General features: G+C 65.1%; 45 protein-coding genes (1 of these 45 only partly in view). 23 read left to right on the top strand and 22 right to left on the bottom strand.

What is annotated here, in order from left to right:
- Positions 1-55 precede the first annotated feature (55 nt).
- Genes GWK63_RS06250 through GWK63_RS06230 form a run of 5 tightly spaced genes read left to right on the top strand, consistent with a single transcriptional unit; the run spans position 56 to position 4274 of the window.
- The gene (locus tag GWK63_RS06250) at positions 56-1045 is read left to right on the top strand and encodes a sulfate ABC transporter substrate-binding protein (protein WP_034932666.1); all 990 of its coding nucleotides are present in this window, start codon (positions 56-58) and stop codon (positions 1043-1045) included.
- Positions 1042-1908, top strand: coding sequence for a sulfate ABC transporter permease subunit CysT (gene cysT / locus GWK63_RS06245; RefSeq protein WP_007398126.1), 867 nt, complete (start codon positions 1042-1044; stop codon positions 1906-1908). Before GWK63_RS06250 ends, cysT begins: the two co-directional genes overlap by 4 nt.
- Positions 1909-1922: 14 nt before the next feature.
- Complete coding sequence (locus GWK63_RS06240) at positions 1923-2726, top strand: sulfate ABC transporter permease (RefSeq protein ID WP_007398125.1); 804 nt, start codon at positions 1923-1925, stop codon at positions 2724-2726.
- Positions 2723-3841: a sulfate/molybdate ABC transporter ATP-binding protein gene (locus GWK63_RS06235; RefSeq protein WP_007398124.1), complete on the top strand. Its 1119-nt coding sequence runs from the start codon at positions 2723-2725 to the stop codon at positions 3839-3841. Before GWK63_RS06240 ends, GWK63_RS06235 begins: the two co-directional genes overlap by 4 nt.
- Positions 3825-4274 carry an RrF2 family transcriptional regulator gene (locus GWK63_RS06230; protein WP_007398123.1) on the top strand — a complete coding sequence of 150 codons (450 nt, stop codon included), beginning with the start codon at positions 3825-3827 and terminating at the stop codon, positions 4272-4274. The genes GWK63_RS06235 and GWK63_RS06230 overlap by 17 nt, the downstream gene beginning before the upstream one ends.
- A gap of 138 nt (positions 4275-4412) precedes the next feature.
- On the opposite strand, the gene GWK63_RS06225 is transcribed toward GWK63_RS06230, so the two are convergent.
- Positions 4413-5699, bottom strand: coding sequence for an NAD(P)/FAD-dependent oxidoreductase (locus GWK63_RS06225; RefSeq protein WP_034932630.1), 1287 nt, complete (start codon positions 5697-5699; stop codon positions 4413-4415).
- A 387-nt stretch (positions 5700-6086) separates the two neighbouring features.
- On the opposite strand from GWK63_RS06225, the gene GWK63_RS06220 reads away from it, so the two are divergent.
- Complete coding sequence (locus GWK63_RS06220; RefSeq protein WP_007398121.1) at positions 6087-6848, top strand: SDR family NAD(P)-dependent oxidoreductase; 762 nt, start codon at positions 6087-6089, stop codon at positions 6846-6848.
- 24 nt (positions 6849-6872) lie between these two features.
- Here GWK63_RS06220 and GWK63_RS06215 read toward each other — a convergent pair whose 3' ends face one another.
- The 5 genes from GWK63_RS06215 to glpD form a co-directional block, all read right to left on the bottom strand.
- The gene (locus tag GWK63_RS06215; protein ID WP_007398120.1) at positions 6873-7631 is read right to left on the bottom strand and encodes a DeoR/GlpR family DNA-binding transcription regulator; all 759 of its coding nucleotides are present in this window, start codon (positions 7629-7631) and stop codon (positions 6873-6875) included.
- Between the two features lie 32 nt (positions 7632-7663).
- A complete protein-coding gene (gene fbaA / locus GWK63_RS06210) occupies positions 7664-8770 on the bottom strand; it encodes a class II fructose-bisphosphate aldolase (RefSeq protein WP_034932632.1) in 1107 nt (368 codons plus the stop codon).
- Between the two features lie 48 nt (positions 8771-8818).
- Positions 8819-9805: a class II fructose-bisphosphatase gene (gene glpX, locus GWK63_RS06205; protein WP_166498137.1), complete on the bottom strand. Its 987-nt coding sequence runs from the start codon at positions 9803-9805 to the stop codon at positions 8819-8821.
- A gap of 35 nt (positions 9806-9840) precedes the next feature.
- On the bottom strand, positions 9841-11340 hold the full coding sequence (gene glpK, locus GWK63_RS06200; protein ID WP_007398117.1) for a glycerol kinase GlpK: 1500 nt from the start codon (positions 11338-11340) through the stop codon (positions 9841-9843).
- Positions 11341-11430: 90 nt separating this feature from the next.
- Positions 11431-12993 carry a glycerol-3-phosphate dehydrogenase gene (gene glpD / locus GWK63_RS06195; protein ID WP_007398116.1) on the bottom strand — a complete coding sequence of 521 codons (1563 nt, stop codon included), beginning with the start codon at positions 12991-12993 and terminating at the stop codon, positions 11431-11433.
- Positions 12994-13438: 445 nt separating this feature from the next.
- Between glpD and GWK63_RS06190 the strand changes: the two genes are divergently transcribed.
- Positions 13439-14251 carry an MIP/aquaporin family protein gene (locus tag GWK63_RS06190; protein ID WP_034932633.1) on the top strand — a complete coding sequence of 271 codons (813 nt, stop codon included), beginning with the start codon at positions 13439-13441 and terminating at the stop codon, positions 14249-14251.
- Positions 14252-14390: 139 nt separating this feature from the next.
- Here the strand turns inward: GWK63_RS06190 and GWK63_RS06185 are convergent, their stop codons facing one another.
- Complete coding sequence (locus tag GWK63_RS06185; RefSeq protein WP_039998741.1) at positions 14391-14834, bottom strand: Lrp/AsnC family transcriptional regulator; 444 nt, start codon at positions 14832-14834, stop codon at positions 14391-14393.
- A 142-nt stretch (positions 14835-14976) separates the two neighbouring features.
- Between GWK63_RS06185 and alr the strand changes: the two genes are divergently transcribed.
- Both alr and GWK63_RS06175 read left to right on the top strand, forming a co-directional pair.
- A complete protein-coding gene (alr, locus tag GWK63_RS06180; protein ID WP_007398111.1) occupies positions 14977-16125 on the top strand; it encodes an alanine racemase in 1149 nt (382 codons plus the stop codon).
- A gap of 34 nt (positions 16126-16159) precedes the next feature.
- Positions 16160-17416: a D-amino acid dehydrogenase gene (locus tag GWK63_RS06175; protein ID WP_007398110.1), complete on the top strand. Its 1257-nt coding sequence runs from the start codon at positions 16160-16162 to the stop codon at positions 17414-17416.
- A gap of 114 nt (positions 17417-17530) precedes the next feature.
- Here GWK63_RS06175 and GWK63_RS06170 read toward each other — a convergent pair whose 3' ends face one another.
- From GWK63_RS06170 to GWK63_RS06160, 3 genes are all read right to left on the bottom strand, one after another.
- Positions 17531-18493, bottom strand: a complete 963-nt coding sequence (locus GWK63_RS06170) for a LysR family transcriptional regulator (protein WP_007398109.1) — start codon at positions 18491-18493, stop codon at positions 17531-17533.
- A gap of 170 nt (positions 18494-18663) precedes the next feature.
- Entirely contained in the window at positions 18664-20742 is a 2079-nt protein-coding gene (locus GWK63_RS06165; protein WP_007398108.1) for an FUSC family protein, read from the bottom strand.
- 83 nt (positions 20743-20825) lie between these two features.
- Positions 20826-22550, bottom strand: a complete 1725-nt coding sequence (locus tag GWK63_RS06160) for an NAD-dependent malic enzyme (protein WP_039998817.1) — start codon at positions 22548-22550, stop codon at positions 20826-20828.
- Between the two features lie 79 nt (positions 22551-22629).
- Here GWK63_RS06160 and GWK63_RS06155 point away from each other — a divergent pair, with 79 nt between their 5' ends.
- Positions 22630-23577 (top strand): LysR family transcriptional regulator, encoded by a 948-nt coding sequence (locus GWK63_RS06155; protein ID WP_223846662.1) that lies wholly within the window; start codon positions 22630-22632, stop codon positions 23575-23577.
- Positions 23578-23592: 15 nt separating this feature from the next.
- Here GWK63_RS06155 and GWK63_RS06150 read toward each other — a convergent pair whose 3' ends face one another.
- Entirely contained in the window at positions 23593-24588 is a 996-nt protein-coding gene (locus tag GWK63_RS06150; protein ID WP_007398105.1) for an isopenicillin N synthase family dioxygenase, read from the bottom strand.
- Between the two features lie 431 nt (positions 24589-25019).
- On the bottom strand, positions 25020-26180 hold the full coding sequence (locus GWK63_RS06145; protein ID WP_034932669.1) for a sensor histidine kinase: 1161 nt from the start codon (positions 26178-26180) through the stop codon (positions 25020-25022).
- 367 nt (positions 26181-26547) lie between these two features.
- Here GWK63_RS06145 and GWK63_RS06140 point away from each other — a divergent pair, with 367 nt between their 5' ends.
- The 4 genes from GWK63_RS06140 to GWK63_RS06125 all read left to right on the top strand — a co-directional run bounded on the left by GWK63_RS06140 (position 26548) and on the right by GWK63_RS06125 (position 32119).
- Entirely contained in the window at positions 26548-28269 is a 1722-nt protein-coding gene (locus GWK63_RS06140; protein WP_007398102.1) for a carbohydrate porin, read from the top strand.
- A gap of 202 nt (positions 28270-28471) precedes the next feature.
- Entirely contained in the window at positions 28472-30898 is a 2427-nt protein-coding gene (locus tag GWK63_RS06135; protein ID WP_034932644.1) for a TonB-dependent receptor, read from the top strand.
- A gap of 30 nt (positions 30899-30928) precedes the next feature.
- Positions 30929-31618 (top strand): Fe2+-dependent dioxygenase, encoded by a 690-nt coding sequence (locus GWK63_RS06130; protein ID WP_007398100.1) that lies wholly within the window; start codon positions 30929-30931, stop codon positions 31616-31618.
- 294 nt (positions 31619-31912) lie between these two features.
- A complete protein-coding gene (locus tag GWK63_RS06125) occupies positions 31913-32119 on the top strand; it encodes a cold-shock protein (protein WP_007398099.1) in 207 nt (68 codons plus the stop codon).
- A gap of 82 nt (positions 32120-32201) precedes the next feature.
- On the opposite strand, the gene GWK63_RS06120 is transcribed toward GWK63_RS06125, so the two are convergent.
- Positions 32202-33104, bottom strand: coding sequence for a LysR family transcriptional regulator (locus tag GWK63_RS06120; protein WP_039998740.1), 903 nt, complete (start codon positions 33102-33104; stop codon positions 32202-32204).
- Positions 33105-33456: 352 nt separating this feature from the next.
- Between GWK63_RS06120 and GWK63_RS06115 the strand changes: the two genes are divergently transcribed.
- From GWK63_RS06115 to GWK63_RS06105, 3 genes are all read left to right on the top strand, one after another.
- The gene (locus GWK63_RS06115; protein ID WP_007398096.1) at positions 33457-34926 is read left to right on the top strand and encodes an NAD-dependent succinate-semialdehyde dehydrogenase; all 1470 of its coding nucleotides are present in this window, start codon (positions 33457-33459) and stop codon (positions 34924-34926) included.
- Between the two features lie 64 nt (positions 34927-34990).
- A complete protein-coding gene (locus tag GWK63_RS06110) occupies positions 34991-36259 on the top strand; it encodes a metallophosphoesterase family protein (RefSeq protein WP_007398095.1) in 1269 nt (422 codons plus the stop codon).
- Positions 36243-39734, top strand: coding sequence for an AAA family ATPase (locus GWK63_RS06105; protein WP_223846661.1), 3492 nt, complete (start codon positions 36243-36245; stop codon positions 39732-39734). The genes GWK63_RS06110 and GWK63_RS06105 overlap by 17 nt, the downstream gene beginning before the upstream one ends.
- Before the next feature lie 72 nt (positions 39735-39806).
- Here GWK63_RS06105 and GWK63_RS06100 read toward each other — a convergent pair whose 3' ends face one another.
- The 7 genes from GWK63_RS06100 to arsC all read right to left on the bottom strand — a co-directional run bounded on the left by GWK63_RS06100 (position 39807) and on the right by arsC (position 46114).
- Positions 39807-40289 (bottom strand): hypothetical protein, encoded by a 483-nt coding sequence (locus GWK63_RS06100; RefSeq protein WP_039998739.1) that lies wholly within the window; start codon positions 40287-40289, stop codon positions 39807-39809.
- Positions 40290-40328: 39 nt separating this feature from the next.
- On the bottom strand, positions 40329-41183 hold the full coding sequence (gene nadC / locus GWK63_RS06095; protein ID WP_034932651.1) for a carboxylating nicotinate-nucleotide diphosphorylase: 855 nt from the start codon (positions 41181-41183) through the stop codon (positions 40329-40331).
- Positions 41180-42748 (bottom strand): L-aspartate oxidase, encoded by a 1569-nt coding sequence (locus GWK63_RS06090; RefSeq protein WP_039998738.1) that lies wholly within the window; start codon positions 42746-42748, stop codon positions 41180-41182. Before GWK63_RS06090 ends, nadC begins: the two co-directional genes overlap by 4 nt.
- Positions 42745-43725 (bottom strand): quinolinate synthase NadA, encoded by a 981-nt coding sequence (nadA, locus tag GWK63_RS06085; protein WP_007398091.1) that lies wholly within the window; start codon positions 43723-43725, stop codon positions 42745-42747. Before nadA ends, GWK63_RS06090 begins: the two co-directional genes overlap by 4 nt.
- Positions 43726-43868: 143 nt before the next feature.
- A complete protein-coding gene (locus tag GWK63_RS06080) occupies positions 43869-44759 on the bottom strand; it encodes an NUDIX hydrolase (protein ID WP_007398089.1) in 891 nt (296 codons plus the stop codon).
- Between the two features lie 39 nt (positions 44760-44798).
- Entirely contained in the window at positions 44799-45746 is a 948-nt protein-coding gene (locus GWK63_RS06075; protein ID WP_007398088.1) for a diacylglycerol/lipid kinase family protein, read from the bottom strand.
- On the bottom strand, positions 45743-46114 hold the full coding sequence (gene arsC / locus GWK63_RS06070) for an arsenate reductase (glutaredoxin) (RefSeq protein ID WP_050800650.1): 372 nt from the start codon (positions 46112-46114) through the stop codon (positions 45743-45745). The genes GWK63_RS06075 and arsC overlap by 4 nt, the downstream gene beginning before the upstream one ends.
- Before the next feature lie 219 nt (positions 46115-46333).
- On the opposite strand from arsC, the gene trhO reads away from it, so the two are divergent.
- The 3 genes from trhO to GWK63_RS06055 all read left to right on the top strand — a co-directional run bounded on the left by trhO (position 46334) and on the right by GWK63_RS06055 (position 50191).
- Positions 46334-47347 (top strand): oxygen-dependent tRNA uridine(34) hydroxylase TrhO, encoded by a 1014-nt coding sequence (gene trhO, locus GWK63_RS06065; RefSeq protein WP_007398086.1) that lies wholly within the window; start codon positions 46334-46336, stop codon positions 47345-47347.
- A 72-nt stretch (positions 47348-47419) separates the two neighbouring features.
- Positions 47420-48136 (top strand): autoinducer binding domain-containing protein, encoded by a 717-nt coding sequence (locus GWK63_RS06060; RefSeq protein ID WP_223846659.1) that lies wholly within the window; start codon positions 47420-47422, stop codon positions 48134-48136.
- A gap of 159 nt (positions 48137-48295) precedes the next feature.
- Complete coding sequence (locus GWK63_RS06055; protein ID WP_050800648.1) at positions 48296-50191, top strand: ABC transporter ATP-binding protein; 1896 nt, start codon at positions 48296-48298, stop codon at positions 50189-50191.
- 11 nt (positions 50192-50202) lie between these two features.
- Here GWK63_RS06055 and GWK63_RS06050 read toward each other — a convergent pair whose 3' ends face one another.
- Positions 50203-50976, bottom strand: coding sequence for an SDR family oxidoreductase (locus GWK63_RS06050; RefSeq protein WP_007398083.1), 774 nt, complete (start codon positions 50974-50976; stop codon positions 50203-50205).
- A gap of 145 nt (positions 50977-51121) precedes the next feature.
- On the opposite strand from GWK63_RS06050, the gene GWK63_RS06045 reads away from it, so the two are divergent.
- Positions 51122-52021 carry a LysR family transcriptional regulator gene (locus GWK63_RS06045; RefSeq protein WP_007398082.1) on the top strand — a complete coding sequence of 300 codons (900 nt, stop codon included), beginning with the start codon at positions 51122-51124 and terminating at the stop codon, positions 52019-52021.
- A 2-nt stretch (positions 52022-52023) separates the two neighbouring features.
- On the opposite strand, the gene GWK63_RS06040 is transcribed toward GWK63_RS06045, so the two are convergent.
- Positions 52024-53613: a cation:proton antiporter gene (locus tag GWK63_RS06040; protein ID WP_034932682.1), complete on the bottom strand. Its 1590-nt coding sequence runs from the start codon at positions 53611-53613 to the stop codon at positions 52024-52026.
- A gap of 372 nt (positions 53614-53985) precedes the next feature.
- Here GWK63_RS06040 and GWK63_RS06035 point away from each other — a divergent pair, with 372 nt between their 5' ends.
- Together GWK63_RS06035 and GWK63_RS06030 are read left to right on the top strand one after the other, a co-directional pair.
- Positions 53986-54198: a hypothetical protein gene (locus tag GWK63_RS06035; protein ID WP_007398080.1), complete on the top strand. Its 213-nt coding sequence runs from the start codon at positions 53986-53988 to the stop codon at positions 54196-54198.
- A gap of 54 nt (positions 54199-54252) precedes the next feature.
- Positions 54253-57671, top strand: the 5' end (the start) of a protein-coding gene (locus GWK63_RS06030) for a GH36-type glycosyl hydrolase domain-containing protein (protein WP_099963243.1). Its footprint extends 5131 nt past the window's final position; only the first 3419 of its 8550 coding nucleotides appear in the window; the start codon lies at positions 54253-54255; its stop codon lies beyond the right edge, outside the window.

Here is a 57671-nt window from a genome sequence, read left to right as displayed (position 1 = left end):
TAAAAAAGGAATATAAAAAGTGGCCAAACCATCATTCCCGACCCGGCGCAGCCTGATGCAGGCCACCTTCGCAGCCGCCGCCACCCTTGCCTTCCGCCCCCCGCAGGCCCGGGCGGCGACAGGGCTGCTGAATGTATCATACGACCCGACGCGTGAATTATATCAGGACATTGATACCGGGTTCACCCGCCTGTGGGCCAGCCAGCATGGCGGCGCGACCGTGCAGGTCCGTACGTCCCATGGCGGGTCCGGGGCACAGGCGCGCTCTGTGCTGGAAGGGGCGCCTGCGGATATCGTCACGCTGGCCCTGGCCTATGACATTGATGCCCTGGCCCATGCCGGCCTGCTGGCCACCGACTGGCAGAGCCGCCTGCCCCATAACGCCACACCCTATACCAGCACCATCGTGTTCCTGGTACGCAAGGGAAATCCCAAGAACATCCATGACTGGCCGGACCTGATCCGTGAGGGGGTGCAGGTCATCACCCCCAACCCCAAGACATCGGGCGGCGCGCGGTGGAACTACCTTGCCGCATGGGGCTGGGCACTGCGCCAGCCGGGCGGCACGCCAGAGACTGCGCGCGCCTATCTCAAATCCCTGTTTGCCCATGTGCCGGTACTGGACACCGGGGCACGCGGCGCCACCAACAGCTTTGTCCAGCGCGGCCTGGGTGACGTGCTGGTGGCATGGGAAGCCGAGGCCCTGCTGGCCACGCGCGAGATCGGGCCGGACCAGTTCGACATGATCGTCCCCCCCCTGACCATCCTGGCCGAACCGCCAGTGGCCGTGGTGGACCGCAACGCGCAGGCCCATGGCACGACGGAACTGGCGCGGGCCTATGTGGACTACCTGTTCAGCGATGCAGGGCAGAAAACGGGGGCGAAACATTATTTCCGTCCCGTCAACGCCGCCATCCTGGCGGAAAATCAGGACCGTTTTACCCCCACGACCACCTTTGACATCGCAAGCCTTGGCGGCTGGGCCAAAGTGCAGGCCACGCATTTCGCCGATGGCGGCCTTTTTGATGGCGTCTACACGAAATGAATCCGTCCCGTCCGTCCCCTTTCCCCGGCCTGCGGTGGCAGCGCGACCCGCTGCCCGGCTTCGGGCTGGGACTGGGCATGACGCTGTTCTGGCTGGGCACGATCGTGATCCTGCCCATGGTGGCGCTGGTTGTCCGGCCATGGGGCGAAGGGCTGCACAGCGGTCTGCGCGCCTTCGCCCACGCGGCGCATGACGGGCGCATGCTCGCGGCAATACGGGTCAGTTTTACATCGGCACTGCTCGCGGCGGTGGCCGACCTTGTACCCGGCCTGCTGATTGCATGGGCGCTGGTACGCAGTGACATTCCGGCGCGGCGGCTTATCGACATGCTGGTGGAACTGCCCTTTGCCCTGCCCACGGCCGTGGTGGGCATTACCATGGCAACGCTCTATGGCCCCAATGGCTGGCTTGGCGGCCCGCTGGCGCGGTGGGGGGTGCATGTCGCCTTTACGCAGGCCGGTATCGTGCTGGCGCTGATGTTCATCGGCCTGCCCTTCGTGGTGCGCACCATCGCCCCCGTCCTGCGCCACCTGCCGCGTGATGTGGAGGAAGCCGCTGGAATACTGGGGGCCAGCCGCCTGCAGGTGATCACGCGCGTCATCCTGCCCGCCCTGTACCCCGCACTGGTCACGGCGGCGGGCATGGCCTTCGCACGTGGCATTGGTGAATACGGATCGGTCATCTTCATTGCCGGCAACCAGCCCTACCATACCGAAATCGCGCCGCTGCTGATCGTCATCCGCCTGCAGGAATACGATACCCAGGGGGCGACACTGATCGGGTTCGTGCTGGTGGGGATATCGCTCCTGTCGCTTGCGGGCATCGGCCTGCTGCGCCGCCACCTGTCATACGGCACGGACTGAGGGGCTGGAACACGATGTCACGCCTGCTGTTTGCCCTCGTGGTCTACCTGCTGGTGGCCGTAATGGTGGTGCTGCCACCCGTACTGGTGTTCGCGGCCGCGCTTTCACACGGGTTACGGGTTGCCATGGCCACGCTGGCCGATCCCGATGCCCTGTCCGCCATCCGCCTGACCATGATCGTGACGGGTATCAGTGTGGCCATCAATACCGTGTTCGGCACCATGGCGGCGTGGACACTGGCGCATTTCCGCTTTCCCGGCCGCAACCTGCTGGTAGTACTGATCGAACTGCCGCTCAGTGTCTCGCCCGTGGTGGGGGGGCTGGTCTGGCTGCTGGTCTTTGGCACACAGGGATGGTGGGGGGCGGCACTGGAACGCTGGGGCCACCCCGTTCTGTTCGCACCACCGGGCATTGTGCTGGCCACCGTGTTCGTCACCTTCCCCTATGTCACGCGCACGCTCATGCCCATGCTCGCGCATAACGGGCGCGAGGCGGAAGAAGCCGCCGTGATGCTGGGTGCGAACCTGTGGCAGGTATTGTGGCATGTCACGCTGCCGGGCGCGCGGCTGGCGCTGCTTTCGGGCGTGCTGCTGACCACGGCGCGCGCCATGGGGGAATTTGGCGCGGTATCGGTCGTATCGGGCCATATTCCGGGCCTGACCGAAACCATGCCGCTGCATATCGAGACCCTGTACAACGGCTACCAGACGGTGGCCGCCTTTACCATGGCAGCCCTGCTCGCCCTTATGGCGATGGGTGTGGTCATGGCCCGCAACCTGACCGAACGCCGCCACGGGCGGACGGAGAATACGGCATGAGCGTTCAGCTGGAGCAGATCACCCACCGCAACCCGCGCAACGGGCGACCCATTGTCGATAATGTCTCGCTTGCGGTGGCCAGTGGCAGTTTTACCGCCCTTGTCGGCCCATCGGGTGCCGGCAAGACCTCGCTGCTGCGGATCATTGCCGGGCTTGACCCGCATCAGGCAGGCCATGTCTCGATTGACGGGACACGGGTGGATACGCTGGATGCCCGGGCGCGCAATATCGGTTTTGTATTCCAGCACTATGCGCTGTTCGCGCATATGAGTGTGGCGGCCAATATCGGCTTTGGCCTGTCCGTCCGCCCCCGTGGCCAGCGCCCGCGGCGTGATGTGATTGCCCGGCGGGTGGAGGACCTGCTCGATCTCATGCAGCTTTCCGGGCTGGGGGGGCGCCACCCGCATGAACTCTCCGGCGGGCAGCGCCAGCGCGTGGCCCTGGCCCGCACGCTGGCCACCGGCCCGCGCGTGCTGCTGCTGGACGAGCCGTTTGGCGCGCTGGACCCGCTGGTGCGCAGGCAGATCCGCGGCTGGCTGCGCAGCCTGCATGAACGGCTGGGGCTGACCACCATCCTTGTCACCCATGACCGGCAGGAAGCGGCCGAACTGGCCGATACGGTGGTGCTGATGCGCCATGGCCGCATCGTGCAGGCCGGCACACCCCAGGCACTGGAAGACACACCGGCCGATCCCTTCACCATGGCCTTCACCGGCGATCTGGTCCGCCTGGGTGGCCGGGTGGAAAACCATGTCTTCACGCCCGACCTGCCTGACATCCTGCCCGTTACCGCCCCGATTGCCGCCGGCCCGGCCGAACTGCTGGTCCGGCCTGTCGATATCGCCCTGCGCCCCGGGCAGGGACAGGCCACCGCCGTACTGCGTCAGGCACGTGGCCCGCTGGGACTGTATGACGTGCGTCTGGGCACGGACACGCTGCAGGTGGAAACGCTCATGCCCCCTGACCGTCCCCGCATCCTGCCGCACTGCGCGCTGGATGTTACGGCCGGGCGGCTGGCGCGCGACAATGCGTGGGCCAGCGTCGAGACCCCGCCATTCCCCGGCCCGCCGTCCATCCACCCGACAGGAGAGCGTATCCATGCACAGCATTCGTGAGCGCACCGCCATCGCCCTTGTCATCATGCTGGACGTGGCGTTCTACGGAACGGCGGAGCGGCCCGTCAGCACCATTGAAATCGCGGAACGCTCCAGTCTGGCGCGCCGGGGACTGGAGCCCATATTGCAAGGCCTGGCCCGCGCCGGGCTGCTGAAGGGCGTGCGCGGCCCGCATGGCGGCTACCGGCTGGCCCTGCCCGCGCGCGAAATCCTGCTGTCCGATATCTGCCGGATTGCGCTGCATGATGGTGCCCATGCGGCGGACAGGCGCCAGGGCGCGCTGTTCAATACCGTGATCCGGCCCTTCCTGGACCAGATGGACGGATTGCTGGCACATGAATACAGCAAGCTGACATTGCAAGATTTTGTGCGGCAGGCCGAAATGCGTGGCCTGACCCGCCCTGCGGCAGGCCCTTCCGCCTTCCATATCTGATGGCGGCGGCGCGGCGGTTTGTAAAAAATTGTCGGGTGCCGCCCTTTTTCCGGAAGGCGGCATTCCCTGAAGCTTTTTGAAAAAAGCTTCACCAAAAACTTTTGTTTTTCATCAATGCCCTGCTGGTGAAAAAACCGCTCAGTCCAGCCGGACAGAGGGGCGTACGAATACATCCAGCCAGTCCACCAGACACGAAATCGTGCCCCGCACCGGCCCGTACAGTTCAAACTGGTGCTGGCGATACAGCATGAGATGGACCAGCCGCGCCGACAGGCCATGCAGCCAGCCACCACCAAAAACCGTGCCACCGGGGAAGGTGCCCCAGCCATTATAGTCACCCAATGCGACAACCGCGCCCTTGTTATGGAAAGTAAAGGGGGGCAGCGGATTGCCGCTTTTCATCCATCCCGGCAGCACACGGGCCAGATGATGGGCCTGCTGGCGGGCGGCCTGCGCCGTGGGGGCCACGGGTTTCTCGGCAATGAAGGCACAGTCACCCATGGCGAAGATGTTGTCGTCCTCCATCACCTGCAGGCTTGGCCGGACCTCCAGCTGACCTGAGCGCGAGAGTTTGAGGCCGCCGAATTTACTGGTCACGTCCGGTGCCTTCACACCCGCAGCCCACACCCGCAGCGTGGCGGGCACGCGGCTGCCATCTTTCAGGATAAAGCCGTTCCCATCCGCCCCGCTGACCATGGCCCCCGCGCGCACGCTGACGCCAATCGCCTCAAGCTGCCTGACCGCCGCCGCCGAGACTGCCTCGGGGAAAGCGGGCAGGATACGGGGACCGGCTTCAAGCAGGGTGATGCGCAGCCTGGGCGGCTTGCGGCCAAAACTGTAGAGCGAGGCGAGATCAAGCGCCTTGTGCAGTTCCGCCGCAAGCTGGGTGCCGGTGGCCCCGCCCCCCACAATGGCGATATCCAGTTCCTGCCCGTTGGCGAACGCCCGCAGCAGTTCCATGCGGAAGCGGTCGTTAAAGCCGTTTGCATCGACCAGGTTGTCAATGAACAGGCAGTGCTCGGCCACACCCGGGGTCCCGAAATCATTGGCCCGGCTGCCGATGGACAGTACCACCGCGTCATAATCCAGCGTGCGGGCCTCGACCACCACTTCCCCACTCAGCCGGTCCCGGATCGGGGCAAGGGAAATGGTCCGGGCCGTGCGGTCCAGCGCCGTGATCTCACCAGGCCAGAATTCAAAATGGTGGCGGCTGGCCTGTGACATGAAGCTTATGCGGTCATTCTCGTTGGCGGCCGTGCCGGCGGCAAAGCAGTGCAGCATCGGCTTCCACACATGGGCGAAGCTTTTATCCACCAGCGTGATTTCGGCCTGCCCCGACCGCCCGACCGAATTGCCCAGCCGCGTGGCAAGGGCCAGCCCCGCCACACCGCCGCCCACAATCACGATCCGAAACTTCTGTGCCATCTCGATAATGCTCCAAACCCGCTGGCCGGTGTTGCCGCACGCTGGCAGAACCCCCGGCCCGCTCCAGCCATGTAAACCACTCTGGGCGTGAGCATAGGCCATCGCCCCCCGGCCTGAAACACGCGGCCGGGCAATTTCATGCACGAATATGTAATGACACGGTGCAATGGCATGTCCCGTCCCGCGCCGGAATGCGGAAAACCCACGCATGCGGCGGGCTGATCAAAAGAACCCGATCAGCCCTTGCCGCCCATGCCCACACCTGCCATGCCAGGCCCCGGACGGGCAACGCCCCTGCCCCCACCGCGTTAACCGGCCTGATGCGCCGTAACAGCCAACCGCGCGCAAGGGACCTTTACCCCGCTGTCACCTGCAACAGGAGAAAACATGACTGCCACCCCGAACGGACGTATCCAGGGCAAGGTTGCCGTCATTACCGGTGCCGCCAGCGGCATCGGCCGGGCCACGGCCGAGCGTTTTGCCGCCGAGGGCGCGAAACTGACCCTGACCGATCTCAATACCGACGCACTTGATGAGCTGGTCAGCCAGTTTGAAAAAAGTGGCGTATCCGTCATCGCGGTGCCCGCCGATGTCACGAGCGAAGCGGACATCCAGCGCGTCATGCACGAAACCATGAAGCAGTTTGGCCGGATTGACATCCTGGTTGCCAATGCGGGCGTGATCCCCGAAGCCGACCTGGCATCCGCCACGGCAGAACTGTGGGATCATACCATGGCGGTTGACGCACGCGGCATGTTCCTGTCGTGCAAATATGCCGCAGCCGAGATGGTCCATGCCGGACAGGGGGCGATTGTCTGCCTGTCCTCCATTTCCGCCTTTGCGGGGCAGAAGGGCCAGGCGGTCTATGGCCCGGCCAAATTCGTGGCCTCCGGCCTGACCAAGCACCTTGCCATCGACCTGGCGGACAAGGGGGTGCGCGTCAATGCCGTGGCCCCCGGCACCATCGATACGCCAGCCGTGGCCGGAATGGATGCGGAGGGAATCCGCAAGGTGGTGGAGATGCACCCGATGGGCCGCATGGGCAGGCCGGCCGAAGTGGCCAGCGCCATCCTGTTCCTGGCATCGGACGATGCCTCCTTCATCACCGGCGCGGTCCTGCCGGTCGATGGCGGCTACCTGGCCCAGTAGGGCCAGCCCCGGCCGGGCCGCCCTTCAGGCGATATGCACTTCCACATCATGCTCACGCAGCATTTCGGATATCCGTTCGGAGGGCTGGCGGTCGGTAAAGAAACCATGGACGTGGGACAGGTGGCCCAGCCGGCCCATCGGCCTGCGGCCGAACTTGGTCTGGTCCGCCAGCAGGTAGACACGCCGGGCATTGCGCATCATTGCCTGCGCCACGCTGATCTCATCGGCATCAAAGTCGAGCAGCGTGCCGTCCTCCTCTATCCCGCTTATGCCGATCACGGCAAAATCGGTGCGGTACTGTTCAATGAAGGTACTGGCGGTGGAGCCGGTAATGCCCCCATCGTAAAAGCGTACCTGCCCGCCCGTCACGATGACCTGAAAATCGGTCTGGGCCGAAAGCGGGGTGGCCACATGCAGGTTGTTGGTAATGATCCGCAGTGCCTTGTGCCGCCGCAGCGCCTTGGCAAAGGCCTCGGTTGTGGTGCCGATGCTGACGAACAGCGATGAATTGTCGGGGATATGCCGGGCGGCAAGGTGGCCGATGGCCTCCTTGGCCCGACGGTTGAGCACCTGCCGCTCGGAATAGGCGATGTTCTCGACCGACGAGGCCAGCCCCGCCCCGCCATGATGCCGCGCCACCAGCCCGCGACGGGCCAGGTGGTTGACGTCACGCCGTATGGTCTGGACGGCAACGTTCAGCCTCTGGGCCAGTTCCTCATTCGAGACATAACCCTGCGTACGCACCAGTGCGGTAATTTCGTGGTGACGTTCTTCTGCCGACACGTTGCCTTTTTCCCCTTACGCCGGTTACTTGCTCAGACCACGCGCGCAACGGTGCGCCCGGTGGCACCCAGATCGGCAAAGGAGCGTTCCAGCCGCTCCACGATGCCCATCTCCCCCACGCGCAGCCACTTGCGCGGGTCATACAGCTTCTTGGTCGGCTTGCCGGTGCTGGGCGCGATCTGGTGGCTGAAGGCCTCGGCATGTTCGTGCACGTAGCGGCCGACGCTGCTGGCGAACGCGAACTGGATGTCGGTATCGATGTTCATCTTGAACACGCCATACGACACGGCCTCGGTAATCTTGGCCTGTTCGGACCCCGAACCACCGTGGAAGACCAGCGCCAGCGGCTTGTCGCCCCGCCCCGTGGCCGCGGCCACGGCCGCCTGCGAATTGCGCAGGATCTCGGGCCGCAGCCTGACATTGCCCGGCGCGTACACGCCATGCACATTGCCAAAGGAGGCGGCAATGGTCACGAAGCCCAGCGGGGACAGGGCCTCATAAGCCTTCAGCACATCCTCGGGCTGGGTGTAGAGATGCGCGTTGTCGGCCCCGTCATCCAGATCGTGGCCAATACCGTCTTCCTCGCCGCCGGTCACACCCAGCTCGATTTCCAGACCGATGCCAAGCGGGGCCATGCGGCGCAGGAAGGCGGCGCATTCGGCGATATTGTCTTCCAGCGGTTCGGCCGAAAGGTCGATCATGTGCGAGGAGAACAGCGGCTGGCCGGTTTCCTTCACCGCCTCCTCGCTGGCGTCGATCAGGCCGGATATCCACGGCAGCAGCTTGCGGTCGGCATGATCGGTATGCAGGATCACACACACGCCGTAAGCCGCCGCCACGGTATGGACATGACGGGCCGCGGCCACCGCCCCCAGCACGCGGGCCCGTGCCGCATCTTCCATGCCTTCGCCCGCATAGAACCGCGCGCCACCGTTGGAAAGCTGGATGATCACATCCGCCCGGTTGCGCGCCGCCGCTTCCAGCACGGCGTTGATGCTGTCCGTGCCCACCACGTTCACCGCCGGCAGGGCATAGCCCTCGTCACGGCAGGTTTCCACCAGACGGCGGTAGTCGGCACCGGTCACCACGCCGGGCCTCAGGCCCAGGCGGGCGGAGGCAGTGGTCGCTGTGTCAGTCATGTCGTTCCTCTATTGCGTGTTATTGTTGTTATGCAACGGATGAAATGTTCACCAGGTCTTGGTCTGGTAATCGTGATGGCCCTCGACAAAGCGGATGGTGCCGGACTTCGAGCGCATGACCAGCGAATGCGTGACCGTGCGCACGCCCGAACGGCGGATGCCGTGCAGCAGCGCCCCACCCGTAACACCCGTGGCGGAGAACAGGACATCACCACGGGCCATGTCCTCCAGCGCCAGCTTGCGCGAGGGATCGGCGCCGGGATTCATCCTGCGCGCGCGTTCGATCTGGCCATCGTCCTCGAACATGAGGCGGCCCTGCATCTGCCCGTGCACACAGCGCACGGCGGCGGCGGCCAGTACGCCTTCCGGCGCGCCGCCGGAGCCGACATACAGATCGATTTCACTGTCCTCGAGGCAGGCCGCGATGGCGGCCGCCACATCCCCGTCACTGAGCAGTGTCACACGCGCGCCGACCGCGCGGGCGCGGGCAATCAGTTCCTCGTGACGTTCACGGTCCAGCGTGCAGACCATGAGTTCGGACACGTCACGCTTCTTGGCCTTGGCCAGGGACTTCAGGTTGGCCTCGATGCTGCTGTCCAGATCCACCACGCCTTCGGGCAGGTAGGGGCCGACCACGATCTTGTCCATGTAGATGTCGGGGGCATGCAGGAAGTTGCCGCTTTCCGCCAGCGCCAAGACAGTCAGGGCGTTGGGCAGGTTCTTGGCGCACAGGTTGGTGCCTTCCAGCGGGTCCACGGCAATGTCCATGCCGGGGCCACCCGCACCCACCTTTTCCCCGATGAACAGCATCGGGGCTTCATCCATCTCACCTTCGCCGATGACAACGGTGCCGTTGATGGCAACCGTATCGAAGGCACGTCGCATGGCCTCCACCGCCGCGCCATCGGCTTCGTTCTTCAGGCCGCGGCCCGTCCAGGCGGAGGCGGCGACAGCGGCCGCTTCCGTCACGCGGACAAGTTCAAGCGCAAGATTGCGATCCGTAACCTGATAGGGATTATGCCGTGTGGAGGTCATGAAGCACTCTTTTCCTATGTTCTGGTATTCGTGGGTCAGGCGGCTACGGTGGAGCTGAGCGTGCGGCGCACCGCCAGATGCCAGCCCGCCACCATACTGTCGCGCTGGGCCTTGTCCATTGTCGGGCGGAACAGGTGCCCGCGCGTCCAGGTGCCCTCCAGTTCGGGGATGCTGCTCCATACGCCCGTGGCCAGCCCCGCCAGGAAGGCCGCCCCCAGCGCGGTCGTCTCGACCTGCCGGGGACGTTCCACCGGGGTCTGGAGCATATCGGCCAGGAACTGGCAGAACCAGTCATTGACCGACATCCCGCCATCAACACGCAGTGCGTTCAGCTTTCCGCCGCCGTCCTCGCGCATCGCCTCCATCAGGTCCAGCGTCTGGTAGGCCACCGATTCCAGGGCCGCGCGCGCGATATGGGCCGCGGTCGAACCCAGCGTCATGCCGCAGATCAGGCCACGGGCGTCGGGGTCCCAGTGCGGCGCGCCAAGGCCCACGAAGCCGGGCACCATGTACACGCCATGGCTGTGCGGCACGCGGGTTGCCATGTCATCGGTCTGGGAGGCATGGGTGATCAGGCCCAGCCCGTCACGCAGCCAGCGGATGGCCGCACCGGCCACGAAAATCGAGCCTTCCAGCGCATAGACCGTCTCGTCACCAATACGGTAGGCGATGGTGGTCAGCATCCGGTTTTCGGAATTGACGGGCGTGGTGCCGGTGTTGAGCAGCGCGAAGCAGCCGGTGCCATAGGTTGCCTTGGCGGTGCCGGGCTTGAAACAGGCCTGGCCGACCATGGCGGCGTTCTGGTCGCCTGCCATGCCGGCCACTTTCAGCGGTTCACCAAACAGGTCGGCTTCCGTCTCACCAAAGATCTCGCTGTTGGTGCGGACTTCGGGCAGGATGGCGCGCGGCACGTTGAACAGGGCCAGAAGCTCGTCATCCCACGCGCAGGTATGGATGTTGAACAGAAGCGTGCGCGAGGCATTGGTCGTGTCGGTCGCGTGCACGCGGCCGCCGGTCAGCCGCCACAGAAGAAAACTGTCGATGGTGCCGCAGGCCAGTTCACCACGCTCGGCGCGCGCGCGCGCACCTTCCACATTGTCCAGTATCCACGCAATCTTGGTGGCGGAAAAATAGGGGTCGAGCAGCAGGCCCGTGCGCTCGCGCACCAGGGGTTCGTAACCCTGCTCGTGCATGCGCATGCAGACCGGCGTCGTGCGCCGGTCCTGCCAGACGATGGCGCGATGGACGGGGCTGCCAGTCTTGCGGTCCCATACCACGATCGTCTCGCGCTGGTTGGTGATGCCGATGCCCGCGATGGTGGCGGGACCGCCCACCTTCGCTATGGCCTCGCGTGCGGTGGACAGCACGTTGGACCAGATTTCCTCCGCATCGTGCTCCACCCAGCCCTGATTGGGGTAATGCTGGGCGAATTCGACACGGGCAACGGACAGCGCCGCGATATCGCGGTCGAACACGATGCTGCGGGTGGACGTTGTTCCCTGGTCAATAGCGAGAATTCTGTTCTTCTTGTTCATTATTTTCTCCTGCCCATGCGGGCGGATTCTGGTTTGTGGCCACGGGCGGCAGACTGCCACCCGCGACCGTCATGCCGCCGCAGCCGCCCGTTACGGGGCCGCCTTTGCCGCAACCGGCTGGCGGCCACGCAGATAGGCATCCAGCCGGCCCGCGTCCTCATCCGTCACATGCAGGCCAAGGCGGGAACGGCGCCACAGGATATCCTCGGTGGTCTGGGCCCATTCATGCGCGATCAGGTATTCCACCTCACGCGCCGTAAGCCCGCCGCCAAACTGCTCGCCCATATCCGCCATGCTGCGCGCATCGCCCACGATCACATCGGCACGCGAGCCATAGTTGCGCACCAGCCGCCAGCACAACTGCTGGTCAAGGAAGGGGGCCTTTGCCGCCAGACGGGCAAGCGCGCCTTCGAACCCGCCCTCACCCAGGTCACCGCCGGGCAGCACCTTGTCCGCCGTCCAGCCCGGCGCGGACAGGACCGGCAGGAAAGGCTGAAGCTTCTCGATCGCATGTTCGGCCAGCCGGCGGAACGTCGTGATCTTGCCACCGAAGATGGAGAGCATGGGCGCCTGGTTGCCCTGCGTGTCCACATCCAGCACGTAATCACGCGTCACGGCCGACGCGTTCTTGGCCGCGTCATCATAGAGCGGACGCACGCCGGCGTAGCTCCACACCACATCATCGGGGGTGACGGGCTTGGTGAAATAGCGGCTGACGCTTTCACACAGGTAGCTGATTTCCTCGGGCGAGATCTCGACGCGGCCGGGCGCCTGCGTCCATGGCACGTCGGTCGTGCCGATCAGGGTGAATTTCTGCTCGTAGGGAATGGCGAAGACAATGCGCTTGTCCGGGTTCTGCAGGATATAGGCCTGTGGCCCGTCAAACAGGCGCGGCACCACGATGTGGCTGCCCTTGACCAGACGCACGTTCTTGGTGGAATCCACCTGCGCGCGCTCGCGCAGCACTTCGCTCACCCACGGGCCACCGGCATTGACTACGATCCTGGCCCGCACGGTCTGCTGGCTGCCATCGCGCGTGTTCTCGATCACGGCCTCCCACAGGCCATCAACACGCCGGGCCTGCACCAGGCGGGTACGCGTGCGGATATCGGCTCCGCGCGCCTTTGCATCCATGGCGTTGAGCACGACAAGCCGGCTGTCCTGCACCCAGCCATCGGAATAGGCGAAACCGCGCGCCAGCTTGCCATTGAGCGGCTTGCCCGCCGAGCTTGTGCGGAAATCGAGCGACTTGCACTTGGGCAGCGTCATGTTGGGGGCAAGGTGATCATACAGGAACAGGCCAAGGCGCAGCATCCACGCAGGCCGGGCCTGTGGCGTGTAGGGCAGCACGAAGCGCATGGGCCAGATGATGTGCGGCGCGATGCGCAGCAGGCGTTCGCGTTCGATCAGCGCCTCGCGCACCAGGCGGAATTCATAGTATTCCAGATAGCGCAGGCCGCCATGGATCAGCTTGGTGCTGGCCGATGAGGTGTAGCTGGCCAGATCGTCCTGCTCGACCAGCAGGACGGAGGCACCCCGCCCTGCGGCATCACGCGCGATACCGGTGCCGTTGACGCCCCCGCCCACGATCAGCAGATCGAACGGGCTGCCCTGTGTGGGGGGGGAGCGGAATGTTTCGTCCATGGACGCCATAATGGGTGTTCCTCCTGATACGGATGTTCGTAAACGAACATGATGCGCGCTTCAAGGGGGAAAGCGCACATGCCACCTGTCGTTCCTTAAAATATTTTCTATTCTGTTTATTAATAAGCCAGCCATAAATTCGCCATTACCTGCATTTCATATGAATCTGTATTTTTGTGCATGTGCGAAATCGCGCATGCCGGATGATACCCATGCCCCCATCAATGGCCGTTCCCGAACAGACCGGCCCGCCACCCCGAATCCGCAAGGTTGGAGAGGTTGAATGAAATATATTGAAATACATGGAAAAAGGAGATCCGCCTACCCGACCTGTCGCAGCACCCTCTTCCCCCACCCGCCATGTTCGTTTAAGAACATCCGGGGACTGGAAAAAGGCCAGAAGGCACACAGCCCCTTCCCATCAAATGATAATAAAAGAATAAAGTGGGCTAATATGTTGAAAAACAGACAATTCCTGGGGGAACTGATCGCGGAATGCATCGCGGTGGCCATCATTGTCATGATTGGCGATTCCGTGGCCGCGATGTATGCGCTGTATGACCCGAGCCCCTACAAGCTGGCCTACTGGGGCGTATGCATTGTATGGGGGCTTTCCGTCACCATTGCCATTTACATTACCGGCAGCGTATCGGGCACGCATGCCAATCCGGCCGTATCGGTGGCGCTGGCGCTGTACCGCGGTTTTCCGTGGCGCAAGGTACCGGCCTATTGCGCGGCCCAGATCCTGGGGGGTGTGATCGGCGCGGCGCTGGTCTATACACTCTACCAGCCCGTGATCGACCATTACAACCAGCTGCATGCCCTGACCCGTGCCGATGGGGGGGCCGCGGGCGTGTTCTTTACCCATCCGGGCGAATTCATAACCCCGTTCCACGCCTTTGTGGACGAGACGATCCTGACCGGGCTGCTGGTCTTTGGCATCTTTGCCGTCACATGCGAATACAATACCGTCGCCCCGCAAGCGAATTCGGGCGCGCTGATCATCGGGCTGCTGGTGGCCAGCATCGGTGCGTGCTCGGGCTATCTGGAAGCATGGGCCATCAATCCCGCGCGTGACTTCGGCCCGCGCCTGTTCTGCTTCCTGGCCGGGTGGGGAGACTCCGCCCTGCCCGGGCCGGACCACTTCTGGTGGGTGCCGGTTGCCGGGCCGGTGCTGGGGGGCGTACTGGGGGCGGGCTGCTACCAGTTCCTCATCCGGCCCTTCATCCCCCGCCAGGCCAGCCCGGCCGTCCCGCCCGTGTCCTGACGCGCGGGAACTTCCCCATCTGCCGGCCCCGTGCCGGCAGGCTACCCGAATGCGCCCGCGTACCGCAGGCCCACGCTGCCCTGACAGAGGGAACCACCCGGCCCCGTCTTCCGGTCATGACGGGGCCGGGTACGCCGGTTCAGCGTTGGACGACGGTGCGGATGGCAAAGTTGCTCTGTATGCGGGCCACGCCGGGCATGCGGGAGAGTTCTTCCTTGTGGATGCGTTCGTAATCGGCCGCGTCGCGGGCCTCGACCCGCACAAGATAATCCGCATCCCCCGTCATGAGATAGCATTCCCGCACATCGGCGCATTCACGCACGCGGGCCTCAAAGCGGCGCAGGCATTCCTCGGTCTGGCGCTCAAGCGTGATCTGCACGATCACGGTCGTCATGCCGTGGATCGAGCGCTCATCCACCAGGGCGCGATACCCCCGGATCACACCCTCCTTTTCCAGCATGCGCACCCGCCGCAGGCACGCGGAGGGCGACAGGCCCACCCGCTGCGCCAGTTCGGCATTGCTCATCCGCCCGTCATGGCGGAGGTTTCGCAGTATGGCATCGGTCATCCGGTCGAACGGCATGGTGAATTTTCCGCTTCTTGTCGCATATCATTGCGTACCAGAGACCATGAATTGCATGATATTGCATTGAACGACAGGACATTTCATTAACCAACGCATACGATCAATCCTGTTCCGCCTTGGACGATGGAGTTCGCCGCGCATGACCGACCTGCCTTTTCCCATACCCGCCACCGGGTGGGCGGCCCCCGGCGCCGGGGCCATGCTGGAAATCAGCCTGGGCGCGGTGGCGGCCAATTACCGCCTGCTTCGCGCGCGTACGGGACAGGCCACCTGCGCCGCCGTGGTCAAGGCGGATGCCTACGGTCTGGGGGCGCATCAGGTCGCACCCGTGCTGGAACAGGCCGGGGCGAAGGTCTTTTTTGTCGCCCATCTGGAAGAGGGCATACGCCTGCGGCCCCATGTCAGCCCCACGGCGCAGATTTTTGTCCTTCACGGTCCCATGCCCGGCACGGAGCGGGCGTTCACCCATCATGCCCTACTGCCCGTGCTTAACAGCATGGAGCAGATCGCGGGCTGGCGGGCGCATGCGTCAAAGGCGCAGCACGCGCTGCCCGCCGCCCTGCAGGTTGATACCGGCATGTCCCGTTTCGGCCTGTCGGATGCGGATGTCACGGCGCTGGCCGATACCCCGGCCCTGCTGGACGGGATCGAGACCCGGCTGGTCATGAGCCACCTTGCCTGTGCCGATACGCCCGCCAGCCCCGCCAACGCCCTGCAGCGCGACAGGCTGCGCGCCATGGCCGCGCGCCTGCCGGCCGCCCCGCTGGCGCTTTCGGCCTCATCAGGCATCTTCCTGGGGCCGGATTACCATTTTGACCTGGTACGGCCCGGTGCCGCGCTGTATGGACTGGCCCCCAACGCGGACGCCCCGAACCCGCTCCAGCCCACCGTGCGGCTGCAGGCGCGCATCGTCCAGCGCCGCACCATCAAGGCGGGCGATGGCGTGGGCTATGGCCTGACATGGCACGCCAGCGGCCCGCGACGCATTGCAACACTGGGCATCGGCTACGCGGATGGCTTCCTGCGCCAGGGCGCCAGCAATGGCGGCTGCGCATGGCTGGACAGTTACCGCCTGCCGATCCTGGGCCGGATTTCCATGGATTCCACAACGGTGGACGTAACCGGCGTGCCGGAAAGCGTGCTGGACCAGGCCACCCATGTCGACATGATCGGTCCCCGCCGCAGTGTGGATGACGTCGCGCACGCGGCCGGCACCATTGGCTACGAGGTACTGACCGCTCTCGGCTCCCGTTTCCATCGCGTCTACCTGCCGGCGCAGGCGGCGTGATACGTTTCCACCCGCCACAGAAGGCACGTTTGCAATGAAGATCATCGTTCTGGGTAGCGGTGTCGTTGGTGTGACATCGGCATGGTATCTGGCACAGGCAGGCCATGAGGTCACGGTTGTCGACCGCCAGCCCGAAGCCGGGCTGGAAACCAGTTTCGCCAATGCGGGACAGGTCTCGCCGGGTTATTCCTCGCCATGGGCGGGGCCGGGCGTGCCGTTCAAGGCGCTCAAGTGGCTGCTGATGAAATACCGCCCCTTCGTGTTCTGGCCCATGCCCGATCCGCATCTGTGGAAGTGGCTGGTACAGATGCTGGAAAACTGCAACACCCCGGCCTATGACCGTAACAAGGGCCGCATGGTCCGCATTGCCGAATACAGCCGCGACGTGATGCGCGACCTGCGCGCCAGCACCGGCATCACCTATGATGACCGCCAGCAGGGCACGCTGCAGGTCTTTCGCACGCAAAAGCAGATGGACGGCATTGCAGGCGATATCCGCGTGCTGGAACAGTACAACGTGCCCTATGAACTGCTGGGCCGCGCCGACTGCGTGAAGGCCGAGCCGGGACTGGGCGTATCCGCGCACAAGATCGTGGGTGGCCTGCGCCTGCCGGGCGATGAGACGGGGGATGCCTTCCTGTTCACCCAGCGCCTTGCGGCCAAGGCGGCGGAAGCAGGCGTGACCTTCCATTATGATACACGCATCCGCACCATGACGGCCGAGGGTGGCCGCATCACCGGCGTGGAAACCAGCCGGGGCCGGATGGTGGCGGATGCCTATGTCGTATCGCTGGGCAGCTATTCACCGGCCATGGTACGCAGCCTGGGGCTGGACCTGCCCATCTACCCGGTAAAAGGCTATTCGCTGACGGCCGACATCATCAACGAAAAGCAGGCCCCGGTTTCCACCATCATGGACGAGACGTTCAAGATCGGGATCACCCGCCTGGGCAACCGGGTCCGTATTGGCGGCACGGCGGAACTGGCCGGGTTCAGCACATCGCTGCGCGCCCCACGACGCGAGACGCTGGAGCATTCCGTGACCGACCTGTTCCCCGGTGGCGGGGACATTGCCGGGGCAAGGTTCTGGACCGGCCTGCGCCCCATGACACCGGACGGAACCCCCATCATCGGCCGCACGCGCTACGACAACCTGTTCCTCAACACCGGCCATGGCACGCTGGGATGGACCATGGCGTGTGGTTCGGGCAAGGTGCTGGCCGATATCATGTCCGGCCGCATGCCCGACATCCCGCATGAAGACCTGGGTATCGTGCGCTACGGCCAGTAAGATACCATTAAAAAACGACAGGCCTTTCCGGGTGCCGCCTTTTTTAAAAAAAGGCGGCGTTCCCTGAAGCTTCTTGAAAAAAGCTCCACCTGAAACCTCTTTACGGTTTTACGGCTACACGCCTGCAATACCCGTCGTCACGGGGGAGAAGCCCTCGGGCGGTCCCTCCCCCCGCTGGCGCACCACACGGTACACCGTGCCACGCAGCCAGCGGTGCACGGGGTCACTGTCGCGCCGGGGATGCCAGGCCTGGAACGAACGCACGGGCGGCAGTTCGAAAGGGAATTCGAACTCGGCCAGATGCATCGAGCGGATGGGCAGGTAGTCAATGGCAATGCCCGGCAGCGGCAGGATCATGTCCATCATGCGCAGGGTCTCGACCATGGCGTAATAGGTGGGCACGACCATCACCACACGGCGCTTCAGCCCGTAACGGTCCTTCAGCACCGTATCGATCGGGCCATACAGCCGCCCCCGGCGTGATACGCTTATATGCTCGTATCGCACGATGGAGGCGGGCGTGATGCCTTCGCTCAGGATGGGGTGGTCAGCACGCACCAGCGCGCGGAAGGATGTGGGGAACAGGCTCTGCCGGCGGATTTCGGGGCGCATGTCATCACTGGCGCCCAGATACAGGTCCACCCGGCCTTCACGCAGGTCATCACTGGGTTCCTCATCCGTTTCGGGGGCGAAGGTAATGGTGCATCCGGGACAGTCCTGACGCAGCGCGGTCAGGATGGCCGCACCGAACGCCCCCACGATCAGGTCATTCGCCCGCAGGGTGAAATGCGGCGCAAGCCCGGCCAGGTCTGGCGTCTCCTGCTCTTCCAGCAGGGCGTCCGCCCCCTTTACCAGCGCCTGCACCCGCTCGCGCAGGCCCAGCGCAAAGGATGTGGCCACCATCCGCCGCCCTGATGCCACCAGGATCGGGTCACCAAACACCACGCGCAGCTTGGCCAGGCTGCGGCTCATCGCCGCCTCGCTTGTATGCAGCCTGCGCGCGGCATGCGAGACCCCTTCCTCCTCGATCAGGACCTGGAGGCTGCGCAGCAGGTCAAGATCGTAGCCTTTTCTCATGCGCCCCGCGTTTTCATCCCTTCCGGACCGGCACGCAGCCGGCCCGGCCATTACAAAAAATGCCGTCTCCCTGCCCTAACATGGGTCTGGCCGCCTGCCTACCGCCACGACCACCGTGGCCTGCCGGGTCCGGGACAGATAAATGTGAGGGCACCGGCATGGGCCGGGCTTCATTCCACCCCGGCCGCCATGGCCGCGACACAGGCCGAGGCCGTGCGGCCAATGCCATCAAGGCAGGCCAGTACCTCCAGCAGCCTGCCGTTGCCGGGATCGGCCCGTTCCATGCGCGCCAGCCGCCTGCGCGCCGCGCGCACGACGGCAATGCCACGCGGGCTTGCCACCCTGTAGCGCACCAGCGCGCGCAGCAGCGCGGTTATGACCGCCGACACCGCATCACGCCGCTGGCGCTTGAGCTGGCGCAGAAGCAGGATATTCAGCCCGACGGAAGAGAACATGAGCATGAGCCGGATATCCCCCGCCGCCCCGTGATCCCCCGCCTGGGCCGCATGCCGCACCATGCGCCCGATCCGGTCCACGCTGGTCCCGATCCACCACTGGGGCGAAGGCGGCAGCGGCACAAGGCACAGCCGCCGCAGTTCACCACGCATGTGCCGGCCAAAGCGCAGCCGCTCATCGCGCGCGCGAAACGGCAGCACAAGGCGGAACACCAGGACACTCAGCCCCACTGCCAGCACCGTATGCCATGCGCCGTTCAGGAACGTTACCTCGTCCACCCGGCTCTGGTTGCCGGGCATGAGCAGGTTGGGCATGAGCAGCCCGTAGGCGGCCGCCGCCCCCGCCGTGCCCCGGCTGCATTTGGCCAGCCCCCCCACGAACAGGAAAATGCCCAGCACGAAGGCGAATTCCTCATAATCACTCAGGTAAGGCAGCACGCCAAGGTCAAGGAAGCCCGCCGCCACGGCCGACCATACGGCCCCCGACAGGAAGCGCGTGGTGCCCACCACCGGGTTCTCCCGCGTGGCGAACAGCCCGCAGACCAGCGTGGTAATGGCAATGAACCCCATGCCGCCGGGCCAGGCCGTGACTTCGTACACCAGGGCCGCAAGCATGATGGCCACGGCCCCGCGCAGGCCGTTATGGAACGCAAGGCGGATATCGCGGTGCCCGCCCAGATGGAAGCGGAAATGGTCATGCGGGGGCGGGCGGTAAATGGCGTGGCAATGTGCCAGCGCCTCCTCCATATCCCCCATCGCGGCCGCCAGTACGCCATGGGTGATGCGCCCCATCTCCTGCGTGCCTGTTGCCGCCCGCTGCTCGAACAGGGTGCGCAGGTGTGCGGCCTGTGCGTGCAGGTCGTCCAGCGCCCTTGCCTTCAGCCGGGCGGTAGCCAGCCGGTCGCACAGATGCAGCAGCTGGCCGCGTGTATCGGCCAGTATCCCGTCATCACTCAGCATGGCCCGTTCCGCCCCGCCGGACAGGCCGACAAGACGGGTGACAAGGATGGAAACCTCCGCCAGCACGGCGCGGGCATGATCACCCGCATGCACCTGCCGCCCCATCTCGATGGCCGGGAACTCCAGCCCCTGATGCACGGAGACCAGCATGTTCGAGAACTCACCGGCATGGACCAGCGTGTCACGGTCATGCAGCACGATCTCACGCAGCAGGGTGGCCAGCCGGTGCAGCACGTCCTCCACCTGCGCCACCATGGCCGCCCGCGCCCGGGTGGACAGGTTGAGCGTGAACAGCGTGGCGATCGCCGCCTCGCACACCACCCCCAGCACGATATAGGTGGCGCGCGAGACGCCGATGAAGAACACGTCATCCGGCGCGGACGCCGCCGCCACCGCGATGATGGAACATGTGTAACCCGACAGCACGAAGGCATAGGAGCGGAAGTTCAGGCAGAAGGTGGCCAGGAAGCTGCACAGCCCGATCCACGCCGCCACGGCCGGAAAGAACAGCCATGACTGCTGCGGGAAGGCCGCGATGAACACCACCGCCGCCACGGCCCCCACCAGCGTGCCCACGATGCGCCAGCGTGCCTTGGACATGCTTTCGCCCCGCCGTACCTGGGCCACCGACCACACCGTGGCCACGGCCCATTGCGGGCTGTCCAGTTCCATCCACAATGCAATGGCCAGGGCGATGAGGGAGGCCAGCGTGTTGCGCAGCGCGAAGCCCACGGCCTGTGGCGTGGGGCAGAACAGCCAGCGTGGCATGAAAGGACTGGCCGCCGGCCAGCGCAGGCGCGCAACCGGATCGGCTACAAAGCGGGATATTTCCATATGCTCCTGTCCGTCGTATCAGCATGGCGGACATGGTCCACTTCCCGTGGGGGAATGCGGTCGGTCAAAGGGCTCCTGGTGGATCAGGGACGGGCAGGTGGCGTTTTTTCATACGGGCGGTAGCGCGGAGACCACATGGCCGCCGCCAGCATCGCCCCAATCCCTGTTTCGGGCATGGCGGGGGCGACCCCTTCCGCCTGTCCCTGACGGATCACGGCGCGCGCGACCGCCATGGCCACAGGGCGCAGCGCGGAGACCGGCGGCAGCAGGGCTGCATCATGTCCCCCACCGGCCCCCACGGCGGGAGACAGCCCGGCCAGCGCATCCGCCGCAGCCAGGAACATGCCATCGGTCATGCGCGTAATGCCACCCGCCATGACCGCCAGCCCCACGCCGGGAAAGACATAGGAATTGTTGATCTGGTCCACCGGCCGGGTCCGGCCCGCATGGGTTACGGGCGCGAACGGACCGCCGGTACCGATAATGGCGCGGCCATCGGTCCATTCCAGCAGGTCGGCGGGCAGGGCCTCGATATTGGCGGTAGGGTTGGACAGGGCAAAAACGACCGGGCGTGCGGCCTGCCGGGCCATGGGGGCCACGATCTGGCGCGTGAAGGCCCCGCCCTGCCCCGATGTCCCGATAAGCGTGGTGGGGCATACATGGGCCATCACTTCGGCCAGGGTGACATGCGCCGGGTCCGCCACCTGCCAGTCCGCCGCCACGTCGGCAGGCTGGGCAAAGGGCATCTGCCCCTCGGTCACGCCTTCCATGCCGTGGCGCACAAGCCCGTTGATGTCGACCATGAAGAAGCGGCTGCGGGCTTCATGTGCCGCCATGCCCGCGCGCACCATCATCTGCGCCAGCAGGTCGGCAATGCCGCAGCCCGCGCCACCCGCGCCAAAGATGACGATGCGCTGGTCAGCCAGTGGCGCGGCCCCTGCCCGGATCGCGGCCAGCAGCGCGCCCGCGGTTACGCCGGCGGTGCCCTGTATGTCATCATTATAGGTGCACAGGCTTCCCCGGTAGCGGCGCAGGATGCGCAGCGCGTCAGCACCCGACAGGTCCTCCCAATGCAGGGCGATATCGGGCCAGCGCGCGGCCACGGCGGTGACGAACTCGGCAATGAAGGCATCGTATTCCGCGCCACGCACCCGTGCGTGCCGCCAGCCGATATAGTCCGGGTCGGCCAGCAGGGCCGCGTTGTCCGTGCCCACATCCAGCAGGACCGGCAGCGCGCATGCCGGGTCCAGCCCGCCACAGGCGGTATAGAGCGACAGCTTGCCAATGGGGATGGCCATGCCGTTGGCCCCCTGGTCACCGATGCCCAGAATGCTGCCGCCGTCGCTTGCCACGATCACGCGCACGCCATCCCATTGCGGGCTGGCCAGGATTTCGGCAATACGGCCCCGGTCTGTGTAATTCAGGAACAGGCCGCGCGGGCGGGTCCAGATCTGGCTGAACTGCTGGCAGGCGCGGCCGATGGCGGGCGTGTAGATGATGGGCAGCCAGGATTCGGGCGCCTGGTCGATAATGGCGTAGAAAAGGGTTTCATTCCTGTCCTGGATTTCGCGCAGCGCAATATGTCGCGCAAAATTGTCCGGCAGTGCCGCCAGCCGCATGCAGGCCAGATCGACCTGTTCGGCCAGGGTTGCGATGCGCGCGGGCAGCAGGCCATGCAGCCCGAACAGGTCACGCTCGCGCCGGTCAAATGCATTTCCCTTGTTCAGAACAGGACAGTCCAGGAGTTCCCTGCCGGACAGGGCGGTATGAAGGGGGACCTGCCCCGGGAAGTGTGCTGTATCCGACATGAACGATCCGACGTTGCGAGAACCCGAAAGAATGCGCAGGATACGGTTCTGCACATATTCGTGTAGGGCACGTGGCCGCATGCCAACCGTACGTGCCACGCAATCATGGAACAGCCGCCCCATGCGCGACGAGATCAGTGACCTGAAGTTTTTCTGCATCCTGGCCGCAGCCGGCAGCATTGCGGGCTGCGCGCGGGCCATGGGCATGTCACCCGCCGCCATGAGCCGCAGGCTGAGCGCGATGGAGGCCCGGCTTGGCACGCGGCTTGTCACCCGCACCTCGCGCCATTTTGCCCTTACGGCGGAAGGCCAGCGCCTGCATGAGCACGCCGTGCGCATCATGCATGACGTGGAGGAAGCCGAGGCCGAATTGACCGCGCGCGCCGACAGGCCGCACGGCCTGCTGCGCGTGGGCGTGCCATCGGAACTGGGGCGCAAGATGCTGGCGGGCGTGGTCGCCACATTCGTGGAGCAGTACCCCGAGGTGACCGTGCACCTTATCCTGTCCGATGCCGGGCTGGACGTGATTGACGACGGGCTGGACATTGCCATCCGCCCCGGCATGCCCACCGATCAGGAGGTCATGACCACCAGCCTGCTCAACAGCCGCCGCGTGGTCTGTGCCTCCCCCGAATACTGCGCGCGCAAGGGATTGCCCGCCACCCCGCACGACCTGCTCAAGCATGACTGCATCTGCCTGATCCGACGCCAGCGCATATTCAATGAATGGGTCTATCTGGATGGGCGGGTGCGCAAGGAGGTCCATGTCACCCCCCGACTGGCCACATCCAGCAGCGAGGTGGTGCATGACTGGGCGGTCAGCGGGCGGGGCATTGCACTGAAGGTGCTGTGGGACATTGCCGATGACCTGAAATGCGGCAGGCTGATCGAATGCCTGAGCGCCTATGCGTGGGAGGACGTGACGCTGCACGCTGTCTACCCCTCCCGCACGCATATGCCGCCACGCACGCGCTTCTTCCTTGATTTCGTGCGCAGGGAACTGCGCCGCAACTACTTCGGCATCTGACCCGCCCCTGCCGGGTCAGGGGCGCGGCGTGTAGTTGGCACGGATGCGTTCATCCAGATAATCGCGCGCGGTGATGGGGGCATATTTCTTCAATGGTCCCTGGATGACCGCATCGCGGTTGGCCTGGCAGAAGAACGGCAGCGACAGCCTTGGCCCCAGATATTCATCGCGCCGGGGCATGCGCACCCGGTGCAGGGTGGAACGCAGGCGGTCATCGCTCCAGCGCATCAGCATATCGCCAATATTGCAGGTGACCGCCCCGCGCAGCGGCGGCACGTCGGTCCAGGCCGGGGCATCGGCTTCCATGCCGGGACAGACCTGCAGCCCCCCCTGCCCCGGCCGCTGGTGCAGCAGGGTCAGGCAGTCAAAATCGGAATGCGCCCCCGCGCGCCACAGGTCGAAATCCGCATCCGTGGCGTTTTCCATGCTCATGTAATGGATCAGCCGCAGCGTGCTCTGGTAATAAGGCGATGCGGGGTCATGGTTATGGGTGAAGAAATCGGAATCAAACCCCAGCCGGATGGCAAAACAGGACAGGATCTTCATGCCCAGTTCCCAGTTCTGCCGCTCGAAACGGCACATCCGTGCCTGAAAGCCGGGCAGTTCCGTGGCGGTGGGCCACAGGCCCGCCATGTCCGGCAGGGTGATCTGGTAGGATTCCTTGTTGTCCGGCGTACCGGTGGAAGGGCGGACCTGCGCGCGGTATTCCCACCCCGCATTGGAACCCGGCCTGCGCGCATGCCGCGCCTTTTCCGCCATGGGCAGGTCAAAGAATTCCCCTGCAACGGCAAAGGCGGCGTCAATATCCTCCTCGGGGATACCGTGATTGAACACCTGGAAAAAACCGACCTGCGTTGCCGCCTGCCACAACGCATCGGCAATGGCTTCCTTGCGGTTGGCATAATCGGACAGGTCGATGCGGGGAATGTCACGCGCGACACTGGTGCCAGCCCCCCCGATCCGGGTTTCACGCTGGAGTTCGGCCAGTTCATATTCAGGGAAAGCAGACATGCGATATTCTCCGGGCAGAAAGTTTTTTCCTGCGGGACGGGCATGGCAGATACAGGGCGGGAACCGGCACGGGCGGCATGCACACCGCCGGTCACGGAACGATCATATGTTGAAAAAAGATATGCCCTGCATGACAGCGGTCCACTAATCAGGAACGGATTGGTGTGGAGCAATGTCCAGGACCCATGTCCAGACCGCTTCTACTCGCCCCATAAGCACAGCACGCACGCACGCCTGCCGTCAAGCATGAAATCACGGGCTGCGGGCCGACCGGACATGCCCTGCTGTATTTTTGAAAACAGTTCACTGATGGGAACATAAAAGTTTTCGGGTGTCGCTTTTTTTAAAGGCGATGTTCCCTGAAGCTTTTTGGAAAAAGCTTTACCAAAAACTTTTACCAGTTTTCCCAAATGTTTATTTTGAAATGGTCTCTAGGTTACAGGGGGCTGGCCGGGTAGCCAGACCGTGCAGCGGGTCCCCTCCCCCGGTACGCTGGTTATATCCAGCCGCCCGCCATGACGGTCAACGATATGGCGCACGATGGCAAGGCCCAGCCCGGTGCCCTGATCCCCCGTATTGCGCCCGGCGGGCTGGGTTATGCGGTAGAAGCGCTCGGTCAGGCGTGGCAGGTGCTGTGGTTCGATACCCGGCCCGTTATCACGCACGGACAGCAGCAGCCCCCCTGTGTCCAGCCATTGCGCCCCCACTTCAATACGCGCCACCGCGGGCGCTTGCGGCCTGCCATACCGCAGGGCGTTCTCGCACAGGTTGACCAGCACCTGTAAAATCTGGTCCGCATCGCCACGCAGGCTGCCCGGCGGGGCATCATGAACCACCAGCGCCGCCCGCTCCCCGGCGGGCTTGCCCTGCAGTTCATCACGGAAGCGGCCCAGCAGTTCGGCCACCACCACCTGTCCCTGCGGGCGCTGGTGCTCAAGCATCTGCACGCGCGACAGATAGAGCAGCCGGTCAATCAGGCGCTGCATCCGGCTTGCCTGCCGTGCCATGATAGCCAGGAATTTCTGCCGCGCTACCGCATCATTGGCGGCAGGCCCCTGCAGGGTTTCGATAAAACCGATCAGGGCGGCAAGCGGCGTGCGCAGTTCATGGCTGGCATGGGCCACGAAATCGCTGCGCGCACGGTCCAGCGCGTCACGCGCCGTGGCATCCAGCAGGACAACCACGCAGGCAGGCTGCCCGTGCCACCGCGCGGCCTTTACAAAAGCCTGCACCACCCGGCGCACCGGCACATCCGCCTCGATACGGACCTCGGTCACGTTGCCGGGCTGCAATTCGCTCACGGCGCGCTGCAGGGCGGGGTGACGGATCATGGTGCCCAGGCCTTCGGCAAATTCATTCTGCGCACGGGCACCGGCATGCAGCAGGCGACCGTTACGTGCCAGCACCAGCAGGGCCACGGGCAGGTCATCCACGGCAATCGTGTCCTCATCCGTGCCCTGCACGGGGTCCGCCGCCCCACGGGCCACAGGGTAATAGGGCAGCCGCCCGGCCATGTCATGTCGGCTCAGGACAAACCAGGCCCCGCCGCCCCCCACAACCAGGCCAACCACCAGCAGCACAAGCGCTGTCACACCGTCCTCCCCTTCCCGACCTGCCGCATGGCCCGGAAAACGGGCGATACCATGCTGGGGAAACAACTAAAAGAAGAATGATTTCTGAAATAAAATTACAATTTGTGCGGTGCAAAATTAATATAATTATAAATCGTTTGACGTTTCGATAATTTTACCCTACACCTTCTCCAATCATAAAAAATAAGAACAATGGCCCAACAAATCATGACCGATCCGGTTCCACCCGCCAGGACGCCCGTCGTCCCCGCCCGTTCCGCATTCCCCCGGCCACACGGCTGAAAAGACGCACGTCGCTTCACCCGGCATCCCCGCCGCGTACCCATGCCCCGTCGCTGATGACCGGGCCACGAGAAAACCAACAGACATGACAAGACAGATCCGGCATGCCCGCAGCGGGCGCGCACGCCATCCGTTTTCCCATACCTGTAAATGGCTGCTGGCCGTCAGCACGGCCGCCACGGCGCTGCCGGTGGCACATGCCCAGGTTGCCCCCACGACGGGGGTGCCCTCGCTCGTTTCCGTCAATGCGGTCCCGGCCGTACCCGCGACCCCCGCGTCACAGGCCAGCCAGATCAGCCTGAACACGCTTGATGCCGAACGCCTTGGCCCCACGCCCCAGGCCATCCGCCGGCCGCCCAACACGCCCATCCCGCCCAGCGGGGTGCCGGCCTATCCTTCGGCGGGGCTTGCTACCATAAGCGTGGCCCCCGTCAGCAGCCCCGGTGACAGCAAGGCCTTCCACAAGATCGAGCTGGATGCCCTGACCCGCCATGAAGGCCCGTCGGGCTTCCTGCCCGCGTGGATCGACGCGCAGCATGATACCGACCTGGAGGACCCGTACTACGTGCCAACCGCGGGCAGCGGGCACCTGGTGCCGCAGCTCAACCCGCTGCGTAACCGGCTGCGGGACCATGGGGTAAGCTTTGCCTTCACCTACAAGGGCGAGGCCATGGGCGTGATCAGTGGCGGGGTGGAACGTGGCATGAGCTACGTGCACGAACTGACCGCGCAGGTGAACTTCGACCTGGAAAAGATGGCCGGCATAAAGGGCTGGTCCGTCCATACCCTGGTGATGGAACGCGCGGGGCACGCCGTAAGCCACGACCGGGTGGGGGAATATTATGTCAACCTGCAGGAAGTCTATGGCCTGTCAGGCAACGTGGTGGCGCATCTGGTTGATTTCTATGCGGAAAAGAAGCTGCTGGACAACCGGCTGGATGTAACGTTCGGCCGTATGGCGCTGACGCATGTGTTCGCCACATCCCCGCTGCTGTGCTCGTTCATGGTCACCTGCTCGGCGCCCGTGGCGCTCAAGCTTGATCCCGGCTTCAGCGTGTACCCCAAGGCCACATGGGGCAGCCGCATCCGCATGCGCCCCACGCGTGATACCGCCATCCAGCTTGGCGCCTATTCGGTCAGCGCCCTGTCCGACAACCCCAGTGGCTGGGCATGGGGGGCGGAGAACACGACCGGCCTGATGCTGCCCGTCGAGTTCACATGGCAGCCCTACCTGACCCGCAACCGCCTGCCGGGCCACTACGTGCTGGGATATGCGCATGACACCACCCGCTACCCCGACGAAATCGGGATCGGCCTGCCCGCCGCGCTGAAAACCGCCGCCGGCCACCAGCGCTCGGCCCCCATGGACATGTTCTGGTTTGAAGGCGACCAGATGGTCTACCGTCGCGGCGGGCGCAACCAGATGGCCGGCGGCTACCTGATGGCGGGCTATATCCACAATACACCGCATGTCACCTCCATTTCCGATCAGGCCTATGGCGGCCTGTCCTTCGCGGGCGTCATCCCCTCACGCGTGACGGACCGGCTGGGCATCATGTATTCGTGGTACCATGTCAGCCACCGCAAGGAGGAAGGACAGATCCTGCGGTATGAGGCCGGTTATTCGCTGGGGACATCGGTGCGCGCGCCCCAGACGGATTCCCACATCATCGAAGCCTATTACGCGATCGACGCCATGCCCGGCATACTGGTGCAGCCGGAATTCGAGTACATGATCCGGCCGGGCGAGACCAGACACATTCCCAATGCGGCACTGGTGGGGCTGAAGGTCATCGCCAATCTCTGATACCCCGACCGGGTATTGCACAAATTGCATGACGGCCCTGCATACGGAAATATGCAGGGCTTTTTTCGCTGTTTTCCTTGATAATGATAATAAGAATTTGTTGCAATTATGAGACAGGAGACGGCGAAACACAGCCATCGTGTTGCGAATAATTATTACAATATGTATTGCAACATTCTGCAATTAAGAGGCTGTTGCAATTATGACAGACAAGACCCCCCGCCCCGGCATCCGCCCCAGGCTACGGCCCTTCTCCCTGCTGACCGCCAGCATGGCGCTGGCCTGTGCCGCAACCGGCGCCCGGGCCGCCCCCGATGCGGTAACGTCCCCGCCCCGGGCCAGCGATACGGCAGGCACGCCGGACAGGAAATCCCCAGCGCCCCCCGCGCAGGACCAGTACAACCACGCATCCGACAGCAGGTACGACCAGACCCGCGTCACGGCCTCGCCGATGAACGTGCTGCATGAATCCATCGGCCTGAGCCGCATGCCACAGGACGCCATGCACACGCCCCAGAACGTGAACGTGGTGCCCCAGATCCTGATGCAGCAGCAGAATGTCAAATCCCTTGATGAGGCCCTGAAGAACGTGCCCGGCATTACCGCATCGGTTGGCGAGGGCGAGGGCGGCATGGCGGGGGACCAGTTCCTGATCCGCGGTTTTGCCGCACAGAACGATATTTATGAAAACGGCCTGCGTGACTTTGGCGTCTATACGCGCGACAGTTTCTATTACGACCATGTCTCGGTCATAAAAGGCCCGTCATCGGAAGTGTTCGGCAATGGCACCACGGGTGGCGCGATCAACATCGTGACCAAGACCCCGCATCTGGGCAACAGCTACCAGGCCAGTTTTTCGGGGGGCAGCGGGTCGTATTACCGGGGCACGCTGGATGTGAATTACCAGATTGGCAGTTCCACCGCCTTCCGCCTGACCGGCATGGGCAACGAAAACAACGTGGTGGGGCGTGACTACATCTATTCCCACCGCTGGGGCATTGCGCCTTCCATCGCATTCGGGCTGGGCAAGAAAGTGTCCTTCGTGCTGGAATACTTCCACCAGAACGACAACCGCATCCCCGATTACGGCGTGCCGGTGGTCTATTCATCCGCCAGTGCCATTGGCCGCCCGGTGACCGAATATGGCGTCAGGCGCACCAACTGGTATGGCACCACCTATGATCAGGACGATTCCAGCACCGACATGATCACCGGCCGCCTGACGGCCAGGGTCAGCCCCATCCTGACACTGTATAACGACATGCGGGGCGGGATATTCCACCGCTATTTCTCGGCATCGCAGGAAGCGTGCTCGAACTTCTCCAGCGGCGCCACCCTGACCAACAACACGATCAATGGCGTGGCCGCTTCCTCCACCTGCCAGTCGGATTTTTTCTCATCCAACCCCGGCTCCGCCGTAGTGGCGCGCAATGGCGGTGTGGGGGGCCCCGAACCCTACCGGCAGAGCGACTGGTCGATACAGGATGTGTTCTCCGGTGTGGCACACCTTAAGACGGGACATATCCGTCACGAGATCATCGGCGGGTTTGACATCGAATACGTGACCGACCACCGCCAGAACTACGCCTATGGCTCCAACCGCCCCGGCACCAGCCTGCTTGACCCCTCGCCCTATGTGCCCGGCCTGACGCTGGGCGACTGCGCCCAGTATCCCAACCGTCTGGTCAATATCGGCAATGGCGTGGGCCGCAAGTGCTACAAGGACAGCGATGCGCTGGATGTGGGCTTCTTCCTGTCCGATCAGGTGTGGCTGACGGATTACCTGTCGGTCAAGGCGGGCTTTAGGTGGGATAACTGGAACAGCCATTACAGCGCCACCGGCGGCAGCACCGCCACGCCGGATGTGCATTACGGGCAGAACGAAACCACCATCAACCCTTCCGTCAGCATCATGTACACCCCGCGCAGCAACCTGATGGTGTATTTCAACTGGTCGGAATCCACCACGCCGCTCAGCCTGTATGTCACCAACAGTTCCGAACCCATGACACGTTCCAGCCAGACCGCCGCGCCCGAGCGCAGCAGGCTTTATGAGGTGGGCGCCAAATACAGCGCCTTCCATGACCGGATCGGCTTTACCGCAGCCCTGTTCCGGCTGGAAAAGAACAACGCCGTCCAGACCGACCCCAGCACGGGCGACGTAAGCGCGACCAGTGACCAGGAACGTAACCAGGGGCTGGAACTCAGCGTATCGGGCACGCTCATGCGCAACTGGATGTTCTATGGCACCTATGCGCTGTATGACCCCACCATAACCAAGGCCGGTTCCACCACATCCAAGCAGGGAGGCCAGATCCAGTACGTGCCCCACAATCAGGCCACGGCATGGACCAGTTACGAAATCGCGCCGCGCAAGCCGTGGAACATGACGGTCGGCGGCGGCATTACCTGGCGGCAGGGCGTGTGGCTGGACCAGGCCAACACGGCACGCGTGCCCGCCACGGTGGAGTTCGACGCCATGGTCTCGCATCATTTCGACAACCACTGGAAAGTGGCGATGAACGCCTATAACCTTGATAACCGGCTGAACTACGGCAGCCTGTTCTCCAACCGGGTCACCCCCTCCATCGGGCGGTCGTTCCTGTTCAACATCTCGGCGCAGTACTGATCCACCGCGCGACATGCCCAAGGCACTGCCATGCTGCTGCACATTCCCGCCCTGCTTACCGCCGATGAACTGGCCCATTGCCGCGCAGTGCTTGAAAGCGCGCCATGGACCGATGGCCGCGAGACGGCGGGCGTACAGTCAGCCAGGGCCAAGAACAACCTGCAGCTCGGGCGTGATACCCCGGCCTGCCGCGAACTGGGGGAAATCGTGCTGCGCGCGCTGGGCCGCAACGCGCTGTTCAACAGCGCGGTGCTGCCCTACCGGGTCAGTCCGCCCCTGTTCAACCGCTATGAAAACGGCATGAGCTTCGGCGCGCATGTGGACAATGCCATCCGTGGCATCCTGGCGGGTGGCATCCACACGCGCATCCGCACCGATGTGTCCTCCACCCTGTTCTTTTCCGACCCCGATGACTATGAGGGCGGCGAACTGACCATGCATGCCAATGGCAACGAACAGGCGATCAAGCTGCCGGCGGGCGACATGATCCTCTACCCCACCACCGTACTGCACAGCGTGACGCCGGTTACGCGCGGCAGCAGGCTTGCGGCGTTTTTCTGGTCACAATCCATGATTGCGGAGGAAAGCCGCAGGCAGATCCTGTTCGATCTGGACATGCAGGTCACGGCGCTGCGCGAACGGCTGGGCGATGGCGACCCGGCCGTGCTGTCCCTGACCAATATCTACCACAACATGATGCGCCAGTGGTGCATCCTGTAAAAAAGTCATCATGCTGAACGATATCGGGAGAACCATACGGGTTTTTCCACAACGGGTACGTCTGTCTCAAAATCAGGATGGCGTGCCACGGACGAAATATTTCCGGCTCTTGCAATATTTCCCGTGCTATTTGCGCGTCACCCCTATACAAGGATCGCACGGCTGGACTTTTCAGCTACGGACAAGATTTCAAATGCAGCCACGATACGCGGCCTTCTGGCATCCCCGATAAAACGAAAAGTCTCGATTCCGCGCATGTTCGCGTGGGTGCCGGTTACGCAAGGAGGCCAACACATGGCCGCAGGAACAGTTAAATGGTTCAACGCCCAGAAGGGCTTTGGATTTATCCAGCCTGATGATGGAAGCGCTGACGCTTTCGTTCACATCTCCGCCGTCGAGCAGGCTGGCCAGCAGACCCTGAACGAGGGACAGGCCGTGACGTATGACCTCGAAAGGGGCCGTAACGGCAAGTCTTCCGCAGTCAATCTGAAGATTGGCTGACAATTGCGGCAGGAACTTCGGTTCCTGCCGTTTTTGTTTCTACCCTTCTGCCCACAGGGCGGGGCTGACACCCCGCGCCCCTTCAGCCCACCACGAAGATATCACGCATCCGCAGCGTGGCCGCGACATCCCATACCCGCGTGGCCAGCGCCGTAGGCTGGGCCGGGACCAGACGCACAAGCCCCACTTCGGGCGTGGCACAGGGACCAAGCGGGCGGATCTGCAGCCGGTTGCGCCCGGTATGGGTGGGCAACGCGGCCACCGGCAGGATACTGGCCAGCCTGCCACCCAGCACTTCGCCATACAGCACCTCGAGTGAATTCGTCTCCAGCATTACGGTCGGGGTCACGCCCGCGTTGCGAAAGGCGCCATCCACGATCTGCCGCGTCCGCATTTCCGCGCTGAGCAGGCACAGCGGCAGGTCGGCAAGGCTGTCCCATTCCTGCCGCCCGGCCGGAAGCGTCAACGGTTCGACCGCCACCAGCACATGCTGTTCGGTATAGAGCGGCAGGATTTCAAAAGGTCCGTCGGCCGGGATCTGGTCCAGATAGACCAGCCCCAGATCAAGCTGCTGCAGGCGCAGGCCATGGATGGTATCCGCGCTGGACCCCAGCCTTGCATGCAGGTGCAGGCCGGGTATGGCGCTGCGGAAGCCTTCCAGCAATGGCGGCATGGCCTGGAGTGCCGGTGGCATCACGCCAATGGACAGCGTGCCGCCCGCCACCTGCTGGGCAAAGGCCGCTTCCTGCCGCAGCCCATCCAGTGCCGCCAGCGTCTGCCGTGCCCAGTCCAGCACGCGCCGGCCTTCATCGGTCAGGCCGTTAAAGCGGCGCGTACGGCGGATGATGGTAATGCCCAGTTCGGATTCAAGCTGGCGTATCGCCGCCGAAAGCGCGGGCTGGGATACACCGCAGCTTTCCGCCGCGCGGGAAAAATGCCGGTAGCGGTCCAGCGCTATGAGATATGTCAACTGCCGCAAGAACATACCCTGCCCCTTTATTCATGCCGGTCAACCACGCCTTCCGCCAGCGCGCACCACCATGTGCCACGGACGGCCCCCACCGTCCATCCGGGTCTGCCCGGCCAGCCGCATCCGGCATTCCCCTGGCACATGACGGGTCCGGCCCGGCGGCGGCATGCCAGACCGTGGGAAAGGAAGCGTTCCGCCGGTTGCGGGATGCAAGGCGGAACCCTTCACATTGCTTGCTGTACCATTGACGCTGACCGGGATAATCCCCGATGAAAGGACAACCATCATCCAACAGATTCTGGCGGCATCACGCGGTCCGCCCCGCCGGTCCTGCCAGCCATCCCCATTATCCATACCGGAGACCGCCATGGCCCTGAACCTTGCCAATACATCCCTTTTCCGCCAGGACGCATTCATCGACGGTACGTGGCGCCCCGCGCTGGATGGCGCGCGCCGGCCGGTGCACAACCCGGCCACCGGCGCGCTGGTGGCACAGGTTGCCGAATGTGGCACCCCCGACGTGACCCACGCCATTGCGGCGGCCATAACGGCACAGGCGGAATGGCGCAACCGCACCGGCGCCCAGCGGCAGGTCATCCTGACACGCTGGCATGATCTGGTCATGGACAGCCTGGATGACCTGGCCACCCTGATCGTGACCGAACAGGGCAAGCCACGGGCGGAAGCGGCCGGTGAGATCCGCTACGCCGCAAGCTTCCTGCTGTGGTTCGCGGCCGAGGCCATGCGGGCCTATGGCGATATCATTCCGCCCACCAACCCTGCCACCCGGCTGAGTGTCATCCGCCAGCCGGTGGGTGTGTGCGCGGCCATCACGCCCTGGAATTTTCCGGCCGCCATGATCACCCGCAAGGCCGGGCCGGCGCTGGCCGCGGGGTGCGCGATGATTGTCAAGCCATCGGAAGAGACCCCGCTGACGGCGCTGGCGCTGGCGGAACTGGCACGACAGGCCGGTGTACCCGCAGGGCTGCTGCAGGTCCTGCCAGGCGATGGCGTAACGCTGGGCAAGGCCCTGTGCGCCAGCCCCGATATCCGCAAGCTGTCCTTTACCGGCTCCACACAGGTCGGGCGTATCCTCATGGCGCAGTCCGCCCCCACGCTCAAGCGGCTGTCACTGGAACTGGGTGGCAATGCCCCCCTTATCGTGTTTGATGACGCGCATATCGAACAGGCGATCAAAAGCACCATCGCCGCCAAATTCCGCAATGCGGGCCAGACCTGTGTCTGCGCCAACCGCATTCTGGTGCAGGATGGCATTTATGATGAATTCGCCACCCGCTTCGCCCGCGTGGTGGCAAAGCTGCGGGTCGGGCCGGGCAGCAACCCGGATGCCGCCATCGGGCCACTGATCAGCACGCAGGCGCGCGACAAGGTGGAGGAACACGTCCGTGATGCCGTGGCCCACGGCGCGGGCATACTGTGCGGCGGGGCGCGTGACGCGGCGGGCGACCTGTTCTACCAGCCCACGGTATTGCAGGACGTAACCCCGGCCATGCGCGTGGCGCGGGAAGAAACCTTCGGCCCCGTGGCCCCGCTGCTGCGCTTTCACACCGAAGCCGAGGCCATTGCCATGGCCAATGACACGGAATATGGCCTGGCCGCCTATTTCTTCACCCGCGACCATGCGCGCGCCCACCGCGTGGCCGAAGCGCTGGAATACGGCATGGTCGGCCACAATACCGGCCTGATCTCCAACGAGGTCGCACCCTTTGGCGGCATCAAGCAGTCGGGCATGGGGCGGGAGGGATCACGCTACGGCATAGATGAATACCTGAACATGAAATACATCTGCACCGACATTACCGACCCCGGTGCCTGACCGGCCACCGGCCCGTCACGGGGCGGTCCTGGCGCGCATTTACATCCGCCAACAATGAAGTACGATGGCGCGCATGGACGAATTCCGCTTCCTTCATGCCGCCGACCTTCATCTTGACAGCCCGCTGCGCGGGCTTACGGAAAAATCCGGCGAATATGCCCGCCTTGTGGCCGATGCCTCACGCCGGGCCTTCAGTGACATGGTCAGCCTGGCCATAGAAAGTGCATGCCGCTTCGTGGTGCTGGCAGGCGACGTGTTTGACGGTGACCTGCGCGATACGCAGTGCGGGCTGTTCTTCATCAGCGGCATGGCCAGGCTGCGGGCGGCGGGTATCCGCGTTTTCATGATCCTGGGCAACCATGATGCTGAAAACCGCTTTGCAAGGCATCTGCGGGTGACGGACAACGTCCACCTCTTCGCCACGACCGGAGCCGAGACCTGCATCATGGAGGATCTGGGCGTTGCCGTGCACGGCCACAGCTTTGGCCGCCGCGACGTGCGCACCAATATTGCGCGCCAGTATCCCCCGCCGGTAGCGGGGCTGTTCAACATCGGCATCCTGCACACCGCCTGCCAGGGGCGTGAAGGGCACGAGACCTATGCCCCCTGCACGGTCGAGCAGCTGGTCAACCATGGCTACCAGTACTGGGCGCTGGGCCATGTCCACACCCGCGAGATCCTGCACCGGGACCCGTATGTGGTGTATGCGGGCAACCTGCAGGGGCGGCATGCGCGTGAAGCCGGGCCGAAGGGGGCATCCCTGGTCACCGTGCGCGGCGGCGCGGTGGCCACGGTCGAACACAGGGTGCTCGATGCCGTGCGCTGGGCGTGCGAGAGCGTGGACCTGACGCAGGTCGCCACGCACGAGGAGATGGACGCACGCATCCGCAACGTGGCAAGGGACATCATGGCGCAGGCACAGGGACGCCCGGTGGCGCTGCGGCTGGAACTGGCGGGGACCACGTCGCTGCATGCCGCCCTGCTGCGTGACAGGCAGGCGGTGCAGGAGGAAGTCGAGGCCGTACTGGCCGGCATATCGGACCAGATATGGCTTGAGCGCCTGCAGCTGCGGACCGGCGCGCCGGCCCGCCCCGCAGTCATGGACCCCTCTACCGGCGGCCGGATTGCCGCCGACATACGCGCTGCGGCAACACCCGAGGCACTGCAGGCGGAACTGGACGCCATCCTGACCGCCGTCATCGAACGCATGCCCGCCCATACCCGCAGGGAGGAAATGCGCGCCGCCATCCTGCATGATGTCCCGGCCCGCGCGCGTGACCTCGCCCTCTCGCTGGTGCAGGACCCCGAAGGGCGCGATGATGCGCATCAGTGAACTCAGGATCACCCGATATGGCGCGGTCCCCGGCCTGGACCTGGATCTGGGGGACGGGAGCGGGCTGCATGTCATCCATGGCCCGAACGAGGCGGGCAAGAGCACCTGCCTTGCCGCCATTGGCGACTTCCTGTTCGGCATCCCGGCCAGAACGCGCGCCGGGGCGGTTTTCGGCAACGGCCAGATCTGCCTTGGCGCCCGTATCGTGCTGGAAAACGGGCAGGTACATGACCTGAACCGCTACAAGCGCACCAACCGTTCCCTTGTCACCACCGAGGGTACCGCCGTAGCGGAGAGCCTGCTGATACCCGAGACCATGACACGCGCCCGCTTTGCCGCGCTGTTTGGCCTGAATGACGAGACATTGCGCACGGGCGGCGCCGAACTGCTGCATGCGAACGGCGATATCGGCCGCCTGATCGTGGAAGCGGGCGGGGGCCTGCGTGCCCTTATGGTCAGGCTGGACGAGATTGATGCGAAACGCGCCTCCCTGTTCACGCTCCGCCGGGCGGGGGGGCGTGCGTTCTACAGGGAACTGGATGTCTTTACAGCCGCGCAGCAGAGCCTCAGGGCCGCGTCGCTGGAACATGATGCCTATGACCGCCATTGCCGTGACCGTGACGAAGCCCGCAGCCGCAGGGCCGCCATAAGTGCCGAGCAGACGGAACTGCGCCGCCAGCACAGCCATTACGAACAGCTGGAAAAGGCCCTGCCCCAACTGCACGAGATTGCCCGTCTGGCCGCTGCACTGGCCGCACAGGCCGACCTGGAACCGCTACCCCCCGGCATGGCCACCACCATAACCACCGCGCTGGAAACCTGTGCCGCCGACCGTGCGCGCCATGCGGCGGCACAGGCCCAGGTGACCCAGCTGGTCCGGCAGACCACATCCCCCCCTGCCGAAGCCATGCTGAATACCCTGCACGAAGCCGTCGCCCGCGCACGCAGCCTGGGCCAGAGCGTGCGCCGCAACCGTGACCTGCATGCCGGGCATGAGGAAAAACGGCGCGCCATGAACGAAAGCCTGTCCAGCCTGCGCCAGCGGCTGGGCCGGGGGGCGGATGCGGATCTGCGGCAGGCCGTGCCCGACCGCGCAACCCTGGATGCCATACGCCATCTGGCCGACGCACAGGCCGACTGGCACAACCGGCATACGGGGCTAGCACGGCAGATCAGCCAGGCCGACATGGCCATTGCGCGCAGGCGGCAGCGCATGGCCAGCCTGCGCGCGGCAGGTCATGACGTGGCGCTGCATGCCGATTCCGCGCCGTTTTCCGGGCTGGTGGCGGAAATGAAGCGGCTGGAGATGCGCGCGGCCACCCTTGACCGGCGGCAGGCCGCCCTCGCCGCCCGGCTGCGCGCGCTGGGAGCGGCCACGGTGGAAGACCTGCGCGCCATGCCCTGCCCCCCGCCGGAGGGTGCGCGCATGGCCGCCGAACGCCAGCACCACCTGCGCACCGAATATGACCGGCTTGACGCGGCCTGCACGACGGAACGCGCACGACAGGCCAGACTGGCCGCCGAGCTTGCCCGGCTGGAACAGACCGGCAGTCCGCTGGCCCCCCGCATGCTGGATGAAGCCTGCCGGCAACGTGACGCGGTGTGGCAGGATATCCGCGCAGCCTACCTCGACCCCGAAAATCCGCCCGCAGGTCCCGCCGCCTCCACCCGCCACGCCCGGGCCGCGGCGCTGGATGCCGCGATTGCCCGGGCGGATTCCCTGTCCGCCCAGCTGCTGGCACAGGCTGACCGCATCGCCCGCCTGGAAGGGCTGCGGCACGACATCACGCATTGCGCGGACACGCTCACGCTGCATGAACGCACCAAGGCGGACATACAGGCCCGGATGGCCGATGACTGGCGGGCCTTCATCGCACCATTCCGCGTACCGGCCCCGCACGCCACCACCCCCGATGCGCTGGTCGCCTTTGTATCCGCCCGGACGCAGCTGCTATCCGATGCCACGCAGATCGCGACCGAACTGGCCCAGCTGGCGGAAGACCGCATAAAACCCGACACGCTGCACGAAGGCCTGCGCGCACTGGCCGAGCGCCTTGGCATCGCGCCCACCCTGTCACCGGGGCCTTGCGTGGAAGCGGTGACCACCGCCCTGCGCCAGCATGCCAGCGGGCATGAGGAATATGGCCGGCTGCATCGTGAACTGGATGACCTGCTGCCCGAACAGGCTGACCTGCAACGGCAGGCCGCCGCCCTGCAGGCGGAACGACAGGACTGGGCGGCACAATGGGCCACGGCCATGCAGGCCATCGGGCTGGAGGCCGATGCACCGCCTCCCGCCGCCTGTGCGCTGGCAGCCGACTGGGCCGCCGCCCCGGCACAGCTGGAACGACTGTCCGAACTGCATGAAACCTGTGTTCAGGCCCGGCAGGCCGAGCAGGACCTGACACAGGTCATGGATGAAATCCGCCCCCACCTGCCCGCGCCCCTGCCCGCCGATGGCGTGGCGGCGGCCCAAGCGCTGGAGCAGTTGTGGCAGGCGGCGCAGAAAAGCCAGCACCAGCGCGAGGCCCTGCTGCCCACGCTGGCCAGGGCACGTCAGGACCTGGCGGAAAGCGGGGCCAGCCTGTCCCACGCCCATGCCATGATTGACCAGTTGCTGGCGCGCACCCATGCCGAAAGCCCCGAGGCACTTGAACAGCTTGCCGGCCGTCTTGCCCGGCGTGACAGGCTGGCACAGGAACACACCCGGGCACTGGACACCCTTGCCCGCATGACAGGGGGCCAGTCCCCTGCCGCACTGGAACGCGCCATTGACGGCCGCGACCTGCCCGAACTGCGGGCCGAGACCGCACGCATGCACGACCGGCTGAAGGATCTTGACCTGCAACGTGACGACGCCGTGCGCGCCGAGCAGCATGAGGAAACGGCGCTGCGCGCCTTCGAGCATAATACCGACGCCCCGCAGGCGGCGGCCCGGCGCGAGGCAGCCATTGCCAGCCTGCACCAGATTGTGGAGGAATATGCGCAACTGACCCTGGCGCGGAACCTGATTGCCAATGCCATAGACCATGTCCGCTCCGCGGAGCAGGACCCGCTGGTCACACGCGCGGGGCAGTTCTTCTCCCTTGCCACGCTGGGCGCGTTTAACGCCATCCGCACGGACCTGGATGCACAGGGCAACCCGGTGGTACTGGGCCAGCGCCACGACGGAAGCCATGTGCCGGTGGCGGACATGAGTGCCGGCACGCGTGACCAGCTTTTCCTGGCGTTCCGCCTTGCCAGCGTGGAAACCTACTGCCGCGCGGCCGAACCCCTGCCCTTTGTCGCCGATGACCTGCTGGTGCAGTTTGACGACGCGCGCAGCGAATGCACGCTACGGGTACTGGCGGATTTTGCCCGCACCACGCAGGTGCTGCTGTTTACCCACCATGACAGCATACGCGACATGGCCCGCAGCCTGCAGGCGCAGGGGGTGGCCATAAATCTTGTGGAACTGCCCCGCATTGCGGCGTGACAGCCCGTCCGAACGGGCGGGCATGCCACCGCGTTGGGCGGAACCGCCACAGACAGGCTTCCCGCTCCCGCCTTACCAGTTCTGCTGATAGGGAATCGTCTGGCCGAACTGCTGCATCTGCTGTTGCTGCTGCTGCTGGTCCATCTGCATGCGCTGCTGGCGCATCTGCTCGTCCTGCTGGGCAAACTGCTGGTGCATCTGCTGCATCTGCTGGGCCTGCTGCTGGCGCATCTGTTCGCGCTGGCGCTCGATCTGTTCGCGGCCGCCGGGCTGGTTGCCCATCTGCCGGGCCTGCTGGTCAAGCTGCATCTGCTGCTGGTCGAACTGCTGGCGCATCTGCTGCATCTGCTGGTCACGCTGCATGTGCATCTGCTCCTGCTGCTGGCGGAACTGCATCTGCTGCTGCTGGAACTGCTGCTGCATCTGTTGCATCTGCTGGGCGCGCTGGGCGGCCTGCTGCATGTCCGGCTGGGCATGCGCGGCCCCCGCCATGATCAGGATGCCGGACAATGCAGCGGCAAGGCAGGCCGCATGGCTGGTAATGGCACGCGCCATGATGGTTCTCCCTGTAATAACCAGCCCTTTATTACAGCATCATGGCTGGTAATCCAGCCCGATATCCATGACGCGCACGGTATGGGTCAGCCAGCCCAGTGAAATCAGGTCCACACCCGCCTGCGCCACCGCCGTGACCGTATGCGGGGTGATGCCGCCCGAAGCCTCGGTTACCGCGCGCCCGCCCACCAGCCGGACCGCTTCGCGCAGCATGTCGGGCTGCATGTTATCCAGCAGGAAAACATCCACGCATCCGGTCTCCAGCCCTTCGCGCAGCTGTTCCAGCGTGTCCACCTCCAGTTCGATCCGCACAAGATGCCCGGCTGCGGCACGGGCACGCGTGACGGCCGGGGTAATGCCCCCGGCAAAGGCGATGTGGTTGTCCTTGATCAGGATCGCATCATCCAGGCCAAAGCGGTGGTTGCTGCCGCCCCCTGCCCGCACGGCGTATTTCTGGATGGCGCGCAGTCCGGGCATCGTCTTGCGGGTGCAGGTAATGGCGGCCTTGTACGGGCGCACCAGTTCCACCAGTTGCGCCGTGGCGGTGGCGATGCCGCTCATATGCGACAGGAAATTGAGCCCGACCCGCTCCCCCGACAGGATGCCCCGCGCGGGACCGCGTACGGTGGCAAGGCGCGCGCCCTTCGTCACCGCATCGCCATCATGCGCATGGGGCCGGAATTCGATACGCGCGTCCATGAGCGCAAAGGACAGGCGCGCCATGTCCAGCCCCGCAATCACCCCGTCCTGCCGCGCGGCCAGAACGGCGTGGACAGGTGTGTCTCCATCCACGATCACCGCATCGGTCGTAAGATCGCCCGCCCGGCCCAGGTCCTCCAGCAGGCCAGCGCGCACTAGCGGTTCAAGCATGATGTCCGGCAGGGGATGGATCATGAGGGCATTCTTTCATTCATTGACAGGGGCGCCATGGACGGCCCGGCCTGCGCCACAACCCGGGCAAGGCCCGTCCGCAGTTCGGCCAGGCCAAGACGGGAGGGAATGCCCGCGGTATCCGCATCGGGGCAGTCACTGCGGAAATGGCCACCCCGACTTTCCCGCCGGTGCAGCGCCGCCAGCATGACGGCCGCGCAGACAAGCCCCGCATCGGTATGCAGCCTGTCCGCCACCTGCAGCAGGCCGGTGCGCAGCCCTGCCTCCGTGCGGATGACACCCGCATGCCGGCTCATGACATGCCGCAGGGAAAGCGGGGACTGGGGCGCGGGCGCCGCCTGCCGCGCGGCACCCGCCTGTACCTGGCCAGCGGAGTTCATGGTCAGGCCATCCAGTTCGTGGCCGGTCCATGTGCCGCACACCACGGCTTCAAGCAGGGAATTGCTGGCCAGCCTGTTGGCGCCATGCAGGCCGGTACAGGCCGCCTCGCCCACCGCCCACAGACCGGGCACGTCACTGCGGCCCTGCTGGTCCACCATGATGCCGCCCATATGGTAATGGGCGGCGGGACGGACCGGGACCGGCTGCGTTACGGGATTGATGCCATGGGCCGCGCACAGGGCGGATATGGCTGGAAAACGGTTGGGAAAATCCGCGCCCACGCTGGCCCGTGCATCCAGGTACACCGTATGCCCCGCCAGCATGTGCCGCCACACCGCGCGTGATACGCTGTCACGCGTGGCAAGTTCACTGGTGAAACGTGCACCGGCCTCATCCACCAGCACGGCCCCTTCACCGCGTACCGCCTCGCTGATCAGGGAAAGGCGCTGGCCCCGCGCGCCAGCGGAAAGGGCGGTGGGATGGAACTGCACGAACTCCATGTTGCCCAGAACCGCACCGGCCCGCACGGCCATGGCCAGGCCACTGCCTGTGGCGGCGGGCGGGTTGGTCGTATCGGCAAACAGCCCCCCCATGCCGCCCGTGGCCAGTATGACGGCGGTGGTGGGCAGCATGACTTCCTGCCCGCCAATGTCCAGTTCCACCCCGGCAACCGCACCGTCATGCAGCACGAGGTCACGCGCGCGGGCATGCTCCACCACCGTTATGCGCCCGGTCTGCCGCACCCGTGCAACCAGCGCGCGCATGATGGTGGCGCCCGTGGCGTCCTCCCCCGCATGGGCAATACGGCGGTGGCCGTGGGCGGCCTCCAGCCCCAGTTGCAGGGTGCCATCGGCATGCCGGTCCCACGCCACGCCCAGCCCGGCCAGGCGGGCCACCGCCGCCGGGCCTTCCGCCGTGATGCGGGCGACCATGCGCGGGTCGCACAATCCCGCGCCCGCCGCCAGCGTGTCAGCCGCGTGCAGGGCCGGGCTGTCACCCGCGCCCACGGCCGCGGCCATGCCCCCCTGGGCCAGCATGCTGGCGGCAGATGGCGGCTGCATGGCCTCCAGCGTTCCGGTACAGGCCAGCACGCAGGGCCGCGTGGTGGACAGCGCCGTCATGACCCCCGCCAGCCCCGCGCCGATAATGACCGGCTGGCCGACGGGCAACGGGACCTGCCCGGTCATATGGCCAGCATGCGCTCGACCGCCCGGCGGCCACGGCTGGCCAGTTCGGGGTCCAGCGTGACCTCATGCGTCATGGTTTCCAGCGCGTGGCGGATATTGGACAGGGTAATGCGTTTCATGTGCGGGCACATGTTGCACGGACGCACGAACGCCGTCCGCGGATACTGGATCGCGAGGTTGTCGCTCATGGAGCACTCGGTCACCAGCAGGATCGGGTCACTGGCATGCCCGCGCACGAAATCGGCCATCATGGCGGTCGAACCGCTGAAATCGGATGCAGCCACCACTTCGGGCGGGCATTCGGGATGGGCCAGCACGACCAGACCGGGGTTGTCAGCGCGCATGCGGCCGATTTCCTCGGGCGTGAAGCGTTCATGTACCTCGCAGTGGCCGGGCCATGTAATCATCCTGATGCCGGTCTCGGCCCCGATATTGCGGGCCAGGAATTCATCGGGGATCATGATGACACTGTCGGTGCCAAGGCTTTCCACCACGCGCTTCGCATTGCCCGAGGTGCAGCAGATGTCGCTCTCCGCCTTTACCTCGGCCGAGGTGTTGACATAGGTGACCACCGGCACGCCGGGGTGGCGGGCGCGCAGGGCGCGGACATCGGCCCCCGTGATGGAATCGGCCAGCGAACAGCCCGCCTTCCTGTCCGGGATGAGGACGGTGCCGTGCGGGTTGAGCATCTTGGCGGTCTCCGCCATGAAATGCACCCCGGCCATGACAATCACGTCCGCATCCGTTTCCTGTGCCTCCCGCGCCAGGGCAAGGCTGTCACCACGGATATCGGCCACGCAGTGAAAGATTTCCGGCGTCTGGTAATTATGCGCAAGGATGACGGCGTTGCGTTCCCGCTTCAGGGTTTCGATCGCCCGGATATCGGCGAGAAACGTCTCCCACTCCATTGCCGGGACCAGATGGCGCACCCGTTCATAAAGCGCATCCGTCCCGCCCTGTGGCGTAATCTGGTTCATGCCTTGCTCTCCCTTCCCACTCCGGCCATGTCCTTTATGCTCATATTGAGCATAAGCCAAGTGGCAGGAACCGGGTGGCTGATTGCAAAGAGAAACGCCATTACTGTCAATCCGGTTTTCCACGCCGGCACATTATGCCTGACCTAGGGCTGCGCCAGGGGAATGCTGGTTCCCGCCAGATGCCGCGCCTGGCGTACCTCGCCACAGAAGCGGTAGAGCCTGGCGGGGCGGCCGCCGGTCTGTTCGTCAATTTCGCCTGTTTCTTCAACAAGTTGCTGCTGCATGATCAGACGGCGGAAATTCTGTTTGTGAATATGCATGCCCGACAGGCTTTCCATCACGCGCTGCAGTTGTAGCAGGGTGAAAGCCCCGGGCATCAGTTCGAACACCACCGGGCGGTAACGTACCTTTGCACGCAGCCGGGCCATGGCGGTAGCCAGGATGCGCCGGTGGTCGTGGTCCATGGCCTGTCCCGGCACGGCCTGTTCGGGCGGGCAGCCCGCTTCGGGCACCAGCCCGGCCTCATACAGCAGTTCGTAGCGCTGCAGGACCAGTTCATCATTCCACACCCCCATGTCCCCTATGGCAAACAGGGTAACGCAGCGCTGCCACTGCCGCACGCGGATGGCGGGGTTGCCCATGCCCGCCACCCACTGGCACAGACGGCGTTCGATCCCGGCCAGGCTGGTCCTGCCGGCCTCGGTCTTGCTGTCTTCCCACGGAAAATAGTCATACCAGTCCCGCCATCCGGTCTCGCCCGCATGGCTGCGGGTCAGGGCCAGGTAGGAAATGGCGATCATCCGTTCCTGCGCGCTGGAAAGGATGCGGTCATGGTCGGCAAAGGTATACAGCTGTTCGACATGACCGATGGGGTGACCGGTCTGGCGCTCCACCCATGCCCTCACCCCGGCCTGCAGGGAGCGGTGCATGGTCTCCAGCGGGCCGGAGGGCAGCAGCCTGCCATGCCCGATGGTCATGACCTGGGGCACGTCATCCCTTACCGCCGTCAGCACGGCGATCAGCTCGATCATCATCTGCGTTGTCATGGCGGCCAAGGATGTATCACGCAAACGCTATGACGGGGAGGGCTTTCCCGCCACATGGCGTGGCGCGCAGGCCACGCGCAGCGCGTGATCCGGCTGGTCGATACGCAGCGGGGTGTAACCACACGCATCCCCGTCAGCCTGCACGGGCAGGCCAGCGGGGGTGATGATCTCGACCATGCGCGCGTCCAGCACCATGACATCGCGCTGCCCGGCCAGCGTGCCGCGCAGCAGGGCCAGGCTGTAGCGCAGGCTGGCCCGCACCCCCGCCGTGCCGAACAGCACGACGGCAAAGCCTGCCCGTTCATGCATGGCGTGCGGCACCAGCACATACCGCCCGCCATACAGCTGCCCCTTGGAAATGATGACCGAAACCGCCGGATGGGCCACCCCATCCGCCACCACATTCATGGAATGGAAGGGATAGGCCCACAGCGCGCCCAGGGTATTGATTACGTAGGCCATGCGTCCGAACACCTTTTTCAGCCGCGCCGACACCGCATGCACCACATGCGCGTCAAACCCCACCCCCACCATCTGCACGAACAGACAGTCCCCGGTACCGGAACGCAGCCTGCCGGGCCGGATGACCGTATATCCCCCCGCCGCGATGATCCGGGCATTGCCGGCGGCATCGGCCGGGATGCCAAGCTCGCTGGCCAGTACATTGGCCGTACCTACGGGCAGGATGCCCAATATGATATCCGAACCCGCCATGCCATCGGCCACTTCGGCCACGGTGCCATCGCCACCCGCCGCAACGATATGGGTACACCGCCCGGCACCCGCGGCATCGCGCGCCAGCATGCGCGCATGCCCCCTGGCCGCCGTGTACAGCACGACAGGCCGCATGCCCTCCCGCCGCAGGCAGTGGACAAACCGCGCAATGCATCCGTTATCGCCCCGTCCCCTGCCCCCACGCCCGGCAACGGGGTTGGCGATGATGATGACCGTCCGGTCGCGTGCGGGCAGGGTCACGGCGTGGCGGGACGGGCCTGCGGCAGGATTTCGAACAGTATCTCCTTTGGGCGGCAGGGGCGCGCCGCCTGATCTGTCATGACAACGGGACGGTTGAGCAGGACGGGATGGGCGGCAATGGCGTCGAGTATCTGCCCATCGGTCAGCGCCGGATCATCCAGCCCCAGTTCCGCATAGGGCGTGCCCCTTACACGCAGCAGGTCACGCACCGGCACCACCAGCCGGGCGGCCAGCCCATCCAGTTCGGCGCGGGTGGGCGGCGTCTTGAGGTATTCCACCACCACCGGCTCGATTCCGGCGGCGCGGATCATGGCCAGCACATTGCGTGACGTGCCGCAGGCAGGGTTATGGTAAAGTGTGACGCTCACGCGCAGAAGCCCCCAGTGGTTCGGACGGATATGGGCACGATATAAACACGTCCCGCCGCCAAATGCAGTACCCGGCCCCGTACGGACATCGGACCGCGTGCAATCTGCCCGAAATGCCGTTATGAGTGCCCCGGCCCGCCCGGACCGGCGGGCCTGTTCCATCCGCGTGCGGGCACCGGGCCTGCCGCCGGGTGGCCGGTATGCGGTCTTCTTTCTTGCATGGTTGCCATTGTGACAGATCCTGTTTCCCCCCCGGCCACGGACGCGCTGCCCATCCGTGTCGCGGCCCTGTATCACTTCACGCCGTTCGCGGATTGCGCGGGAGTGCGTACCCGGCTGCTCGAAGCCTGCCACGCCCTTGGCATACGCGGCATCCTGCTTGTGGCGCATGAGGGCATAAATGGCACCATCGCGGGCACGGACGAGGCGATCGAGCGGATTGTGGGCATCATCCGTGCCCTGCCCGGCTGCACGGATCTGGAGGTCAAGTTCTCCCGCGCGCCGGCGCTGCCCTTTCACCGCATGAAGGTCCGCATCAAGCGTGAGATCGTGACCATGGGCGTGCCGGGGCTGGACCCACGGCGCGACGTGGGCCGCTACGTGCCCCCGGAGGCATGGAACGCCCTGATTGCCGACCCCGATACCATCGTGATCGACACCCGCAATGACTACGAGGTGGCGATCGGCACGTTTCGCGGCGCGATTGACCCAGGCACGCGCAGCTTCCGCGAATTCCCGCAATGGTTCCGTGACCGGCGCGAAGCCCTGCTTGAAAAGGGCCGTACACCAAAAATCGCCATGTTCTGCACCGGCGGCATACGGTGTGAAAAGGCCACCGCCTTTGTCCGCGCCGAAGGGGTGGAGGACGTGTTCCACCTGCAGGGCGGTATCCTGAAATATCTGGAAACCGTGCCCGAGGCCGACAGCCTGTGGGAAGGGGAATGCTTCGTATTCGACCAGCGCGTCAGCGTGGGCCATGGACTGAAACCCGGCACGTTCGACATCTGCCATGCCTGCCGCGCGCCCCTCAGCCCCGCGGACCGCGCCGCCCCGGACTACGAGGAAGGCGTAAGCTGCCCCCACTGCAGGGACGCGCGCACCGAGGCCCAGCGCAGGCGCTATGCCGAACGCGAACGCCAGATCCGGCTGGCCGACCGCAGGGGCACGCACCATCTGGGCCTGCCACTTCCCTCCCGCCCGGATGCGCCCCCGGGCGACGGGACGGAGCCATAGGAAAACCCGCCCTGCCATCACCACACGCAGGCACAGATGCCATCCCCCGAATCCATGCCGGAACTGCCAGCCATGATGGCCCGTCTTTACACCGATATTTTCGATCTGGCGGCGGACATACGCGGCGCGCCGGACCATCAGGCGCTGGCCGAGGCATTTGGCGCGCTGGTCTCCCGGCTTGGCCCCCATGCCTACAGCATGGGCACGATCCATAAAACCGACCCCCTCCAGCGCCACCTGATTGCCACCACATATCCGGACCACTGGATGGCGCATTACGTGGCGCGCAACTACCACCATATCGACCCGGTCATCGATCCCCTGCGCCATGGGCTGCATCCCTATGACTGGAAGGACATCCATATCGAAAACAGGCGGCAGGACACCATGCTGCGTGAATTCGGGGAAATGGGTTTCAGAAGCGGCCATGCCGTGCCCCTTGCCCTTGCGCCCGGCACATTGCTGCTGGTCAGCATTGCATCATACGACCCGCATATCGACACCCGCCAGCAGATGGCCATCCAGCTTGCCGCCAGCCAGTTCCATTACCGCTACCACCAGCTTGGCCGGAAGCATGCGGGCATCACGGGGACAGGGCTGACCCGCCGGGAACGCGAATGCCTGACATGGGTGGCGCAGGGAAAGGACACGGCGGATATCGGGCATATCCTTGCCCTGAGTGACAACACCATCAAATTCCATCTCAAGAACGCATTGCGCAAGCTGGGCTGCCACAACCGCGTGCAGGCGGCGGTAAAGGCGACCTGCCTGGGGCTGATCCACCCCTGATACCGGGCATGGCCCGCATCCCGGACCACACGGGCAAACCCGTACCACCGGCCGCAGGTTGATATAACCGGCGGCAGGGGGAATGATGCACGGCCCCTGCCCCGCAGCCCGGTGCCACCCGACGTGCCGTTTCCGGCCATGGCAGGCGCGCATGCAGCCATGGCAGAACAGAGTGGAGAATTCGTGACACAGGCCACCCCCTCCCCCGTGCGGCCACCATGGCGGGCACGTCTTGCGAACCGCTTCGGGGTGTATGCCAATGTGCCGCGCATGTTCCGCCAGATATGGCGGTGCAGCCCGGCCCTGACCCTGGGCGGCATCACCCTGCGGCTGGTGCAGGCGGTCCAGCCCTCGCTGGCACTGTATGTGGGCAAGCTGATTGTTGATGAGGTCATCCATCTGGGCAGCCAGTCCACGCCGCCCGCCTCACTGCTGGCATGGAGCCTGCATGGCCCGGCCTCCCGGCTGGAAGGCTGGATTGCGCTTGAGTTCATGCTCATCATCCTGTCCGACCTGACGGCACGCGCCACCACACTGGTCGATGGGCTGCTGAACGAGCGTTACATAAACGATGTCAGCCTCTCGCTTATGGGTCATGCCGCGACACTGGACCTGCAACAGTTTGAATCCAGCGAACTGCAGGACCTGCTGGAACGCGCCCGCCGCCAGGCCTCGGGCCGCAACAACCTGCTGGTGCAGTTGTTCAATATTGCCGAGATCGGCCTGACCGCCCTCACCCTGGCCGCGGGCGTCATGGCGTTTGCCCCGTGGATGGTGCTGCTGCTGGTGCTGGCCCTGCTGCCCGCCACCGCGGGCGAAGCCCATTTCAATGCCGAAGGCTACCGCCTGCTGCGCGCCCGCACGGCCGAACGGCGTGAAATGGACTATCTGCGCCACATCGGCTCCACCGCCGAACATGCCAAGGAACTCAGGCTGTTCGGGCTGGGGGGCTTCCTGGTCGGGCGGTTCCGCGCCGCCGCCGCCACGGTCATGGCGCAGAACCGCAGGCTGGCGCTGCGCCGCTTTGTCTGGAGCGGGGTGTTCGGGGCCATTGGCTCGGTCGCCTATTACGCGGTGTATATCGTGATTGTGTGGGATACGGTGCGGGGACGGTTTTCGGTTGGGGACCTGACGTTCCTGTCCGGCTCGTTCCTGCGGCTGCATACCATCCTGTCCAGGCTGCTCATGGCCATTACCCAGACCGCCAGCCAGGCGCAGTATCTGGATGATTTCTTTGCGTTCCTTGACCTGCGTCCGGCCATTGCCCCGGCCGCCACAACCATTCCCTTTCCCTCCCCCATCCGTCAGGGCATCCGATTTGAGAAAGTGGGCTTCCGCTATCCCGGCACCGACCGCTGGGCGTTGCGCAACCTTGACCTGACCATCGGGGCGGGCGAGACCGTGGCGCTGGTGGGGGAAAACGGGGCGGGCAAGACAACCATCGTCAAGCTGCTGACCCGGCTTTATGAACCCGATGAGGGGCAGATCACGGTCGATGGCATATCCCTGAGCGATATGGACCCCGCGGACCTGCACGCCCATATCGGCGTGATTTTTCAGGATTTTGTCCGCTACAGCCTGACGGCGGCGGAAAACATTGCCGTGGGCCGGATCGAAGCCCTGTCAGACACCGCGCGGATCAGGGCGGCCGCCCGTGAAGGACTGGCCGATGGCGTAGTGGGCCGCCTGCCCCTGGGCTATGACCAGCCGCTGGGCAAGCAGCTTGCACGCGGGCGGGAACTGTCGGGGGGTGAGTGGCAGAAGATCGCCATATCGCGTGCCTACATGCGCGATGCCGACCTGCTGATCCTTGATGAACCGACATCCGCGCTGGATGCGCGGGCGGAAGCCGATGTGTTCGAACGCCTGCGCGCCCTGCGCCAAGGCAGGGCGGCACTGGTCATCTCGCACCGTTTCTCCACCGTGCGGACTGCCGACCGGATCGTGGTGCTGGAACACGGCCGGGTGCTGGAAACCGGCAGCCACGCCCAGCTTGTGGCCAATGGCGGGCGCTATGCGGAACTGTTCGCGCTGCAGGCGGCGGGCTACCGCTAGCGCCAGACCGCCTATTTTGTGGTATAGCCGCCATTGACCAGAATGGTCTGGCCCGTCATCCACCACCCTTCCGACACGATGAAACGGACATAAGGCGCAATATCGGCGATATCGGTCAGCCCCGTCGTGCTGAAGGGGGAAAGGGCGGCGGCCGATTTGTGATAGGCCACGGCGCATGGGTCTTCCTGCCCGTAGAAGAAGGGCGTATCCATCGGGCCGGGGCCAATGGCGTTGACCGAAATGCCACGCGCGCCATATTCCTTCGACGCGGCACGGGTAAAGTGCTCCACCGCCGCCTTTGACCCGGCATAGGTGGAATAGAACGGTGTATAGGCCCCCAGCAGCGAGGTCACGATCGTAACCAGCTTGCCGTTGTCATTCAGGTGCCTGCCTGCTTCCTTGATGAAGAAATACGCGACACGGGTATTGATGGCGAACATGGCGTCATATTCGGCCTCGGTCGTCTCCATGATCGGTTTCTTGAGCACCTTACCCACCGTATTGATCGCAATGTCGGGCCGGCCGATCCGGGCCACCACATCGGCAAACAGCCGCGCCATCGCGCCCTCAGCCGTAAGGTCGGCCTGAACGGCCATCGCGTTGACGCCGGCCGCCTTCAGGTCGGCCAGTGTCTTTTCGGCCTCTGGCGCCGTTGCGTCGCTATTATAGTGGATGGCGATGGCCTTCGCCCCCTGCGCCGCCAGATCACGCGCGATCAGTCCGCCCAGGTTCTTTGCCCCGCCTGCGATCAGAACCGTCTTGCCCTTTATGCCATGGTCCGCCATGGGTTGCCTCCATCCCTTGTGTGCAAGCGCATACAACGCTTTTCATGGGGCAAGGTTATCAGGCAGGATATGGATATAAAGCAGCCAGTCCTGACAACACCTGTCAGAAATAACGAACAGACCCATAGTGCCATACGGAGTGACCGTGGACCGTATCGACCTGTTCCGCATCTTTGCCCGCGTGGTGGAAAGCGCAAGCTTTACCCGTGCGGCGGATACGCTCAAGATGCCGCGCTCCTCCGTTTCCGCCGCCATACAGGAACTGGAAAACCGGCTGGGCACGCGCCTGCTGGCACGCACCACCCGCTCCGTCGCCCCCACGCCCGATGGCACGGCCTTCTACGGGCACTGCCTGCGCCTGATTGCCGACATGGAAGAAGCCGAGGGACTGTTCCGCCCGGATGCCGCAGGCCCGCGCGGCCTGCTGCGCGCGAACATGCCCGGCCGGATCGGCCGCCTGCTGGTTGCCCCCGCCCTGCCCGCCTTCCTGCGGCGCTACCCTGAAATCGACATTGAACTGGGGGTCACCGACCGTGTGGTCAACCTGGTGGAGGATGGCATTGACTGCGTGCTGCGTGTCGGCCCGCTGGGGGATTCCGGCCTGATCGCGCGCCAGATGGGTGAACTGGCGCTGGTCAATGTGGCAAGTCCCGCCTATCTCGCCCGCCGGGGCACGCCGCACCACCCCGCCGACCTGGACGGGCACGAGGCCGTGCGCTACGCCGCCCCCACCACCGGCCGGGTAGAGGACTGGGAATGGATGGAAGACGGCACGCTGCATACCCGCGCCCTGCCCGGCCGGGTAAGCGTGAACAGTGCTGAAACGCTGGTGGCCTGCTGTCTGGCCGGCCTTGGACTGATACAGGTGCCCGCCTATGACGTGCGCCACCACATCGCGGCGGGCGAACTGGTGGATGTCATGCCCCGCTGGCGACCCGAACCGATGCCCATGGCGCTGCTCTACCCGCACCGCAAGCACCTGTCGCGCCGCCTGCAGGTCTTTGCCGACTGGCTGGAGCAGGTGATGCGGGCGGCCGTGGCGTAGGGTCAGATCAGGCCGCCTTCGGCTGTCATCTGCTGCAGGTCCAGTTCGTGCTCGAGCTGGTGCAGCACGGCATCATGAATTTCACCACCACGATGCAGGCGCAGCAGTTCGGCCCGGCCGGCCTGTATGGTGGCCAGCAGGGCGTGGTAATGCGCATCCCGCCTGCCCTGCAGCGCCTGCTGTTCATGACTGAAACGTTCGGCCAGTTCCGCGCGGTAGGCATACTGTTCAAGCAGGCGGCCATGCACAAGCTGCCCCTGCGCATCATAGGCCTGCTGGCGCATTGCCTGTTCCTGGGCATGCGCGATCAGCGCGCGTGCCTGCGATACGGACAGGTGGTGATGCTGCCCGCGCCCCTGCCCACCATCCCCCCCCACCATGTGAATGACCCAGCCAATGGTGGTGCCCTGCCCCAGTACGGTGACCAGAATGACAACAAAGGTCACGATCTGCATGACATCGCGCTCCGGCATGGTGGCGGGCAGCGCCAGCACGATGGCAAGGCTGACCACGCCACGCATCCCGCACCACCCCATTATGGTGACAAAGGTCAGGAATTCCCGCCAGTCCGGCCGCTCCCGGGGCGGCAGCCAGGCCACGCGCAGCCCCTCGGTCAGGATCATCCACACAAAGCGCGAGACCAGAACGGCGGCCACAATGCCCGCCACGGGACGGACCACATCCTGCGCTACCCAGGCCGTGCCCATATGGCGCAGCACGATCGCATGCAGCGACAGGCCGATCAGGACGAAGACAAGGGATTCCAGCACGAATACCAGCACCTCCCACACCGCCGCCCAGCGCAGGCGCTCATCGGCACTGAAAACGTCATGCTGCCGCCACCCCAGCACCAGCCCCGCCACCACCGTGGTGATCACCCCCGATGCCCCCACCATCTCGCCACCAATATAGGCAACCCATGGCAGCAGCAGCGTCATGGTAATGCTGAGTATGCGGTCCTGCACGCGCCCCAGCAGCCTGATCCACAGCCAGCCCAGCCCGCCCCCCACCACCAGCCCGCCCAGCGCCAGCAGCACGAATGTCATGCCCGCATGGACCGGACTGAACGCCCCGGTCAGTACCGCAAGCCCGGCAAAGCGGTAGATCACAAGGCTTGCCGCGTCATCGAGCAGGCTTTCCCCCTCCAGCAGGGTGGTGATCCGCTCGGGCAGGTGAACATGCTTGAGCACGGCCTTGGCCGCCACGGCGTCGGGCGGGGCCACGATCGCCCCCAGCACAAGGCACCCCGCCCATGGCAGGGCGGGAATGAACCAGTGCGCGACAGCACCGACGGCAAAGGTGGTGAAGGCAACCCCCCCCACCGCAAGCTGCAATATCCCCCCCAGATGCGCACGAAACGCATGCCATACGGAAAAATAGGCCCCCGCCAGCAGAAGTGGCGGCAGGAACACGATCAGCACCAGATCAGGGTCGATGCCAATCACGGGTACGCCGGGCACAAGGGCAATCCCGATGCCCCCCAGCACAAGGGCGGCGGCAGGGGGCAGGCGGAGCCTGCGCGCGGCCAGTTCCAGCCCCACGATCAGGACAATCAGCAGCAGGATGAACTCAAAGCGCCCTACATTGGACATGCGGACCCGACCCGTCACACGGCCCGGCATGCGCGCCCGGCCTGTCGGAACCAACGCATCACGGGCGGGTACGGTGGCACAAAGGCGGGCGGGCCTTCCCCTGTCATCGGAAAGGCGGCCCGCGGGCTGCCGCCCGCAGCTATGCTGCACCACCCCGGCATTATCCATGCCACAATATTGCCATACGGAAGTATTTGGCGAATATTTATGACTGACACATAAAATACATGCGGATGCCAGTGCAACGGGTCCGATGCACCCGCGTTCATGCTGGACTGGCGGCAATACGTTCCCATGCGTGGGACTGTCATGCCCCCTGCCCGAAATATCATCCACACCGTTCCCACATTTCCCCGACAAGGAGAACAGAGGATGGGTGCACCCACAAAACCGGCCATGACCGGACAGCACACGCCACACCACGCCCGGCCCGTTCCCGCCACGGACACGCAGGCACCCGGCGCGGTGGCCACCCCACCGGCCATGGCACGCGCCCCGCAACCGGCGGACAGGGCGGGGTCCGGCCTGCTGGGCAGGCTCCTGCCCGCGTCACCACCGCCACGAACAAGCCTGTTCCGCAAATAGGAACCACACCGGAAAACGCGCCCGGCCCCTGCGCGCATGCCACTGGAGCCTGAAATGGACGGGACGACCGCACCCCCTTCGCAGCCCGGCCGTGCCTTCACGTCCTCATGGCCATCGTGGCTGGCACGGCTGGCCGGCCGTGCCCACCGCATGCCGTGGGAAAACGACGCCACCCCCCTGCGCTGCGAGATATTCGGCCCCGAACGGCTTGAAGCCCATGCCAGAAGCCTGGCGGCCGCCCAGACCATCAGCCCCCGGCCCGGTGGATATGGCCACCCCCTGTCGCGGCGCCTGACGGAAAACGGGGCCTTCCTGCGCGCGGCCGACATACGGATAGCCGACGCCATACAGGCCGGAAAGCAGCTGACCCCCGCCGCCCAGTGGCTGGCGGACAATTACGCGCTGGTGGACATGCAGATCCGCGAGACCGGCCTTGACCTGCCGCCGGGCTATTACGCGCGCCTGCCCAAACTGGCGACAGGCCCCTTTGCCGGGCTGCCCAGGGTGTTCGGGGTGGCATGGGCGCTGGTGGCGCATACCGACAGCAGCTTCCAGCCCGATACGCTATGCAGCTTCCTGCTGGCCTATCAAAGCGTTACCCCGCTGACCATCGGGGAATTATGGGCGGTCCCCATCACGCTGCGCATCGTGCTGATCGAGAACCTGCGCCGCGTGGTGGCCGCCATAATGGACAACAACACCAGCAGGCGTGAGGCCGATACACTGGCCGACCGGCTGGATGCCTACCGCAGGGGCACGCCGGCCGCCCTGTCGGGCTTTCTGGCCATGATTGACCCCCGCATCCTGACCTGTGCGTTCACCGCGCAGCTTGCCCACCGCTCCCGCGGGCTGGACCCGGAAAAGGACCCCGCCCTTGTCTGGCTGGAACAGCGCCTGGCCGACCGGGGCACAACGGTGGAAGACGCGGTGCGCGACGACCTGCATGAACAGGGTGCCTTCAACGCCACCATCCGCAACATCATCACCAGCCTGCGGCTGATCGCGGGCCTTGACTGGACGGAAGCCTTTGACCGCGTGTGCCTGGTCAACCGGCTTTTCGCCCCCTATGACAGTTTTACCCAGGCCGATTTCGCCAGCCGCGACCTGTATCGCAAGGCCGTGGAGGAACTGGCGCGGGGCAGCGCGCTGGACGAGATGGACATCGCCGCCCGTGCGGTGGACATGGCGCGGGCGGCACAGGCCGGGGAGGCGGCGGACCCGCGCCGGGCCGATCCCGGTTATTACCTGCTCATGGCGGGACGGCCCGCGCTGGAAGCCGCCATCCACTTCCGCCCCACCCTGCGCCACAGTCTGGTCCGGCGCTTCTGCCGGCAGGGGATCATGGCCTACAGCATGGTCGTGACGGGGCTGACGCTGGCGTTCATGGCCATTCCGCTCTGGCTTGCCCATTACGGCGGCACCGGGACGGCATGGCTGCTACCGGCGGTGGCGTTCATCCCGGTATCGGAAGCAGCCGTTGCCTGCGTGAACCGTCTGGCGCTGGAAATGCTCCATGCCACAAGCCTGCCGGGGCTGGAGTTCCGCTCCGGCATTCCGTCCCATCTGCGGAGCATGGTGGTGATACCCGCCCTGCTGGTTACAAAAGAAACGGTGGCCGAACTGCTGGCCCGCATTGAGGTCCATTACCTGGCCACACGCGACATATCCGTCTGTTTCGCGCTTCTGACCGACTGGACCGACCATGACAGCCCCCACGCCCCCGGCGATGAGCAGCTTGTGGCGCTGGCGCAGGCAGGGGTGGACCGGCTCAATGCAAAATATGACGCCCCCGCACAGGCCATGCGCTTCCATCTGCTCCACCGCAGGCGGGTATGGAGCCAGAGCGAAGGGGTATGGATGGGCTGGGAACGCAAACGCGGCAAGCTGCACGAACTCAACCGCCTGCTGCGCGGCGCGACCGACACGACTTTCATCCCCCCTGCCCACGGACTGCCAGCGGACGTGAAATACGTCATCACGCTTGATGCCGACACGCGCCTGCCACTGGAGACGGTCCGGCGCCTGATCGGCAAGATCGCCCATCCGCTGAACGCCGCGCGTTTCGATCCGGCATCGGGACGGGTGTGCGAAGGCTACGCCATCCTCCAGCCCCGGGTCACGCCCTCGCTGCCGGTGGGGCATGAAAGCACGCTGTTCCAGCGCATATTCGCCTCCGCCAGCGGCATAGACGCCTATTCCGCCGCCGTGTCCGACCTGTATCAGGACATGTTTGGCGAAGGGTCGTACGCAGGCAAGGGCATATACGACATCGACGCCTTCGAGGCCGCGCTGGCAGGTCGCGTGCCAGAGGCCACACTGCTCAGCCATGACCTGTTCGAAGGGATATTCGCCCGTGCGGGACTGGTGAGTGATGTGGAGGTGGTGGAAGAATTCCCGACCGACTACCTGGTGGCGGCCCAGCGGCTGCACCGCTGGACGCGCGGGGACTGGCAGCTCCTGCCCTGGATCACCGCCGGGCCGTCGCATCGGCATGCACATGGATGGATTTCGGGCATTGCCCGGTGGAAGATGCTCGACAACCTGCGGCGCACGCTGTGCACCCCGCTCGTGCTGCTTGCCCTTGTATCCAGCTGGTTCCTGCCGTTCCATGCCGCCCTTGTCTGGACGGGGTTCATACTGGCGGCCGTTGCCCTGCCCGCCTTCCTGCCCGTGCTGCCCGCACTGGTGCCCCGGCAGGAATGGATCACGCTGCGCAGTTACCTGAGCGTCCTGGGCCACGCCAGCGCCGAGGCGGCGGTGATGACCTTCCTCAACATCACCTTCCTCGCCCATCTGTCCTTTCTCATGACGGATGCGATCCTGCGCACGCTGGGGCGTGTGTACATGACCCGCCGCCACATGCTGCAATGGGTGCCCGCGGCCCAGATTGCGGGGCTGCTGCGTTCGGGGCTTGCTGGGTATTACGGACGCATGGCCCCCGCCACCATGCTGGCCGGGCTGATCGTGCCGGCCGTTGCCCTGTGGGCAGCGTGGAGCCTGTTCCTGGCCGTGCCGTTCGCCGCGCTGTGGTGCCTTTCCCCCGCCATTGCCATGTGGGCCAGCCGCACGCCGGTCATTGCCGCGCGCACGCGCCCCTCGCGCACCGACATCCGCACCCTGCGCATGACGGCGCGACGCACATGGCGCTTTTTCGAGACCTTCACCACGCCGGACGACAACATGCTGCCGCCTGACAATTTTCAGGAAGACCCGACGCCGGTGCTGGCGCGGCGCACGTCGCCCACCAATATCGGCCTGTACCTGCTATGCACCGCCAGCGCGCGCGATTTTGGCTGGAGCGGCCTGGCCGATACCATCGCCCGCCTGGAAGCCACGTTTGCCACGCTGGAGCGCATGCCGCGCTACCGGGGCCATTTTTACAACTGGTACGCCACCGCCGACCTCCAGCCGCTGGACCCGGCCTATATTTCCAGCGTGGACAGCGGCAACCTGGCCGGTCACCTCGTGGCGCT

It is taken from the genome of Komagataeibacter rhaeticus (assembly GCF_011611525.1).
In the GTDB taxonomy this organism is placed as follows: Bacteria; Pseudomonadota; Alphaproteobacteria; order Acetobacterales; family Acetobacteraceae; genus Komagataeibacter; species Komagataeibacter rhaeticus.
This window is presented reverse-complemented; position numbering and strand designations above follow the sequence as displayed.

Coding starts and splice junctions, on each gene's coding strand:
- GWK63_RS06250 (WP_034932666.1), top strand. CDS start 56: ATGCAGGCCACCTTCGCAGCCGCCGCCACCCTTGCCTTCCGCCCCCCG.
- cysT (WP_007398126.1), top strand. CDS start 1,042: ATGAATCCGTCCCGTCCGTCCCCTTTCCCCGGCCTGCGGTGGCAGCGC.
- GWK63_RS06240 (WP_007398125.1), top strand. CDS start 1,923: ATGTCACGCCTGCTGTTTGCCCTCGTGGTCTACCTGCTGGTGGCCGTA.
- GWK63_RS06235 (WP_007398124.1), top strand. CDS start 2,723: ATGAGCGTTCAGCTGGAGCAGATCACCCACCGCAACCCGCGCAACGGG.
- GWK63_RS06230 (WP_007398123.1), top strand. CDS start 3,825: ATGCACAGCATTCGTGAGCGCACCGCCATCGCCCTTGTCATCATGCTG.
- GWK63_RS06225 (WP_034932630.1), bottom strand. CDS start 5,699: ATGGCACAGAAGTTTCGGATCGTGATTGTGGGCGGCGGTGTGGCGGGG.
- GWK63_RS06220 (WP_007398121.1), top strand. CDS start 6,087: ATGACTGCCACCCCGAACGGACGTATCCAGGGCAAGGTTGCCGTCATT.
- fbaA (WP_034932632.1), bottom strand. CDS start 8,770: ATGACTGACACAGCGACCACTGCCTCCGCCCGCCTGGGCCTGAGGCCC.
- glpX (WP_166498137.1), bottom strand. CDS start 9,805: ATGACCTCCACACGGCATAATCCCTATCAGGTTACGGATCGCAATCTT.
- glpK (WP_007398117.1), bottom strand. CDS start 11,340: ATGAACAAGAAGAACAGAATTCTCGCTATTGACCAGGGAACAACGTCC.
- glpD (WP_007398116.1), bottom strand. CDS start 12,993: ATGGCGTCCATGGACGAAACATTCCGCTCCCCCCCCACACAGGGCAGC.
- GWK63_RS06190 (WP_034932633.1), top strand. CDS start 13,439: ATGTTGAAAAACAGACAATTCCTGGGGGAACTGATCGCGGAATGCATC.
- GWK63_RS06185 (WP_039998741.1), bottom strand. CDS start 14,834: ATGCCGTTCGACCGGATGACCGATGCCATACTGCGAAACCTCCGCCAT.
- alr (WP_007398111.1), top strand. CDS start 14,977: ATGACCGACCTGCCTTTTCCCATACCCGCCACCGGGTGGGCGGCCCCC.
- GWK63_RS06175 (WP_007398110.1), top strand. CDS start 16,160: ATGAAGATCATCGTTCTGGGTAGCGGTGTCGTTGGTGTGACATCGGCA.
- GWK63_RS06170 (WP_007398109.1), bottom strand. CDS start 18,493: ATGAGAAAAGGCTACGATCTTGACCTGCTGCGCAGCCTCCAGGTCCTG.
- GWK63_RS06165 (WP_007398108.1), bottom strand. CDS start 20,742: ATGGAAATATCCCGCTTTGTAGCCGATCCGGTTGCGCGCCTGCGCTGG.
- GWK63_RS06160 (WP_039998817.1), bottom strand. CDS start 22,550: ATGTCGGATACAGCACACTTCCCGGGGCAGGTCCCCCTTCATACCGCC.
- GWK63_RS06155 (WP_223846662.1), top strand. CDS start 22,630: ATGCCAACCGTACGTGCCACGCAATCATGGAACAGCCGCCCCATGCGC.
- GWK63_RS06150 (WP_007398105.1), bottom strand. CDS start 24,588: ATGTCTGCTTTCCCTGAATATGAACTGGCCGAACTCCAGCGTGAAACC.
- GWK63_RS06140 (WP_007398102.1), top strand. CDS start 26,548: ATGACAAGACAGATCCGGCATGCCCGCAGCGGGCGCGCACGCCATCCG.
- GWK63_RS06135 (WP_034932644.1), top strand. CDS start 28,472: ATGACAGACAAGACCCCCCGCCCCGGCATCCGCCCCAGGCTACGGCCC.
- GWK63_RS06130 (WP_007398100.1), top strand. CDS start 30,929: ATGCTGCTGCACATTCCCGCCCTGCTTACCGCCGATGAACTGGCCCAT.
- GWK63_RS06125 (WP_007398099.1), top strand. CDS start 31,913: ATGGCCGCAGGAACAGTTAAATGGTTCAACGCCCAGAAGGGCTTTGGA.
- GWK63_RS06120 (WP_039998740.1), bottom strand. CDS start 33,104: ATGTTCTTGCGGCAGTTGACATATCTCATAGCGCTGGACCGCTACCGG.
- GWK63_RS06115 (WP_007398096.1), top strand. CDS start 33,457: ATGGCCCTGAACCTTGCCAATACATCCCTTTTCCGCCAGGACGCATTC.
- GWK63_RS06110 (WP_007398095.1), top strand. CDS start 34,991: ATGGCGCGCATGGACGAATTCCGCTTCCTTCATGCCGCCGACCTTCAT.
- GWK63_RS06105 (WP_223846661.1), top strand. CDS start 36,243: ATGATGCGCATCAGTGAACTCAGGATCACCCGATATGGCGCGGTCCCC.
- GWK63_RS06100 (WP_039998739.1), bottom strand. CDS start 40,289: ATGGCGCGTGCCATTACCAGCCATGCGGCCTGCCTTGCCGCTGCATTG.
- nadC (WP_034932651.1), bottom strand. CDS start 41,183: ATGATCCATCCCCTGCCGGACATCATGCTTGAACCGCTAGTGCGCGCT.
- GWK63_RS06090 (WP_039998738.1), bottom strand. CDS start 42,748: ATGACCGGGCAGGTCCCGTTGCCCGTCGGCCAGCCGGTCATTATCGGC.
- nadA (WP_007398091.1), bottom strand. CDS start 43,725: ATGAACCAGATTACGCCACAGGGCGGGACGGATGCGCTTTATGAACGG.
- GWK63_RS06080 (WP_007398089.1), bottom strand. CDS start 44,759: ATGATGATCGAGCTGATCGCCGTGCTGACGGCGGTAAGGGATGACGTG.
- trhO (WP_007398086.1), top strand. CDS start 46,334: ATGGTTGCCATTGTGACAGATCCTGTTTCCCCCCCGGCCACGGACGCG.
- GWK63_RS06060 (WP_223846659.1), top strand. CDS start 47,420: ATGATGGCCCGTCTTTACACCGATATTTTCGATCTGGCGGCGGACATA.
- GWK63_RS06055 (WP_050800648.1), top strand. CDS start 48,296: ATGGCAGAACAGAGTGGAGAATTCGTGACACAGGCCACCCCCTCCCCC.
- GWK63_RS06050 (WP_007398083.1), bottom strand. CDS start 50,976: ATGGCGGACCATGGCATAAAGGGCAAGACGGTTCTGATCGCAGGCGGG.
- GWK63_RS06040 (WP_034932682.1), bottom strand. CDS start 53,613: ATGTCCAATGTAGGGCGCTTTGAGTTCATCCTGCTGCTGATTGTCCTG.
- GWK63_RS06035 (WP_007398080.1), top strand. CDS start 53,986: ATGGGTGCACCCACAAAACCGGCCATGACCGGACAGCACACGCCACAC.